The sequence below is a fragment of the Empedobacter sp. R750 genome, assembly GCF_030324345.1.
Classification (GTDB): domain Bacteria; phylum Bacteroidota; class Bacteroidia; order Flavobacteriales; family Weeksellaceae; genus Empedobacter; species Empedobacter falsenii_C.
This window is the reverse complement of the sequence record NZ_JACAGF010000020.1, coordinates 1-47,074: the sequence shown is the minus strand read 5'-3', so window position 1 is coordinate 47,074 and position 47,074 is coordinate 1. Positions and strand designations below refer to the sequence as shown.

Genomic DNA, 47,074 nt, shown 5'->3' with positions numbered 1-47,074 from the left:
TAGTGTACTCAAACTCTTTTCTCTTCTTTTTATACTACAATTTAAGATTTTCAAATCTAAAGGAACTCGTTTCAGAATCTCATCTAATATTCAATTACAATTATTATGGATAAAGAATTTGAACTAAAAAAATATAGAGATTTAGTAGTTGCGACTTTAGATTATTATATTGTTCATCTTGCCTTTAATAATGAAATGAAAGATGAATATATTCGTTTAAAAACTTAAGCAGAAGAATATTATTCAAAAAGAAAATTAACTATTTTAAAGAATTGGTTTAAAGATTTAACTTTTGATTTTATCGAAGATAGAGATTTTGGTTTTAATGAATATTTGATAAAGACAACCAATTATGAAATTGATATTTTTGAATCATATTTTAAAAGAATCGAAAAGATAATTGAGAAAGATCAAATTAAAACTGATAGTCAATTTTACGAATTAAAAAATTATGTAGATTATTTAATTCAAAATAATAATTCTGATAAAGTTCTTATTCAAAGAATAAATGAACTTCTTTTGCGTTTTGAATCTAAGAATTAGAATAAAAATCACTTCAAAAAATAAACTAAAATCAAAAATCCTTTACATTTTCATTGAAATTGTAAAGGATTTTTAGGTTGGTTGAAAAATATTCGCAAAAATTATGCCTATAATTTTTATAACTTTAAATAATAACTAAATTTGTAAGGATAAATTAAAAAATTATGCAATCGTACGGAATTAAAGCCTTATTAGAAAAAGGCAAGGATTTGTTGCTACAGGAAGTAGTTGTAAATGGATGGGTAAGATCGTTCAGAAGTAATCGTTTCATCTCGTTGAATGACGGTTCTACAATTAATAATATTCAAGTAGTAGTAGATTTCGAAAATTTTGACGAATCAATTATAAAACAAATTTCTACAGCAGCTTCTTTACAAGTAAAAGGAGAAGTGGTAGAAAGTGAAGGAGCAGGTCAAGATATTGAAATTGTTGCGAAAGAAATCAAAATTTTAGGAACTGCGCCATCTGATGATTTAAAAGGAACTATTTTACAACCAAAACAACATAGTTTAGAGATTTTGCGTGAGCAAGCACATTTACGTTTCAGAACAAATGTTTTTGCTGCAACTATGCGTGTTCGTAATGCGTTAATGTTCGGAATTCACAAGTATTTCAACGAAAATGGATTTGTTTACATCAACACGCCAATTATTACAGGATCTGATGCTGAAGGAGCAGGAGAGATGTTTCATATCACAAACTTGGATATGGAAAACTTGCCTAAAAACGAAGAAGGAAAAGTAGATTATACACAAGATTTCTTTGGTAAATCGACTAACTTAACGGTTTCTGGACAGTTAGAAGGAGAAACTGCAGCAATGGGATTAGGTAAAATTTATACATTTGGACCTACTTTCCGCGCAGAAAACTCGAATACTTCTCGCCACTTAGCTGAATTCTGGATGATTGAACCAGAAGTTGCCTTTTTCCGTTTAGATCAAAATATGGATTTGGCAGAAGATTTCATGAAATCTGTTATCACTTACGCAATGGAAACATGTAAAGATGATTTGAAATTCTTAGCAGAACGTTTTGACAAAGAGCAAAAACAAAAACCAGAAGCAGAGCGTTCTGAATTAGGTTTAATTGAGCGTTTAGAATATGTTTTAAATAACAAATTCATTCGTTTAACTTATACAGAAGCAATTGATATCTTAAAAGATTCTAAACCAAATAAAAAAGGTAAATTCAAATATCCAATCGAAGGTTGGGGAGCAGATTTACAATCAGAACACGAACGTTATTTAGTTGAGAAACACTTCAAAACTCCAGTTATTTTATTTGATTATCCAGCAGAAATCAAAGCATTTTACATGCGTATGAATGATGATGGAAAAACTGTTCGTGCAATGGACGTTTTATTCCCTGGAATCGGAGAAATTATCGGAGGTTCTGAGCGTGAAGAGCGTTTAGAAGTTTTAGACGAAAAAATGGAAAAATTCGGAATCGATAAAGAAGAATTATGGTGGTACCGAGACACAAGACGTTTCGGTTCTGTGCCACATTCAGGTTTCGGTTTAGGTTTAGAGCGTTTGGTATTATTTGTAACAGGAATGGGTAACATTCGTGACGTAATTCCTTTCCCTAGAACACCGAATAACGCTGAATTTTAATAAAAATATTTTTACGGATTTATGCTTAAAAATTGTAACTTTAAGCTAAATCCGTTTTTTATATAAGCCAAACCCAAAAATATGTTAAAGCAGGAATTAAATTTAAAATTACAACAAAAACTATCGCCCCAACAAATTCAATTAATGAAGTTGGTTCAGCTTCCTACGGTTGCTTTTGAACAACGCGTAAAGGAAGAGTTGGAAGAAAACCCTGCTTTGGATGATCAATCTTCTGAATATGATGAAGATTACGGAGGAGAGCAGGAAGAATGGGACAATCAGAGTGATGATTTTGGCGATGAGCAAGTGATTGATACAAGTGATATCAATATTGATGATTATTTGAGCGATGACGATATCCCAAATTATAAAACGTATACGAATAATTATAGTGATGATGACGAAGATAAATCTGTTCCTTACGCGCAAGGAGAGAGCTTTATCGAGTTTTTGACATCGCAATTATATACGAATCGATTAACTTCGGAACAATTTCAAATTGCTGAATTTATCTTAGGAAATATTGACGATGATGGTTATATGCGTCGTGATATTAAATCGTTGGTTGACGATTTAGCATTCTCGCAAAATATTTACACTTCGCCAGAAGAGGTCGAAAATTTGTTGATTAATTATATTCAACGAATGGATCCAGTTGGTGTAGGTGCGCGTGATTTGCAAGAATGTTTATTGATTCAATTAGAAAATAAAAATCAAACTGAAGCAGTAGAACTAGCCGAAAAATTAATTTCAGAATCGTTTGATGCATTTACGAAAAAGCATTATTCTAAATTGATGGCAAAATATGATGCGGATGATGACGAGTTGCGTGATGCAATTTCGGAGATTGAACGTTTGAATCCAAAACCAGGAAAATCATTTTCGAGTAGTAATAAAATTGTAGAGCAAATAACGCCAGATTTTACGATTCATATCAACGATGGCGATTTAGAATTGTCGTTAAATGGACGTAATGTACCAGAATTGAAAATTTCGAGTGCGTTTGCAGAAATGTTAGATACATACAAAAAAACCGAAAATAAATCGAATCAACAGAAAGAAGCTGTGATGTTTGTCAAACAAAAGTTAGATTCTGCGAAATGGTTTATTGATGCGGTTCAGCAACGTCGTAATACGCTTTTGTACACGATGGAAGCGATTATGAAATTTCAAAAAGAATATTTCTTAACAGGAGATGAAACGAAAATCAAACCGATGATTTTGAAAGATATTTCAGACAGAATTGGAATGGATATTTCGACAGTTTCTCGTGTTGCGAATTCAAAATATGTCACAACACCTTACGGAACATTTTTGATTAAAGATTTGTTCTCAGAATCGTTAACAAATGATGAAGGTGAAGAAGTTTCAACGCGCGAAATCAAACGAATTTTGCAAGATGTAATTGCAGATGAAGATAAGCGTAAACCTTTGACAGATGAAAAATTAACTGAAATTTTAAAAGAAAAAGGTTATCCAATTGCTCGTCGTACAATTGCAAAATATCGTGAACAACTAAATATTCCAGTTGCGCGATTGAGAAAAGAAATCTAAAATTTTTAGACATATAATCAAACAAAAAAAGAGCTTTTTATAAAGCTCTTTTTTTGTTTTTACCCCAAGTTGTCATCCATTCAAAATAATCTTCTTTATATGAATTATCATTTAATTGCGTAATAATTTTTTGTTGTTTTTCTTTGTTCAAATCATCATCAATCACAGAAAAATTTAAGAAAATATCTTTACCGATTAATTTTGAAAAGAAATTTTCATTCTTTAATTCTTCTAAAACTTCGATACATTTTTCATTAATTTTATTCTGAAATTGATAAAACCAATCTTCGTCATCGTCGTGTTTATCAACTATTTCTTTGCATATTTGATTGATTTCTTGAAAAGAATTTTCAGCTCCTAAATAATCATATTTCCATTCAGAAGGCTCGTATTTGTAGTAACAAAAATCGTCTTCATCCGAAACTTTTTCTAAATGTTCTACAGAATTTGCCGAAGGATGAATAGCTATTTTCGAGTCGTTATTGCACAAGGCAAAAGCGTAAAGGTCTTGGGAAGGATTTTCGTTATAAATTTTCAAAAAGGCTTGTTTGGTTGATTGCACTAATTTGTTTTTTAATTCATTAAAATCCATTCATTTATATTTTTTTAATCGTTTAAAATTATTTTTTTGAAATGTAGTAAAATTCTTTAAATATTAAATCATTGTTAATTTATTTTTTAAAGACAAATTCAATTATTATTCATTTTCTATGTAACTTTTCTACAATTCACACGTCATTATAGTAAACAAACCTAATATGTCTAAATTATATATACCAATTTTATTATTTGCCTCGACCTCGATTTTTGCGCAACAACAATATAAAGGAAGCTTGCAATATGCGAATCAAACGTCTGTTAGTTTGGCTGATGTGATTATTCTGAAAGATGATCAAATTATTGATGAAATTTCAACTGATGATAAAGGAAATTTTGTGGTCGAATTACCCGAAGGAAATTATACGTTTCGAATAGAAGAAGCTGGAGTTTTACTTTATACTCAAACGATTTTATGTGGACAAAATCAAGATTTAGGCGTAATAATTCTTCCAAAAACTGAAAACATTACATTAACTGAAACAGTTGTAAAAAGTCAAAAAAAATTAATTGAAAAGAAAGTTGATCGACTTGTTTTTAATGCAGATTTAGCGGAAGGAGCGAAAGGTGGAGATGCGTTAGATTTGCTAAAATTGGCGCCTCGTGTGAAGGTTGATAATGATGTAGTTTCGATAATTGGTAAAAGTACTTTGCGCGTGATGGTGGACGATCGTTTGTTGGAAATGTCTGGTGATCAATTGACAAATTATTTAAAAACACTTCGAGCTGATGATATCGAGAAAATAGAAGTAATTACAAATCCGCCCGCAAAATATCAAGCAATAGGAAATAGTGGAATTCTCAATATTGTATTGAAATCTGGAAAAAAAGACTCGTGGAATGGGAGTTTGTCGTCATCATTGCAACATTATAACAAACCATATTGGAACAATAGTGCATCGTTTAATTATCGAAAAAATAAATGGACATTAGTCTCTAATATTTTTGGAGGTTTTGGTGAATATGACGGAATTGGACAATCGGATATTTATTTTACAAAAACCAATGAAGTTTGGACCGAAAGAGAAAAAAATAGTGGTAAAAATAGAAATATTGGCGGAAAATTAGGGTTGGATTATAAAATTTCGGAGAAATTGACGACTGGTTTTACGGTTGATTTATATGCTGGAAATCGAAAAGGAACTGGTGGTACGAAAACAATGATAAATAGTTTGGATAAGAACGAATTGTTGAGTTATATTTTGAATGATCGAAATGGGAGCAAAGGAAACACGAAATACAATACTTTAAATTATCACGTGATTTATAAAATGGATACCATCGGAAAAAAACTGACATTTGATTTTGATTGGGTAAATTTTAATAACAACAATACAAGTGTAACTTCTAATCGATTTTTTGACTCAAATAATGTTGAGAATACAGCAGAATATCAAGGAAATAAAAGTTTGTCCGATCAAAAAGCAAACAATTATAGTTTGAATATTGATATGGAACATCCCGTTAATACTTGGAAACTAAATTATGGTGGACGTTATAGTTGGACTAAAAATAATAGCGATAATTTATTTTACAATACTTCGTCTGGTTCACCTGTTTATGATGAAAAGTTGAGTAATGGTTTTTATTATGACGAAAATATTTTAGCTTTTTATGCGAGTATCGAAAAAGATATTTCAGAAAAATGGTCTGCAAAAGTTGGTTTGAGATACGAAAATACAGATGCAAAAGGTTTTTCTCCGCAAGAAAATCAACATGATACCTATAAATATGATGGGCTATTCCCAACGGCTTATTTGATGTATAAACCAGCTGAAAATCATTCATTAAGTGTAAATGTTGGGCGCCGTATTGATCGACCTTTTATGGGACAATTGAATCCGTTTCGTACCATTTATTCTCCTTATTCTTTTGCCGAAGGAAACCCGAAGTTAAAACCTTCTTATTCGTATAATTATGAGTTGGAATATGCATACAAAGATTTGGCAGTTACAACATTATATTACAGAAATTCTACGGATGAAATCAATCAAATTGTAGTTGTAAATCCGAGCGAAAATACGCAAAACTGGATTCCATACAATTATGCTGATTCGGAGAGTTTTGGGATTAGTGAAAATGTAAATTTTAAGCTTGTAAAATGGTGGAAAGTCAATGGAGCGATTGATTTGTATTACAAAAAAACGAAAGGAATTATTCCAGAATATAATTATGTATTGGATGGATTTAATGGAGAATTTCGTTTGACAAATAATTTGGAATTGAATAAATCGAAAACATTGTTATTTAATCATACCACAAATTATACAACAAAAACGATTGATGCTATGTCAAGAAGTCGCGCTAATTGGAGTACAGCTTTTGGTTTGAGAGCGTTATTTTTGGATAAAAAATTCGAAGTTTCGTTTAATGTGAATAATGTATTTAAAGATAGAGCTTGGCAAGATGAAAGCTTTAGTAACGATACAAAATTTGTTTATACAGGACAATCTGCTCGCTATTATCGCGTTGGAATTCGATACAATTTCGGAAAATCATTTACAATAGAACAATCAAAAAGTAGTTCAGAAAAAGGAAGATTGTAAATTTCAAAAACAAACACCAATATCATCGAATATTGGTGTTTGTTTTTTATTTGATATGAAAGATTTTATTTCTTCTCCATTTTATAAAACAATAAAATCACAAAACTAATTGCGAATGAAACACCCATTGCAAGCGCCGAAGCTTTCATTCCGCCAGAATATTCAATCAATAATCCGTAAATAACTAAACCTAAGAATAAGGCAAATTTTTCGAACACATCATAAAAACTAAAATAGGTTGTTGTGTCTTCTGTTTCTGGTAATAATTTGGCGTATGTAGAACGTGATAAAGCTTGCAAACCTCCCATTACAAGACCAACCATTGCAGCCATTACGTAAAATTGAGTTTTTACATTTGGATCATTTTTATTAATTAAATAACCAATAATACACGTAATAATCCAGATAAAAATACCGATTAATAAAGTTTTCTTATTTCCTATTTTTCCTGATAGAAAAGAGAATAACCATGCACCTAAAACAGCTTCAATTTGAATTAATAAAATAGTCATAATCAATTCTGAAGATTCCATTCCAATTTCTGAACTTCCAAACATTGCAGCCATCAAAAAGATAGTTTGCATCGCTAAACTGTAAAAGAAAAATCCAGCCAAAAAAACACGAATATTTTTGTATTGATTCAGATCTTTGAAGGTATGTTTTAAATTTCTAAAACTCGATTTGATGATATCTTTCGGAATTTCACGATCATATTTGTGATTTGGTAATTTACTTAATGCAATTTGTCCAAAACCTAACCACCAAACTCCTGTTAATAAGAAACTTATTCGGGTAAACAAGCCTTGTTTTTCTTCTGGTGCAAATTGTATCATCGCCAAACAAATCGTTAATAAAATAACAGAACCAATGTAGCCAAACATATAACCTTGCGCTGAAACTTTATCCATTTTTTCGTCCGAAACAATTTCTGGTAAATAGGCATTGTAAAAAACTAAACTTCCCCAAAAACCTATGCTTGCGGTGATATTGAGTAATAAAGCTAACCAAACTAAATCGCTTGATGTGAAGAAAAACATTCCGATGCACGAGAACGATCCTAAGTAACAAAAAAAGCGAAGAAATTTGATTTTATTTCCGATTAAATCTGCAATTGACGACAAAACTGGTGACAAAACAATCACAAAAAAGAAAGCAATTGCTAATGAAAAATTGAATGCGGATTCTGGTAATAATCCTAAAAATTTGATCGGTTGATGATTCGCATCATAGGTCATTAAAGTATAATAAACCGGAAAAATAGCAGAGGCAATAACTAAAGAATGAACAGAATTTGCCCAATCGTAAGAAATCCAAGCACGTATTAGTTTGGGATTATCTTTTGTATTCATAAATTTTTTATAGTAATGTTGGTTAAACTTAAGAATAATTTATCAAAAATAATGTTTCGTAAAAATTAATTGTTCAATCTTCTATTCTTTCAGTTCAAATTTGGTTAGTTTATTGCCTTTGTAACAATAAAATTCATAACTATCTTCTCCAATTTTGAATACTTTTTCGAGATGGATTTTATCGTAATTAGGTAAAATTTCATTGTATTTTTTCAATAATTTTTCAGGTAATTCATTCGGTTGAATTGGACGTTCAATCTCAAATTCACCATCTAACGAATATTCCATCACAAAATCGCTGTTTCGCCATTTCAAAGTTGTTTCATTTTCGTCACCTTTACTTGTTGTTGTAAGTTGTACCTTATCTTCTTGAATGATTTTTTGAGAACTTGTATAAAAAAGTGTAATTCCAGAAATAACCATTGCCGCATAGCCAACTTTTCTGAAAATAAAATCGCTAAAATAAGGTAAAATATATTTGACCGTATAAGAAGAAATAATTGAAGCAACTGCAATCGTCAACCCAAGTAATAAAGCGTTTTTTGAGTATAAACCAAGAACAATATAAATGATTAGTTTTATGATATGAAGTATAATTTCGTTGGCAGCTCGTGTTGCAATAATTTCTTCTTTTGTTAAACCATATTTCAAATAAAATCTGTTGAACAATAAACCAATTGCACCTGTTATTCCAGATACAAATCCAGCTAAAAAACCAACAATAGCTAAAATATATTTTGGCGAAGGTTTTTCTTCATTATCTTGTTGTTTTTTGTTTAGAAATAATTGTGGAACATTTGAAATTAATAATACAGCAACAATAATTTGCAAATAAATTGGGTTGATAAATTTGATTAAATAAGCACCCATTAAAACTGCTGGAATTGAAAATGGCACAAACCAAAAGAAGATTTTCCAATGTACAGATTTTCTGAAAGCCGCTATTCGAGAGGCAGAACTTGTAAATGTTCCGATTGTTAATGAAAAAGGGACTAGAGAAGTTGGAATAATAAGATTGAGGATTGGAATTAAGATTAAACTTGCGCCACCGCCACAAATTGCACTTATCCAAAATGCTAAAATTGCTCCAATAAATAGGAGAAAAATAGTAAAAATCATGATCAGAAATTTTATTCTGACACAAAATTAGGACGATGATTTTAGAAATAAATGCTTAAAGACTCATCTTAAGTAAAACTTAAGAATAGGCAAATCTTAATTGAAAAAGATGATTTTTTGGATAAATTGTTTGCGAAATCTGTTGAAAATTATTTTTTAATAAAGCTTTAGACGAGGCGATATTTTCTTTTTTTACCCAAGCTTCAATCAGCATATATTTTCTCGATTTCAATTCTTTCGAAATCAGATTGATAATTCGTGTTGCATAACCTTTGTTCCAAAATTGTTCATCAATCGAATAGCCAATAATCGCTTTGTCGTGCACAGGTTGAAACATTACAGTACCAATCAGGGTTTCAGAAGATTTTTCGATAACAGCAAAACGAAATTCATATCCAGAATTCTTTTTTTCTTTATCTCTTTCCAGCATTTTGTACGAATCTTCGATCGTTTTCATTGGTGTGGTTTCGCGATATTTCATGGCTTCAGCATTCGAATAAATTTCGAAAAGTCGTGTCACATCAGTATCCAAAAGCTCTCTGAAATAAATTAATTCGTCTTCCATATTTTGGTTTTAAGAATTTGCTTGACGTTCTAATTTTTCAATCAATAATGCTTTTGCGTTTGTAAGAGCATAATCTTTAGCTTCGGCAAAAGAAACATTATATTGTCGTTTAAGTGATTGAATATCTTTTGGTAAATCGTTTAAAAGTTTATCGTAATAAACATCTAACATTTCGGAAGTTGGCATTTTGAAATCAATTTTTAACTGAAATCTTCTCAACAATGCGACATCAATAATATGTGGATGATTTGTAGCAGCAATCAACAATGAGTTTTGCGGTAAATAGTCAATTAATTGAATTACAGTGTTCACCAAACGACGCATTTCGCCAACATCTTTGTCATCATTTCCACGCGCTTTTCCGATTTGGTCAAACTCATCCAAAAATAAAATTGCTTTTTCACGAGCAGCTTTATCAAAAAGCATTCGAATATTTTGTGAAGTTTCACCGATTCTTGACGAAACAATATTACTTAAATTCAGAATCAATATAGGTTTTCCGATTTCATTTGCAATTGCTTTTGCAGTTGTTGTTTTTCCACAACCCGAAAATCCATGTAACAAAATTTTATTATTGACAGGCAAATTATATTTGCTCAATTCCTCTATATATCGATGTTCTTTGATAAGTTGTTTTACTTGAGCAAGATTTTGATCATCTAAAAAAACATCATTCAAAGAAATTTCTTCCTTATCGTCAACAATTAAATCGTAAATATTCATATCAATTTTACTTCAAGACTCAAAATTAAACTATTTTAATCCGAAAGCCGATTTTTAGCACAAAAAAAGCTTCAGATTTCTGAAGCTAAAATTTTAAACCATCATATGAGAACTGATTGCAATCCTATTCCAAGCATTAATCGTGGTAATTGCAAGAATGATAATCGCAATATAATTTTCAGAAAAAAGTGTCAATGCTTTTTGATAAGTTTCTTCTGATAAACCATGTTGACTAATATTTGTAATTTCTTCAGTCATCGCCAATATTACACGTTCTTCCTCTGTAAAAAGTGTCGTTTCTCGCCACGCATTCAACAAAAAAATACGTTGATTTGTTTCGCCTAATTTCATCGCGTCTTTGGTGTGCATATTAATACAAAAAGCGCAACCATTGATTTGTGAAGCTCTAATTTTAATAAGTTCTAAATGCAATTTATCTAATTCAGAATTTGCTAAAAAATTCTCTAAACCATACATCGCTTCGTAAGCTTTTGGTTCTAATTTTTGAATGTTTAATCGTGATTTCATTTCTTAATTTTTAACAAAGTTCGTCGATTATTTTTTCAATAAAATTAAACTAGTTTAAGAAAACTCTTTCTTTCGGATTTCGCTTAAATATTCGGGTGTGAAACCTAAATAAGAAGCCAATAAATATTGCGGAACACGTTGTAAAAACTCAGGAAAATTTTTCTTGAAATGAAGATAAAATTCCTCTTTCGAAAACTCTTTCAAATATTTGGAACGCATTTGAGCAGCAGCATTTGCTTTTTGATAAATTTGTTTGAAATACGAATTGAAAATCGGATGTTTTTGGCATAGAATTTCTTCGTTTGCCTTACTCATTTTTATAATGATAGAATTTTCTACAGCTTGAATATAAAACTCAGAATTTTGTTGATTGATATAAGAAAATAAATCCGTCATCCACCAATTTTCGATAGCAAAATCAATGGTTTGTTCTACACCGTTTTGATTGATGAAAAATGATCGAATACATCCAGAAACAATAAAATAATTATATGTACTAATTGTTCCTGCTCTTTGAATCATTTCTTTTTTCTTCACCGAAAACTCTTCAAAATATTGGACTGAATCAAGAAATTCTTCTTCAGAAATTGAAGTGAAAATTTGCATATGTTTCTTTAATTGATCGAAAGAATTTTCCATTTTATAAGCTTAATGTATTCGTCTTTAAAATTAACGATTAGTTTCCGAAAGAACTTAATTTAGTTCAAAATTAATCAGAATTATAGCTAAAATTTGGAGTGCAATTTGCTTGAAATGAATCGTTGAAAGAACATGAAAATAATCTGTAAAGATTTGTCATTATTTTTTACTTTTACGAACCAAAAAATAACAATAATATGGCTTCAGGAATATTTGCAATTTTAGATGATATTGCAGCATTGATGGATGATGTAGCGGTTACAAGTAAAGTGGCAGCGAGTAAAACAGCAGGAATTTTAGGAGATGATTTGGCTGTAAATGCTGAGAAAGCAACGGGATTTTTGTCTTCGCGTGAAATACCTGTTTTATGGGCAATTACAAAAGGTTCTTTTATCAATAAATTGATTATTGTTCCAATTGTTTTGACACTAAATCATTATATGCCAGAAGTGATAAAATATGTTTTGATTTTGGGAGGTTTTTATTTAGCTTTTGAAGGTGTAGAGAAGATAATCGAGTTTATTTTTCACCGTCCAAAAAAAGGTTCAGAAGTTATTCATGAAGATAAAGTAGAAGATAAGAAACAAGTTTCGGAAAAATCAAAAGTGAAATCTGCGATTATTACAGACTTTATTCTTTCGATAGAAATTGTGATTATTGCATTGAGTACAGTTTTGGAACAACCAATGTTGACACAAGTTTTTACAGTTTCGTTTATTGCAATTTTAGCAACTATTGGTGTTTACGGGATTGTAACTTTAATTGTTCGTATGGATGATGCAGGTTTTAAACTGATAAAAGCATCACATGACAAAGGAGCTGTTTCTAAATTGGGACACTTTTTGGTTGATGCATTGCCTTATGTGATTAAAATTTTAGGATTTGTAGGGACTGTTGCGCTTTTATTGGTTTCAGGCGGAATATTTGTTCACAACATCGATTATATTCATCATCATTTACCTACAGCAATTCCAATGATGATTAACGAAGCTTTGATTGCATTAGTTGCAGGATTATTGGTTGTGTTACTTGTTACAATAGTTAAGAAAATAATAGGTTTAGCTAAAGGTTAGGAGATAGAATAGATTTAGAAAAGAATTGTTTCCATTTAATTAAGAAATAACCTTTATTATCCTCAAATTACGCGCATTCAACGTATCTTTAGGACAATTAAACAATAAATTATGAAAATAAAGTCGATAATAGCACTTTTTTTTCTCGCTACCACTTTTACTTTTGCTCAAACAAAACAGATTCTGATTGAAAATGTTAGAATTTTAGATCATCAAACTCAAGCATTAACATTACCAATGAATGTTTTGGTTTCTGGTCAAAAAATTGAAAAAATTAGTTCTGCAAAAATTTCATCACCTACTCAAGATGTTGTAAAAATAAATGGAGGAGGAAAAACATTGATGCCAGGTTTAATTGATGTTCATGTACATATGGTATTTGATTCATTGACGATGACGCAAATGATGTCGCCAGATATGTCAGAAGAAATGTTAATGAATAAAGTTGGCGAAGCTTCTCACAAAATGTTGATGCGTGGTTTTACGAGTGTTCGTGATGCTGGTGGACCAATTTTTCCTTTGAAACTAGCAATTGATAAAGGTAAAGTTGTAGGGCCTAGAATTTGGCCTTCGGGAGCAACGATTAGTCAAACGGCTGGTCACGGAGATTTTAGAACTCCAGACGAACGTTCTCGTAGATTCTTTGGAAAAGCATCTCGTGCAGAGGAATTAGGAGCTACTTTTATTGCTGATGGAAGAGATGAAGTTTTGACAGCAACAAGAGAAAATTTACGCTTTGGTGCGAGTCAAATCAAATTAATGGCAGGTGGTGGAACGTCTTCTGCTTATGATCCGATTGATGTTACGCAATATACTTTTGACGAAATGAAAGCGGCTGTTGATGCTGCTGAAGATTGGGGGACATATGTAATGGTACATGCCTATACGCCGAGAGCAGTGCAACGTGCCGTGGAAGCAGGAGTGAAGTCAATTGAGCATGGTCAAATGTTAGATGAAGAAACATTGAAAATTCTTGCTAAAAAAGGTGTTTGGTTAAGCCTTCAAAATTTGATGGATAATAATGAAAACATGGACGAGCAGCGAAAAGAAAAACGTAAACCAGTTTTGGATGGTCAAGATAAAGTTTGGCCATTAGCAAAAAAACTTGGTGTGAAGCTAGCATGGGGAACGGATTTCTTGTTTGAACCTGAGTTGAATGATGAGCAAAATAGTTATATTTTACGTCTTCAAAAATGGTTTACAAATGCTGAAATTTTGAAAATGATTACACAAGATAATGGAGAACTGTTGCAATTATCTGGTTTAAGAAGCCCATATCCAGGGAAATTAGGTGTTGTAGAAGAGAAAGCTTTAGCAGATTTGATTTTGGTTGATGGAAATCCGTTGAAAGATTTATCATTAATAGCTAATCCTGATAAAAACTTTTTAGTGATTATTAAAGATGGTCAGATTTATAAGAATACAATTAAAACTAAAAAGTAAAATTATTGTACATCATAAAAAAAACGAGGTTAATTTTTATTTACCTCGTTTTTTTAGTTATAAAAATTAGAAATTTTAGATCTTATTTATCGGCTTGAAATTTGTTGAAAAAGTCAATGGTTTGTTTATAAAAATGTTGATTTTGAATAAGTAAAACTGTAAATTAATAATTAAATCTTAATAAAAATGTCAATACCAGAGAATGTTTATTATAGAGTAATTCTTCCAGAAGATGAGATTATAGCTACTTTACTTATTGTCCATGGTATGCAAGAACATAGTGGGCGATATGAAAATTTTGCAAAGTATTTGGCTGACAAAGGAATTCTAGTTTTGTTATATGATCATTTAGGACATGGAAGAACAGCTAAAATAGAAGAAGATTACAGTTTTTTCTGCTTAGATAATCCAAAAGAAAATTTAATAAAGACGGCAAAAGATTTAGCTAAATTGTTAGAGAATGAATACCCTTTATTACCACATTTTATTTTGGGGCATTCAATGGGATCGTTTATAACACGTTGCCTACTTCAAGAATATGGAGACCACTTTGATGGTGCTATAATTATGGGAACAGGAGGTAGAATTCCTGGAATTAAATTATTGAGTAGTTTTTTAAGTATTCTAAATAAATTGATTCCTCATAAAAGAAGTCAATTACTTAATACTATTTTTTCAAAATCGAATAATAAACATTTTCAAAATGAAGAAAATTTTCATGAGACTAATTGGCTTAGTTTAGATGAGTTAAATCGTTTAAATTTTCTGAAAGATCCTCTTTGCGGAATACCTTTCACTGTTAACGGTTTTTATACTTTGATTAATTTAAATATACAAGCAACAAAAAAGAATTGGGCAAAAGCTATACCGCAATCTTTACCTATTTATTTTGTGAGTGGAGCAGATGATCCAATTGGTGATTTTGGTAAAGGAGTTTTGCAATCGTATAAAGATTTAAAGCAAAATGGATTTCAACATGTAACAATGAAATTATATCCAAACTTGAGACATGAAATATTGAATGAATCTATCAAAGATGAAGTATATCAAGATATTGTAGATTGGTTAATGGTTTTGATAAATCATAAAAAAATAGAGCAAAAAGACGTTTAATAAATCTTTTTGCTCCAAAAAAATAATTCTCCTAAAAGAACACCAGAAACATTCCAATAACTGAAACTATTTCCTTCAGGTTTTCCTTGCGGAATTTTCACTTGTATGCTATGTTTTCCAGCTTTCAAATCTCCTAAATTAATAAAATATGGATTTGTAATTGTTCCTGGACACCAATTAGAACGGCTATAATCGGATGATGACAAACCATTATCAAAATTACCAGAAGCTGGATTGTAAGCGCGATAAGAACCACAATCTTGTCTCCAAGGAACTATATTAAATACTTTTTGTCCATCAAGAAAAATACTATTTTCTTTTGGAACAAATTCATCTCCATTTTCCCAACCGCCATGTCCAGTTGTTGTAAAACGCAATTTAGCATTGTTGTAATCTTCTTTCAACGTGAATTCTACTGTAAAACCATTCGAATTTTCGAACAAAGTAGGATATTCCTGTCCAGCCATTTCCATCACATTTGCAGTATTGAAAATTGGTAAAACTTTTTTGATAGGCAACGTTGTCGTTGAACTTGACGGATGAATAGAAATATTAGCAGTAATTGTATGTCCGCCTTGATCATAATTTCCAATGAAGAAACCAATCAAAACTTCTTGATTAGATAATAAACCTTGAAATTCTGTGATTTCTTGACGATATTTCGCTTCGGTTTCCCAAGTTTGATTTTTTAATTGAATATGATTGAATTTATTAATTCCAAAAGGTGTGAAAAAGCGCATTAATTCTATCGTTGGCGAATAATTTTCTGTCAAAAAATAACCTTGGTATTTTTTATTATTTGCCGATGTATAAACAGGTAATTCGTTGATTCCTTTTTGTAAACCATCCATAAACGTAATTTTAGAATCACGCGGAATCAAAAATACAGAACCTGTTCTATCGTAAGCATCGCCATTCGATTGTTGCGAAACATTTAAGAAAACTTGACTCCCTTCTTTAATTTGAGGAATTTTAATTTTTCGAACCACAACAGTTCCATTTGCAAAGCGATAAATTGAATCATTTGAAGAAAAATCTTTACTAAAATTAACTTGTTGATGTGATAAAAGTGGAATATCAACGAATTTACTTTTCCAAATAATGTCTTTATATGTCAACAAATCAACTCTATTTTGATGAAATTCTTTTTGAATAAATTGACTTGGAATCAAATCTTTTTCGCGTTCTATTTTTGAAGCTCGAATCGTTGAATTATTATTTCGAGTAAGTTCTAACACAAAACCTAAATTCATTCCAACCATTGTAGGAGAGGCATTCAAGTCCATATTGTCCACAAACCAAACGTCTATTGTATTCGAATTGATATTTGTCGTCGCTTTTTTACAACGTAAACCTAAAATTCGTTTTGTTTCTTTAGAAATCGTGAAAACTGATTTATTAAACGCGACAGAATCATTTGTAATGATAGAATTAGTCGGGTCAAATTGTGTAATCAAGGAAATAATTGATGGATTTGTTTTGGTATAATAAAACATTTCATCAGGATAATTTGAAGAATTACTAAAACTTTGTTGCTTTCCAATAACGGTTTCTTTTATATTCGCAATAACTTGTATGGGATTGCTTTCTTCCACTTTCTTTCCATTCGAAAAGCGTTCATACGTAATTTTGTAGGTTTCCTGTGCGTCAAGAACAATAGCCTGAATACAAAAAATGATAAGTAGAATTGATTTCAATTTCATGTGTGATAAATAAAAAAGGTTTACAAACGAATTGTAAACCTATAAAAATATCTGATTGTATGAAAAAATATCTTATACAAAAGCATTAATTCCTGTCACATCAGCGCCAGTAATCAATAAATGGACATCATGCGTTCCTTCGTAAGTGATTACAGACTCCAGGTTTGCAGCATGTCGCATCATAGGGAAATCGCCTACAATTCCCATTGCACCGATAATTTGACGAGATTCTCGCGCAATATCAATAGCAATTTTTACATTGTTGCGTTTTGCCATAGAAATTTGTTCAGGCGTTGCTTTATTTTCGTTTTTCAACGTTCCTAATCGCCAACATAATAATTGTGCTTTCGTGATTTCTGTAATAAATTCAGCTAATTTTTTTTGTTGCAATTGATAAGAAGCAATTGGTTTTCCAAATTGTGTTCGTTCTAATGAATATTTCAAAGCAGATTCATAACAATCAATTGCAGCGCCAATTACACCCCAAGAAATTCCGTATCGAGCAGAATTTAAACAAGATAATGGTCCACGTAGACTCTTTACGTCTGGTAAAATTTGAGATTCTTCAATCTTTACATTTTCGAAAACTAATTCACCTGTTTTTGAAGCTCTTAATGACCATTTATTCAATGTTTCTGGCGTTGTAAAACCTTGCATACCGCGTTCTACAATAACTCCACGAATTTTTCCTTCTTCATCTCTTGCCCAAACAACTGCAATATTACAAATTGGTGAATTTGTAATCCACATTTTTGCTCCATTTAAGATATAATGATCACCATTTTTAGTCAAACGAGTTTCCATTCCGCCAGGATTTGAACCGTGATTTGGTTCAGTTAATCCAAAACTTCCAACGAATTCTCCTGAAGCTAATTTTGGTAAATATTTGCGTTTTTGTTCTTCTGATCCAAAAGAAAAAATTGGATACATCACCAACGAAGATTGTACAGATGCAGCAGAACGAACAGCCGAATCGCCACGTTCTAATTCTTGCATGATTAATCCATACGACATTTGGTCCAAGCCAGCGCCTCCATATTCTTCTGGAATATACGGTCCTAAAGCACCAATTGCGCCTAATTTTTTCATTAAATCTGGAATATCTTTATGATGTTGAGCAGCATCATCTATCACAGGTTTTATTTCGTTGTCCACAAAATCTCGAACAGATTGACGAATTAATTTATGTTCTTCGGTTAATAAATCATCAATCTTAAAATAATCTGTAGTTGAATTCATTTTATGCGGTTTTATTTTATTAAATCTAACGATTATTCATTAAATTAAAAATTATTCTGAATAATATTTATTAAAAATTTTAATTTATGAAACTTTTGACTAATTTAGGTAAAAGTTAAAACACAAAATAACACAAAAAAATGATAGAAAACGAATTAAAAGAATTAGGTATTTCTTCCGAAAATCTCGGAACATCAACAGGAAATACTTGGTTTGGAAAAGGTGAAGAGCTTTCTTCTTACTCGCCAGTAGACGGAAAATTGATTGGAAAAGTTAAATCATCAACAAAAGATGATTATGAAGAAGTGATAAAAAAAGCGCAAGTTGCTTTCAAAGAATGGCGAATGATTCCTGCTCCGAAACGTGGAGAGATTGTGCGTCAATTTGGAGAGAAACTTCGTGAAAAAAAGGCTTCTTTGGGAAAATTAGTTTCATATGAAATGGGGAAATCTTATCAAGAAGGTTTAGGTGAAGTGCAAGAAATGATCGATATCTGTGATTTTGCGGTTGGATTATCTCGTCAATTATATGGTTCGACAATTCATTCGGAAAGACCGCTGCATCGCATGTACGATCAATATCATCCGCTTGGAATTGTAGGGGTGATCTCTGCGTTTAATTTTCCAGTTGCAGTTTGGTCTTGGAATACATGTTTAGCAATGGTTTGTGGTGATGTTGTTGTTTGGAAACCAAGTGAAAAAACACCTTTGTGCGCGGTTGCGTGTCAATATATTTTAGCAGAAGTTTTAAAAGCAAATAATATTTCTGAAGGAGTTTCTTCTTTGGTAATGGGGGATAAAACAATCGGTGAATTAATTGCGCTAGATGCTCGTGTGGCTTTGGTTTCTGCAACAGGTTCTACGCGAATGGGAATTGAAGTGAATAAAGTTGTTGCTGCTCGTTTGGGTAAAACAATTTTAGAATTAGGCGGTAATAATGCGATTATTGTTACGCCAGATGCAGATTTAAAAATTATGTTAACTTCAGCTGTTTTTGGTGCGGTTGGTACGGCTGGACAGCGTTGTACTACAACAAGACGTTTGATTGTTCACGAGTCGATTTATGATAAAGTAAAAGAATCGTTAGTAAATGCTTACAAACAAATTAAAATAGGTAATCCGTTGGATACAGCAAATCATGTAGGTCCTTTGATTGATAAACATGCGGTTGAAATGTATTCAAATGCTTTGGAAAAAATTAATCAAGAAGGAGGAAAGATTATCGTTGAAGGTGGTGTTTTAGAAGGAAATGGCTTTGAAAGTGGTTGTTATGTAAAGCCAGTAATTGCTGAGGTTGAGAATCATTTCGAAATTGTTCAACACGAAACTTTTGCTCCAATTTTATATTTAATCAAATATTCTGGAGATGTGTTAAATGCAATAGAAATTCAGAATAATGTAGCGCAAGGTTTATCGTCTTCTATCATGACAAATAATCTTCGCGAAGCTGAATTATTCTTGAGTCAACAAGGTTCTGATTGTGGAATTGCAAATGTAAATCTCGGAACTTCTGGAGCTGAAATTGGTGGTGCTTTCGGTGGAGAAAAGGAAACTGGAGGTGGTCGTGAATCAGGTTCGGATGCTTGGAAAGCGTATATGCGACGACAAACGAATACAATTAATTATTCGACAGAAGTGCCATTGGCGCAAGGAATTAAGTTTGATTTTTAAAAATTTACACAGATGAGTACAGTACACGAAAGATTAGCAAAACATATATTGGCAGATGGATATCCGATTGTTATGGATATGGATAAGTCGCATGGTTCCTATGTTGTAGACGAAAATGGCATAGAATATTTGGATTTATTTTCGATGTTTGCTTCGACGGCAATCGGTTATAATCATCCACATTTGATGGCGAAAGTTGACTTTTTAGGTCGAAATGCTGTCAATAAACCTGCGATGTCAGATATTTATACAAAAGATTATGCCGATTTAATTGATACATTTGAGCGTGTTGCGATGCCAAAAGAATTGCAATATTTATTCTTTATTTCTGGTGGAACATTGGCGGTAGAAAATGCACTGAAAACGGCTTTTGATTGGAAAACAAGATTAAATTTTTCGAAAGGAATTGAGAAAGAAGCAAGTGATGTCATTCATTTTAAGCAAGCGTTTCATGGGCGTTCTGGTTATACATTGTCGTTGACGAATACGAAAGATCCTCGTAAATACGAATATTTTCCAAAGTTTGATTGGCCAAGAATTGAAAATCCGAAACGAATTTTTCCAGTTACAGAGGATAATTTATGCAAAGTTGTTGAGGCTGAAAAACGAGCGATTGAGCAAATAGAAAATGTTTTAGAAACGCGAAAAAATAAAGTTGCTTGTATTATTATTGAACCGATTCAAGGAGAAGGAGGAGATAATTATTTTCGAAAAGAATTTTTTCAGAAATTGAGAGAAATCTGTGATCGAGAAGAGATTTTATTGATTTTTGATGAGGTACAAACAGGAATGGGAATGACTGGTAAAATGTGGGCTTTTCAGCACTATGAAGTGATTCCTGATGTAATTTCGTTTGGAAAGAAAACGCAAGTTTGTGGAATTTTAGCGAATAAAGAAAAGTTAGATCAAATTCCGAATAATGTTTTCAAGGAATCAAGTCGAATCAATTCGACTTTTGGTGGGAATTATATCGATATGTTGCGTTTCAAATTAATTTTAGAAGTGATTGAACAAGAAAAATTAGTTGAAAATGCGGCAGAAAAAGGAAAATATATTTTATCAAAATTGAATGAAATAGCAAAAGAAACGAAGAAAATTCATTCGGTTCGTGGATTAGGATTGTTCATCGCATTTGATTTTTCATCAGATTTGGATCGTTCAGAGTTCATCAAAACATGTTTCGAAAATCACATGATTATTCTTCCTTGTGGTGAAAACTCTGTGCGAATGCGTCCTCATCTCAACATTTCCGAAGAAGATACCAATAAAGCAATAGAAATTATTAAATTAGCGTTAAAATAAACAGCAAAAGCAACCAAAGAAAGGTTGCTTTTTTAATTTTGTAAAAGATAAAACTAAAGTATGATAGATTCTTTTTTCTTCGATTTTGACGGAACATTACAAGGTTTTGAAAACCACGAAATCAGTGATTCGACAATCGAAGCGTTGAAATTATTAAAACAAAAAAATAAAAAAATATACATCGCAACAGGACGAAATATGGTGGATATGCCCGAACATATTTTTGAATATGGTTTTGATGGTTATATCAATAATAATGGTGGAATGTGCTCGGATGAAAACCGTCAATCATTTTTTGTAGATTATATCAATCCTAATGATATAGAGGCTTTGTTGCAATATGATGATGAAAATCCTTTTTCATTTTCGTATATGACCAAAGAAGCGTTTAGTATTAATCGTGTGAATGAAAATGTAGAAAAATCGTTTGCATATTTTGGAATGGAAGTTCCAGAAGTGGTTGATCCTCGAACTTTACCGAAAGATAATATCATGCAAATGAACTTTTTTGTAAATGAAGAACAAGAAGATTATTTGATGAAAAATGTGTTGACAAACAGTGTAGGAACACGTTGGATAGAATATTTCGCCGATATAAATCCGAAAGATATCAGTAAAATGCGCGGAATAGAACGAATGGCTGAGCGCGATAATTTAGATTTATCTAAAACAATGGCTTTTGGCGATGGCGGTAACGATATTAGTATGTTGAAAGGCTGCAAAATAGGTGTAGCCATGGGCGATGCGAAAGAGAATGTTCGTGAAGCCGCTGATTATTATACAACTTCTGCGGATAATCACGGAATATGGAATGCGCTGAAACACTTTGAGATAATTTAGAAACTTATTTTAATATATATAGAAAAAAATCCAACTTCGGTTGGATTTTTTTTCTTTTCCCAATGTTGTGTTAATTATATATTCTATTATTGTAGAATTAAAAAATAAAAATTATTTTAGAGTATTAATTATAAACTACAACATAATGAAACAATTATTACTAGCTGGATTTTTACTTTTTTCGAATTTTGGTTTTGGGCAAGAAAAGCTTATTGTCGATTATAAATACGATATAAAGCATGATGAAGAAAAAATAAAGGAGTTTGAAAGAGAGCAAGCACAAAAAGGAGGAGGTACAATAAAAATTGGTGGGTCTCCAAATATTTATTATCAATTAGAATATAATGATAATCAGTCCATTTACAAAAAAATAGAAACTATCAATAATGATCAAAATGGTAGCTCTATGGGGGCTTTTTCAATTAATATTGGAGGAGAATATAAAGATCTGATTAATGAAATAAGTAAGAAAGCGTTTCGCCAAGAAGTCGTTTTAGATAAACAAAATTTTATTGTGGTTACTCCATATAAAGATTATGAATGGAAAATTACAGATATTGAAGATACGATTTTGGGTCACAAAGTAAAAAAAGCTATTGGTAATGATAAAGGTAAGCAAATAGCAGCTTGGTTTGCGCCAGATATTAAGGTTGATGCAGGACCAAATCAAGTGAATGGATTGCCAGGTTTGATTCTGAAAACGGTGAGCGAAACGGGCGGTAAATTTGGTTCGATTATGACTTATGAAGCGGATAAAATTACCTTAAACCCTAAGAAAATGTCTAAAACTAAACCTTTAAAAGGTGAAGAAATAACACAAGAAGAATTTAAAAAATTGCAAGATGAATCTCGTCAAAAAATGAGAGAATCTTTTTCGATAGGAGTGGATAAAAAATAATTTTGAATGAAATATTTAGTAATTTTTATTAGTTTTTTTTGTTGTTTAGCTCAAGCGCAAGAAGCTCTAGAGATTGAATACGAAGAAGTTTCTATTCCTAGAATTATAGGAAAAGATGGGAAGGAAGAAAAATTGGATGATGATTTTATAAAAGCACTTTCTGTTCCAAAAAATTATGTGCTACAAATAGAAAAAGGAAAAAGTGTTTTTTCCAAGATTGAGAAAATTAATAATTCACAAGGTAACGCATCGGTTACGATGTATGGTATTTTTTCGTATAATTTTGAACAAGATTTCAATCAAAATAAAATGAAACAAGAATGGATGATAGAGAATAAAAAATACCTTGTAACTGATACCATTTCTACACATTATAAATACGAATTAACGCAAGAAAAATCTACTTATTTGGGTTTTGATGTTAAACAAGCAGTTGTAAAATATGATGATAATAATAAATCAATTATTTGGTATGCACCAAGTTTACCCAAACGTTTTGGTCCAAAAGAATTTATTAATCTTCCAGGTTTGGTATTAAAAGTAGAATCTATTCGAAATGGAATTATTGATCCATCTTATTCTTTGAAAGCAACTTCTGTTACAACAAAAGATCATTTAGAATTTAAGAAATTATTCAAGGCGAAGGAAATTTCTAAAGCAGAATTTGAAAAGCTGAAAGCTGATTATAACCAACAAAGTTCGAATGAACATCAAGGAGTAGATAAAGATTAATCTAAATAAAAATTATGAAAAAATTACTATTGATTGTATTAAGCAGTTTGTGTATTTTGTAAATGCGCAAGATATTTTAGAAGTAGAATATGATGTATATACAGTATATGACGCATGTAAAACTCAAGGTTCAGTTACAATTGATAATCGAAAATTAACTAAAGATGAGACGATTAGGTATTTTACTGAACAAATGAAAATTCCTAGACCTTATATATTAATAACGGATAAAACCGCTTCTAATTATAATCAAAAACCAACACTAAATGGTGGAAATTCAGTAAGCTATAGTTCGACACAAGGAAATGGATTGTATTACAAAGACTTGCTTGAAAATTATTATATGCACGAATCGGTTGGCTTTGGGATGGATCGAATTATCAAAGATTCTATTCCTAAAATTAATTGGACTATAACACGCGACAAAAAAAAAGTCTTAGGTTTTGATGTTCGTAAAGCTACTGCAAAAATCAATAAAGAAGAGTTTACAGCTTGGTTTGCTACTTCTTTGTCTTTTCCTTCAAGATCAGATAAGCATATGGGATTACCTGGTTTGATTTTAGAATTAGAAAGAAAAACGAACGACGATGCTGATATGGTTATTACATACAAAGCAACATCTGTAAAAGAAGCGAAGAAAAATGTAACAATAAATCAACCAAAGAAAGGGAAAATTGTTGATTTCAAAACGTATAAAGCAGAAATGGATGCTTTTTTTAAGAAACAACAAAAAATGAATAGTCAAGGAGTGGATAAAAATTAAGAGATATACTTTTAATAGGTTTGTAATAAATCACAAAGTCCTTATCTAATAAAGACAAGGACTTTGTGATTTATAAGAAATAATTATATGTTCAATTATTTTCTTTTTACATTAACAGCCATAAGACCTTTTTTTCCTTTTTCAATATCAAAAGTAACTTGATCATTTTCATTTACTTTGTCAATTAATCCAGAAACATGTACAAAAACATCTTCACCTCCGTTTGCGTTAGAGATAAAACCAAAACCTTTTGATTCGTTGAAGAATTTTACTGTTCCTTCTTGCATAGTTGTATATTTAATTAATTTATTTTTTTGATATTTGAATTGCTCTGAATCCTTTTTCAGACATTTCTTTTTTGAACTGCACTTGATCTCCTACTTTAAGTAATTCTTTTGATTCTTTGAAGTGGAAGAAGATTTTATCGTTAGAAGTTGGTACTTTAATAAAACCAAAACCTTTTGAATCGTTGTAGATATCAACCATACCTTCTATAAAAACATCTCTGTTATCAGATTCTAATCTTTTATTATTCAGCAAATCGGCTTCTTTGTCTTGTAAATGAGGTGGTACATCTGTAAAATTACCAAGTACATCAACATAGACAATCATATCTTCTAATGATTTTCCTTTGTTGTTATTCTCTTTTCTGTTCTCTCTTTTGTTTAATTTCTCTAATTTTTTTAAAGCTTTCTTTTTGCTATTTTCTTTTTTAGATGTAGAATCTGCCATAAATGTTTGTATAGATTTTTTATTATTAATACTGATAAAACCTAAGAAAACATGAATTAATTATCCAACAACATTTATATTATAATGTAGTAAAACTTACAAGTATACGTTTTAGAAAACAGAAGTTAAAATTATATTGACTAGGTCAATTAGTGAATTAAAAAAAGTAAAATAAAGAATACAATTGTAAACTATTAAGACAAAATATCTTCTTAAGTACGTTGCAAAGGTAATAAGTTTTAATGAATTAAATGGTATTAATTCCTAGAGAATTCGATATGACAAAAAAGTTCTAACCTAATTGTGATTAGAACTTTGATCTTATTATGATTGATATCGTTAAAATTGATAAATAAATGTGTTGATATTCATACCAGCGCCAACAGATGCAAATAATACCACATCTCCTTCATTTATCTGGTGATTTTCCAAATCATTATCCATAATCATTTTTAAAAGAATTGGAATTGTTGCCACACTACTATTGCCAAGTTTATGAATATTCATTGGCATAATATTTATTGGCACATCTTGATCATATAAACTATAAAAGCGTTTTACAATTGCTTCGTCCATTTTTTCGTTGGCTTGATGAATCACTATTTTACTGATATCGTCAATGTTATACGTGCTATCATCAACACATTTTTTCATTGCTAACGGTACTTTGGATAAAGCAAACTCATATATTTTTCGACCATACATTTTGATGTATTTGGTATTCGGACATTTTTCTGAATTATATGATTTTCCAAAAAACAGATAATCTTTTTCTTCGTTTGCATAAGAGGCAGATAAATGAGCTTGTATTCCTTTATTGTTTGTAGAAGCTTCTAAAATAGCTGCACCAGCACCATCTGCATATATCATTGTATCTCGGTCGTGTTCATCGACAACTCTCGAAAGCGTTTCTGCACCAATTACCAAACATCTTTTTGCTAATCCAGCTTTCATAAATGCATTGGCTTGTATAACACCTTCTACCCAGCCAGGACAACCAAAAATAACATCGTAAGCAACACAATAAGGATTCTGAATTTTCAATAAATTTTTTACTCTTGCAGCAAGACTTGGTACCATATCAGACTGAATCGTATCGTGTTTTACATCTCCAAAATTATGCGCAAATATAATATAGTCAATAGTTTCTGCATCGATATTTGCATTTGTGATAGCCGCAGCCGCAGCCATATAACCTAAGTCTGATGTTACTTGATCTTTTCTTGCATATCGACGTTCTTCTATTCCTGTTATTTGTTTTAATTTATGTGAAATAGTAGCGTTATTTTGATCTAAAATTTCTCCTTGTTCATTATAAAATTGATGCTCTTCAAAAAATTGATTTGAAATTGTTTCGGTTGGAATATATTTTCCTATTCCTATAAAGTGATTTGTCATAGTATTATAAATTGTAGCATTAAATCTACAATTGCTTACAATCTCCGAAAAACTTACTTAATAAATCGTATAAATTTATTTTTTTAACGTAAAAATTATGTACTATTAAAAATAAGGTGATAAAAAATAACAAATTAAAATTTTTATAGAGAATTAATTAACACAATTTTATTGAGAATGATTTTAAATAAATTTTTAATCTTCAGAATTTATTCAGATAGATTTTTGATAAAACTATTTCTCAAAATCTATTACAATGAAAAAAATAATCACACCTTTATTATTAGGTTCAATAGTTTTACTTTCTGTTTAAATCATGAGTTGCACAAATAAAACTGAATTTCAAGAAACAAATTCAAATTATGTTATCCTATTAATTTAAAAAATTCAATTAAATTTTCGATATGCCAATATTTTATCAATACGATTACCATCTTTGTCTACAATTTCTAGCGTCAAATCTTCTACTTCTACCTTATCCCCAACATTTGGAATGGTTTCGTATTTGTCCAAGAAAATCCCAGCAACGGTAACGTATCTATTTTCGATGTCTTCGTCTATATCAATCTCAAAAAATTTCTCGAATTCGTAAATAGAAAATTGCCCATCGATCAACCATGTACCATCTTCACGTTCTACGATTTCGTAGTCTTCGTCTTGGTTCTCTGGTGTATCACCAACCAATTCGTCCAGAATATCATTTATCGTTACAATACCAGCCGTTGTACCATATTCGTCCAAAATAATGGCGAAATGTGCCTGCGAATTCTGTAACATTTCCAACAACGGATAACTAAACGAATTCTCGTTGACAAAAATAGGTTTGTGTATGAATTTTTTAAGGCTAAAATCTTCTTTACTTACCCCAAACATATCTTTTAGTTTCAAGATACCAACGATTTCATCCAAATTATTGTTCTTCGTAACGGGGTAGGCAGAATATTTATTTTTCTTGACTTTTGCACGGGCTTTCTCATAATCATCCGAAATATCTAATGAAGCAATTTCTGAACGATGCGTTGCCAACGTATTTACACGACGATCTCCAAGCTCGAAAACACGTTCTAAGATTTCGTGTTCTTTTTCCTGAATTTCACCACCTTCTGTACTTTCTTTGATGATATTTTTTATTTCTTCCTCCGAAACAACTTCGCTGCTATCATCTTTAATACCAAACAATTTCAAGAAAAAATCATTGGTAACCGTTAGCAACCAAACAAATGGAGAAGTGATGATAGATAACCATTTCATCGGTTTCGAAACAATAGTAGAAACCATTTCAGGAAATTTCATTCCCAAACGTTTTGGTAATAATTCGCCAAATACAATCGAAAAATAAGTTATAATAACCACCATAATAATTGGAGAAAGTGTTTTGGCGTAAGGTGCAATGAAAGCGATAGATGTTAAAAATTCTGTTAAATCTGCAGTTAATTTATCACTAGAGAAAACCCCTAACAAGATACCAATAAGGGTAATTCCGATTTGTACGGTTGATAAAAATTTGTTCGGATTCTCAGCAAGTTCCAAGGCAGTTTTAGCGCCAGAACTTCCTTTCTTCATTTGATTTTCTAATTTGAATTTTCTTGACGAAACAAGTGCCATTTCAGACATGGAAAAAATTCCATTCAATAAAATCAATACGATTATTATAACAATCTCCACTTTTATTCTTTAATTTTGATAAAAATAAACCAAAATCTAATACCTACCATAATGTCTCAATTTAATATTATGAAATTTTCTTATTTAATTTTACTTGCTTTTATGCTAAATGCTGGTTGTGCTTTCGGTAGCAGCGATCAAACACCAGAAGAAACAGATACTATTTTACCTGCTTTTACAACCGCTGAATTGATTGGTAAAGGAAATCCTACGATGGTGGGGAATGGGTATAAATTGTTGCCAGAAGTTGCAAAACAATTTGAATTGATGAAAGCTGATGCGCAAAAAGCAGGCTTTAAAATACAAGTGATTTCGAGTTATAGAAATTATACCTACCAAAACGGAATTTGGGAGCGCAAGTATAAAGCGAATCAGGCGAAGAAAATTGCAGCGAAAGAAAACATCGAAAAGATTATTGAATATTCTACTATTCCAGGAACTTCTCGTCATCATTGGGGAACTGATTTGGATATTATAGACGGAACGCGTGGAATACCAGCAGATCCGTTGAATGAGAAACATTTTAATGAAGGAGGATCAATGCATAAGTTTAAGCTTTGGTTAGATGAAAACGCTTCGAAATATGGTTTTTATTTGGTATACACGGATAATTCAGCGAGAAAAGGATTCAAGTATGAGCCGTGGCATTTTACGTACAAAGCGATTTCTGAACCGATGTTACAAGCCTACAAAAAGCTAGATATCAAAAAAGTTTTGCAAGAAAATAAATTGTTAGGAAGCGAAAATTTTACAGATGATTTTATCGAAAAATATAGAAAAGAAAATATACTTGATATAAATCCTGTTATTAAATAGTTAAAGCTCCTTTTTGGAGCTTTTTTTGTGGTATCTTTAGATAAAAATTAAAACATTGTACTTTCTGATGAGGTTAATATTTTTCATATCGTTGTTTTTGAGCATGAGTCTACTGACTTTTGCAAAACAATCTATTGTGAAAGATTTGGACGGAGATGGAAAGTTTGACAAGGTTTCGATTAATTTTGAAACGAACAAAATAGAGTTTTTACTTTCTGATACTGAATATAAAAAGCAGAGTAGTTTAGCTTTTCATGAATTGGATCACAATGCGAAGATTGAGGAAACAAAGAAAGGTTTTAAGATTATCAATAAAATAGGAGATGTTTTGTTTACATCTTATTTTCGATACAATCGTCAGACAAAAAAGATTGAATTATCTGCTATAAAACGTTCAATAGTTTCGGATGATTATTCGAAAGAAAACGGCGAATCAACTTTTATAACAGCTACAAAAGAATTTATTGCGAAATGGAATAGTTTGGATAAATCATCAAATAAAGTGATTGCTTTACCGACGTTAAAAACTAAAATTGATTTGGATGTTATTTCTTTGAATGATTTTAATGATGCATTTCTGAATAAATTTAATCAACAAAGTTTGACTTTTTATAAAGCTGAAATCTCCAAGCAAAAATAATTATTGCTCCAAATCGATTGTTCTGAATGTTAGATTAATTCGTGGCGAATTTACTTTTTTAGTAGGAGGTAAGCGATGCAGCCAATAATCCTGCGTTTCATTTTTCATTACCAATAAACTACCACTTGCAAGATTTAAAGAAATTACTTCTTTGGTTTCTTTGTGTTTAAAACCAAATTTACGTTCAGCACCAAAACTAAGCGACGCAATTGCGCCATGACGTTTCAATTGTTTTTCGCCATCGCTGTGCCAAGCCATTCCTTCGGAACCATCGTGATATAAATTTATCAAACAAGAATTATAAGTTTCACCAGTTTTTTCCTCAGCTAATTTTTTTAATTCAAGTAAAGTATCAGTCCAAGGTAAAGCTGTTTTCGTGATTTTGGAATAGGTATAAGCAAATGGAAAATCTCCGTACCAAGCAATTTTTCGTTTAGTTTCGATTAATTTACCAAAAATAATTGCTTGATCGTTCTTCCATTCAATTTCATTTAATAAAACAGAATAATAACGATGCGCTTCTTCGTCGCTCATAATTTGCCCAAAATAATTTACCGTTCCATCTTTAGGAAGTAGATTCTCTTGTCCGTCAAATAAATCGTTGAATAGGTCCATAGAGCGAAGTTATGTTAAATTTTATTTGATTGATGATAAATAATTTGGAAATTATAAAATTATTTTTATTTTTATCAATGTTAAGTTTAAGTTAAAAAATAGTAGAAATGAATGTTAGACACCCATTTTTTATTTATGTATTTAGTTTTATTTTAGTTGTGATTGCTGGTTTTACTAAGATTTTAGAATTTGAATCTGCAGATTTATTATTAAATACTACGTTTACAATTTCTGTAATCTCTTTAATTTATGTATTAATTCGTTTGAAAAAGTCAAGAAAAAAATATACGGATTTAGCGAATTAATACATAATATTAAATAAAAAAGCAACGATTATTTCGTTGCTTTTTTTGTTAAATACTGTTCAAACTTCAATCCTTTTATGTTGTAAGGATCAAATCCTTTGTATAAATCTTCTAATAATTGCATTACTTGAAAATAAGTAAATAATACTGAATATGAAGCTTGTTCTTGATAAACAGGGATTTCTACTAAAAATAAAAATCGATCATATTTCGAAATCTGAACAGTATTCCCATCTTGATTCATCAAACCAATATAACTTCCGTCATAATCAGGTAGGTTATGAAAAATCTCAATAGCTTGTGATAAACTACCTTCTAAAGGTAATTCAGTTTCGACCAGTAAGTCGTCAGCGTAATTTTCAAAGAATATTTTCACATTGCAAAAGTAAGAAATTTTAATCTATTTTAAGGAATTCCTTTTTTTTCGGGTTATAATTATTAAATTAGCAATCAAATTATGGAAAAAATGAGTTACGACATTATAGTTATTGGAAGTGGTCCTGGAGGATACGTTGCAGCAATTAGAGCAGCACAATTAGGTAAAAAAGTAGCAATCGTAGAAAAAGCTGAATTAGGAGGAATCTGCCTTAACTGGGGATGTATTCCTACAAAAGCATTATTAAAATCTGCTCAAGTATTCAAATACTTAAATCATGCAGAAGATTTTGGAATTAACTTACCTTCAGATATTTCATTCGAATTTGGAAATGTAGTTTCTCGTAGTAGAGGAGTGGCGGATCGTATGAGTAAAGGTGTTCAATTCTTGATGAAGAAGAACAAAATTGAAGTGATTCAAGGTGAAGCAAAAGTTTTACCAGGAAAAAAAGTAAAAGTTACTGCTGCAGATGGTTCTGTTAGCGAATTATCTTCAGAAAATATAATTATTGCAACTGGTGCACGTTCTCGTGAATTACCTGCATTACCACAAGATGGTAAAAAAGTAATTGGTTATCGTGGTGCATTAGCAATGGAAAAACAACCAAAATCAATGATTGTTGTAGGTTCTGGTGCGATTGGAGTTGAGTTTGCTCATTTCTACAATACATTAGGAACAGAAGTGACAATTGTAGAGTTTTTGCCACGTATTGTAAATGTTGAAGATGAAGATATTTCGAAACAATTACAATTATCTCTTAAAAAATCTGGAATTAATATCTTAACAAATGCAGAAGTTACAGGAGTTGATACAACTGGAGATTTAGTAAAAGCAACAATTAAAACTGCTAAAGGTGAAGAGATCATCGAAGCTGAAGTTGTTTTATCTGCTGTTGGTGTTGTTCCAAATACAGAAAATATTGGTCTTGAAGAAGTTGGTATTGCAACTGAAAGAGGTAAAATTGTTATCAATGATTTTTGTGAAACATCTGTAAAAGGATATTACGCAATTGGTGATGTTGTAAAAGGAGCAGATTTAGCACACTTAGCATCAGCACAAGGTATTTTATGTGTTGAGCATATTGCTGGTGAAAAAGTAGAACCAATCGACTACGGAAATATTCCAGGTTGTACATATTGTTCACCAGAAATTGCGTCTGTTGGGCTTACAGAAGCAAAAGCTAAAGAAGCAGGTTACGAAGTGAAAGTTGGTAAATTCCCATTCTCTGCAAACGGAAAAGCTGTTGCAAATGGAGCTGCTGATGGATTCGTAAAAGTTGTTTTTGATGCGAAATATGGTGAATGGTTGGGATGTCATATGATTGGTGATGGAGTAACTGAAATGATTGCTGAGGCAGTTGTTGCACGTAAATTAGAGACTACAGCTCATGAAATTATGAAATCTGTACACGCTCACCCGACAATGGCAGAAGCTATTATGGAAGCGGTAGAAGATGCATATGGACATGCAATTCATATCTAAGAAATAAAATTAAAATTTATAGTTGAAGCAGCCTTTTGGCTGCTTTTTTATTTTACCAAATCGTTAATTTTATAACAGATATGTTTTCATTTAGTTTTTTAATTATCTTTATAAAAATAATTAAAAAAATACAATATGAAAAAATTCTATTCTTTAGTAGCAGTTGCTGCATTATCAACATTATCTTTTGCTCAAGTAAACGCAATCCCTGGGTCTGATTTTGAAGATTGGGCTAAGTTTACTACAGGAGTTAATAAATTCGGTCTTAAATCGTATGCTGTTCAGGGAGTTGGTAAAGGTGTTAATGGATCTAATTCTTTAAATATTACAACAACGCCAACTGCAAATGATTATGTTTTTACATCATTATTAGGAGGTACTGTTTCTACTCAACCAAAAGAAATTACTTTTTGGGTTAAAGGAACATCAGGGAAAACTTTATCATTAAATGTATATAAAAGTGATGGAGGATATTACGCATATAATGTAGGAGATTTATCTTCAGATTCAAAAATTTCTTCATCTGCAAGTAATCAATATACAGGTGTTATTGATACAAAAGGAAATTGGGTAAAGGTAACATTGGATTTATCTGATAAAAAAGATTTAAATGTTGCTGATTTAACAAAAGACTTTTTTGCTTTAAAAGTAGGTAAAGATGCTGCTTATGCATTGGATATTGATAACATTCAATTATGGGATGTTAATATGAATGTATATGATTTAACTTCTACTAAAGCAGTTTCTAATACATTATGGACAAATACAGCTTCTTTCAATGTAAAAGATAAAACAATTGTAGAAGTTTACAATATTAACGGACAATTGGTAAAATCTTTCGAAGTTAAAGGTGTTCAAAATGTAGACGTTTCTTCATTAGTTAAAGGAACTTATGTGGTTAAAACAACTTCTAACGGAAAATCTTCTACTCAAAAAGTAGTAAAAAAATAAGAAAGAATATATTCTTAATCTAACAAAAAAGCGATTCAGTTTACTGAATCGCTTTTATTTATTCTTTTAATTTCTGAATCTTAAAACCTGCATCTGTCACGGCTTCCACAACCTCTTCTTCATCTTCGGTTGTTGTCACAGTCAGTACTTTTCGTTCATCAGAAGTATCAACTTTCCAATTGTCTTCACCAACAGCTTCGTCCAAAAAAGGTTTTACAGATTTGATACAGCTGTCACAATTTATATTTGTTTTGAATTTCAATTCGCTCATAACTTTACAATTTAGACTCAAATTTATAAAGATTTCATAAGATTAAAAAAACGTTTAAGTAATATTTGATTTCGAAATTTAAATAAAAATCAATGAAGCGTAATCTTGATGTTGTTGTTATTTCGGATGTGCATTTAGGAACTTTTGGTTGCAAAGCACAAGAGCTGTTAGCTTATCTACAGTCAATCAATCCAAAAAAAATTATTCTCAATGGTGATATTGTGGATATTTGGAATTTTAAGAAAAGTTATTTCCCAGAAACGCATCTTCAAATTATTAGTTATTTGTTAAATCTTTCAGAACAAGGAATTCCAATCGTTTATATAACAGGAAATCATGACGAATTGTTACGTAAATTTACCACAATGCGTTTTGGAAATATTCTTTTAACGGATAAATATATGTTGAAACAAAATGATAAAGTCGCTTGGATTTTTCATGGAGATGTGTTTGATGCATCGATTCAACATTCGAAATGGATTGCGAAATTAGGTGGTTGGGGTTATGATAAATTAATTCAGTTGAATTATTTTATCAATAAATGTTTAGAGTTTTTTGGAAGAGAGCGTTATTCGTTATCTCAAAAGATTAAAAACTCAGTAAAAAAAGCGGTGAAGCATATCAATGATTTTGAACAAACTGCTGCCGAATTAGCGATCGAAAATGAATATGATTACGTGGTTTGTGGACACATTCATCAGCCACAATTGAGAAAAGTAAAAACGGATAAAGGATCGTGTGTGTATATGAATTCGGGCGATTGGATTGAGAATTTATCTGCTTTAGAATGTGTAGACGGAAATTGGTCAGTGTTTTATTTTGAAGAACATAAACATACTTTGATGCAAAATTTAGAAGAAATCGAGTTCAATTATTCGTTGGATGAACTGATTGTTTCAATTCTCAATAAGAAGTAAATGAAAATTTTATATGCTTTACAAGGAACGGGAAATGGACACTTAGCTCGTGCACAAAAAATGTTACCAATTCTCGAAGAATATGGAGATTTGGATGTTTTTGTAAGTGGCTCTAATTCACAATTACAACTCGAGAATTTTCAATTTAAACATCATAAAGGATTGTCATTATTTTATAATCAGATGGGAAAAGTTTCGTATAAACGAATTTTTAAGGAGAATAGTTTTAAATCTTTTTGGAATGAAGTGAATCATTTTCCAATTGAAAAATATGATTTAATTATTAATGATTTTGAGCCAATTACGGCACATGCAGCTCGAAAGAAAAAGATAAATATTGTTGGTTTGAGTCATCAAGCTTCATTTTTATTTGATGAAACACCAACAGTGAAAAATAAAACGGGCGAAACGATTTTAAAATATTACGCACCAACTTCTAAGTATTACGGTTTTCATTTCGAAGAATATAATGATGCTATTTTTTTACCAATCATTCGAGATAAAATTAGAGCATTGCATCCAAAACAAGAAGATTACTATTTGGCGTATTTACCAAGTTTTCATCCAACAGAAATTATGGAGAAATTATCACTGATTAAAGATTCAAAATGGAAAGTTTTTTCACCTTTTGTGAAAGATGTTACGCGTCAATTTAATGTTCAAATTTATCCAATTGATGAACGTCTTTTTACTAGAACTTTAGAAAATTGTAAAGGAGTTTTGTGCGGTGCTGGTTTCGAATTGCCTGCCGAAAGTATTTATCTTAAAAAGAAGCTTTTTGTGATTCCGATTAAAGGTCAATACGAACAATTATGTAATTGCGAAGCTTTAAAAATGATTGGCGTTGATTATTCATATGATTTGAATGTAGCACAATTGCAACGTTGGGTGGATTCGAATAAAATTATTGAGAAAGATTTCCCAGATCAAACCGAAGAAATCATTCAGAAAGTAATTTTAGAAGCATCCCATTAATTATTTTTCCAGAAAGCAGGCGTAAATAAAATTAAGATTGTATAAAGCTCTAATCGTCCCAAAACCATTAAAAAACAACATAATAATTTTGCACTATCCGTTAAAGAATTCATTGAAGTACCCGGACCAAATTCGCCAATTCCCGGACCTACGTTTCCTAAAGTGGAAGCAGTTAATGTTAAAGAGGCCAAAATATCTTGGAAACTCATTGTTATACCATAATTCAAAAGCGCAAACAAAATAGAACTCACAATCCATGTAAACATAAACATGACAAAGAATGCCATGACGTGGAAAACAATAGATTGGTTAAGCGAACGATTGTTATAACGAACAGGAATAATTGCGTTTGGATGTAAAATACGCTTAAATTCGATCCAACTATTTTTTAATAAAATGACGTGTCTGATAACTGTAATTCCTCCAGATGTAGAACCTGCCGAACCTCCGATGAAGAACAAAGAGAAGAAAATAAGTGTGGTTACGGTTAACCAACTTGTGTAATCTTCCATTGCCAAAGCGGTTGTAGATGCGATAGAAACGACGTGGAATAATGAGCTTCTGAATGAATGTTCGAAGTTAAACCAGGAATAAGTTTCGACGGAATAGCTAGGGTAAATATTAAAAAATAATACGACAAAAACGATAAATGTAACGACAGCAAGTAAGCCAACCCACCAGCGAAATTCCTCATTTTTCCACACTTTTTTGAATTGTCCTTTAATCAATAAATAAATCAAAGCGAAGTTTGTTCCGCCCAAAAACATCATCACGATTAGTACATATTGAATAAAAACATTGTTATTCCAATACATCAAACCTTCATTTTTAGTAGAAAAACCTGCGGTTGCAATCACACTCATCGAATGGTTTGCAGCATCAAATAAATTCATTCCACCAAAATAAAGCAACAATGCAAAAAAAGCAGTTAATCCTAAATAAACTAACCAAAGGTTTTTCGCTGTTTCTGTAATTCGAGGGTGAATTTTATCCGTATAAATTCCAGGCGCTTCTGCCATAAAAAGTTGTCGACCACCAATTCCAAGAAACGGTAAAATCGCAATCGTCAAAACGATAATTCCCATACCACCAATCCAATTGGTTGTACTTCGCCAAAACAATATGCTTTTTGGGAGACTTTCTACATCATCATAAATCGATGTTCCAGTCGCTGTATAACCAGAAACGGTTTCGTAAACAATGTTCACAAAACTGAAATTCTCATTGATGATATGATCGTTTGGTAAAAATATTAACGACGTAACATATGGCAAACATCCCGAAAGAATCAAGAAAAGCCATCCGACACAAACCACGATATAACCTTCGCGTTTGTTGATGTGTTTTCTTCTGTCACGCGTAAAATACATCATTGCAGCTCCCGACAATCCCACTAAACTCCCCGAAACTAAAAAAGGGTAGAGTAGATGATCATTAAAATAAATGCTGACACATGTTGCAATAAACATAAAGAGCGCATTTAATAGTAATAAAACACCCGAAAGATTCAGGATTACTTTGATGTTAAGTGATTTCATTATTTAAAATATTTGGTCACTTTTGGAATTAAATTCGCTTGACTAAAAACAACAACATGATCTTTTGGTTCGATAATGAAATCTTTGGTTGGAATAAATCCATCATTTCTACGAACAATTCCAGCAATAATAGCACCTTCTTTAAATGGAAAATCGCTTACTTTTTTGAATGCGATTTCAGAATTTTCGTGAATACGGAATTCTAAAACTTCGGCATCTAAATCAGAAATTCCTGTTACATCCATCACAGAACCTTGTCGAATATAACGGAAAATACTATCTGCGGTTAAGAGTTTTTTATTGATAAAAGCGTTAATTCCAACTTCTTGACTAAGATGAATATAGTCGATATTTTCGACCAAAGCAATTGTTTTTTTAACACCTTTTGATTTTGCTAAAAGACACGACATAATATTCGTTTCCGAACTTCCTGTCACAGCAATAAAAGCATCTGAATCAGAAATACCTTCTTCCAATAACAATTCTCCATCTCGACCATCACCATTGATAATCAAAATGTTATTTAAATCATCAGCTAAATCAAAAGCTTTGTTTCGATTGATTTCTAATAACTTAACGTTGTGCTTGTTATCTTTTAAAAGTTTGGCAACTTTGACACCAATACTTCCTCCTCCCAAAACAATTACATTTTTGAAATACTCTTGTTTTTTTCCTAGGATTTTATAAACTTCTAAAATTCCAGCTTTTTTTACAATAAAATAAACGTGATCGTCTATTCTAAATTCAGTATCAGCTTCAGGAATAATGGTTTGATATTCGCCGCGTTCGTTGCTACGGATAATTGCAATTGGCATCAAAAGATTGTCTTCACCACCTTTTGTCGTCAAATACATGTCTTTGTATTGCTTGTCCAAAATCTTGCAATCCGCATCCAAAACAGTTCCAACCATAAAAAGTTGACCATTTGCAAAGGGATGCATCGCATTGAAAGCAGATTGTTGAACAAGTGAATAAATCTCATCAGCCGCTAATTTCTCAGGGCTAATTAATGCATCAATTCCCATTCCTTGCACCCAAAATTGATTTTCTTTGTAAAGAAATTCAGGATTCGAAATTCGAGCTAATGTACGTTTTGCCCCTAAATCTTTCGCAATCGAAGCACTAGTAAGGTTTGTGTTTTGAAGATGAGTGACCGATATAAAAATATCTGTATCATCAATTCCAACTTCGCGCAAAGCCTTGAAAGAAGTTATATCACCACGATAAGCCATTACATCTAACGAGTTTTCGATCATCAACAATTTGTCCTTGTCCATGTCCATGATGACGATGTCATTCATTTCATTAGAAAGCAATTTAGCCAAATGAAAACCAACTTCTCCAGCGCCTCCGATTAATATTTTCATGAAAGAAATTTAGGATAAAACTATTTTGACGTTTCTTTTTGTCCCATTAACATTAGGAACGATTTCAAGAATTCGTCTATATCACCGTTCATTACAGCATCCACATTACCTGTTTCAGTTCCTGTTCTGACGTCTTTTACCAATTTGTATGGATGCATCACATAATTACGAATTTGAGAACCCCATTCGATTTTCATCTTATTTGCTTCAATCTCATTACGTGCAGCCATTTTTTTCTCTAACTCAATCTTGTACAATTCAGATTTTAACATCTCCATTGCACGTTCGCGATTGGCTAACTGAGAACGTTCAACCTGACAAACAACCACAATTCCTGTAGGTTTGTGCGTTAACTGAACTTTCGTTTCAACCTTATTTACATTTTGTCCTCCAGCTCCTCCAGAACGAGAAGTTTGCAATTCGATATCTGCAGGATTGATTTCAATCTCGATTGTATCATCTACAATTGGTGAAACATAAACCGAAACGAAACTTGTATGACGTTTTGCATTACTATCAAAAGGCGAAATACGCACCAAACGATGCACACCATTTTCTCCTTTTAGATAACCGAAAGCAAATTCGCCATCAACCTCTAATGTTACCGTTTTTACACCTGCGACATCACCCGCTTGATAGTTTAATTCTTTTACTTTATACCCATGTTTTTCGGCCCACATCAAATACATACGCATCAACATAGAAGCCCAGTCACAAGATTCTGTACCTCCAGCTCCGGCAGTAATTTGAAGAATTGCACCAAGATTATCTCCTTCTTCTGAAAGCATATTCTTGAATTCTATATCTTCTAAAAGCTTAGCAACAACAGTATATTGTTCCATTACTTCTTCGTCACTTACTTCGCCTTCGCGATTAAATTCTACTAAAACTTCAACATCGTTTACAGCATTTGCAATTGTTTGGTATTCATCGATCCATTTCTTTTTACCACGCAGAACTTTCATAAAAGCTTCGGCTTCTTTCGGATTGTTCCAAAATTCAGGAGAAGCAGCGTGTTCTTCTTCATTTTGAACTTCGATTTCTTTTTGTTCGATTTCCAAATATTCGTGCAAATCTTGTGTACGTTTTTGGATGTCTTTTAGTAATTCGTTGTTAAACATAATTGCAAATGTATAAAAATAGGAGGTTAAGCATTAATCACTTTATCATCTTTTCCGTTCCAAGAAAGAATTTTATAAGTAAAACCTTCTTCCGTTTTAATTTCTTGGTCTTTTAGCATCAAAAAAGTGTCGTCCCAATCGCCATCATCATAACTAATTACCCAGAATAATTGGTTAAACAACAAACCTTCCAAAATATAAACAAGTTCTTCTACGCCATCTACTTCATAGGTTGTAAAAGGAAAAGAAGATTTGATCCACATTTTATCATCATCCGAAGTCTGAATATAAAGATCACCAAAAGTCGATTTGTATTCATTTTCGATATGAAATTCTAATAATTCGGTATTTTTTGTATGTAAACCAGCCAAATCTGGCAAAGCTTCAACTAATTGATTGTATATATGGGTTGAAAAATCGTTCATCTTTCTAAAATTAGCTTGCAAAAATAAACGATATTATCTAATTCTGACACGATATTTTGTTTCAATGAATCGAAAAAAGTTAAATAATTTGTATTCAAAATCGTAACCATAGTCAATAGAAGGATCTAAATCTATACTCACCGCATACAAATCAGGATTATATGTCATCGGTTGCATATGTCGTTGATTCCAAATCATCACATATTGGCGATTTTTTTGTTCGTAATATTCTTTCGAATAATATTCTTTGGGTAATGCAGTTGTTTTTAAATAAATATCATATTGAGGATCAAATACAACAATATCATAATCACCATCTTCATTCGGCTCGAATTTTAATGAATTCTCATCTTTATTCGGAACTGAATTTTGTGTAGATTGATTGGTTGTACAAGCAAAAAATAGGAGAGAAACGCTGATAAATAAAAATAGCTTTTTCATAATCTTTAATTTAATTAAATATACTGAAAATTAATGAGAAGCTTAATTCTATTTAGTTTATTCATGAGTTTTATATTTTGAACATGTTAATTATTGTTTGAAATTTTTGGTTTGAAGAGATATTTTTAAATTCTTTTTTTGGCGATAGATAAAATTTAGTTTTTTTTTAATTCTTTTGATAAAAGTTTATAGTTGTATAAATAATTGATTATGAGCTTCTTTTGTTTGGGGTGGTATAAGGTATTTGGATGTATATTTTCTATATAAAATACATTGAAATTTGATTGTCTCTATTTGTCTGTTTTTGTCTTTTTATATCCCTGTTTTACTATTTTATATAATTTTTAGTTATTGATATATAGTAACTTGTGTGTTTTGTGTAAATAGTTCTTCGATGCTTCTTCGATAGTTCAATATCTGTTCTTCGATGCTTCTTCGATAAAAGGTGGAAAAATGGGAGTTTCTGTTTTTGGAGATTGTATTTGTATTAATAAATAATTCGATTTCTGAAATTGGAATTTCATTTTATCTATTAATATTTTTTCATCTATTCTAAGAAAGCTTGAGTGTAACTACAATACGAGTTTATAGTATTGTTTCGCTATCCATACATTCATTATTATATTCTATAAAAAATTACTTCACGATATATGAATATTATATTTTTTAAGTATCTTATTTGCATAAATATAATTATATTTAATTTTACGAAATGCAGATATAGGTGTTTTTTTACGAAACTAAAGCTATAGTAGTTTCGTAAAAAATTATGTTAGCCACCATTTAAGGAAGCTCAGTAATCACATAGTTAATAGACATATTTATTTCAGTTTCTATTTTGAATCTGTATCCATTAAACTCGTAAATCTTTTGGTCTTCCACTTTTTCAAGGCTATATTTTTGCAGCAATTCATAAATCTGTGAAAGTGATAGGTTATTCACGTTTGCTTTTATGTTCAAGTTTATGGTCATCATAATAAAAACAGTGGCTAACAATGTGTATAAGCAATAGCATGTCAGCCTTTTAACTATTGCTCGGTTATTAATTTAAAGTCTTGTTCATTTATTTAAGTTCGTGCAAGGCTACTGCTCATACACCCGACCGTTAGTGGCAATGCCAAGCCAAAACAAGGAACAATGAAACCTGAATTGAAAAGGATAAGAAAAGTAGAATATGATATAGATCCAAATAGATACGAATTACGTAGTGGAAGCGAAACAAATGCTCCATTGTGTCCATATGGAAACATTTACAAATGGGTAGTATTTGACTTAAAAGCAAATGAATATGTTAGATTTGCGAAATCTGTGTTTAAATTACTTATAAATAAAAATGGTAAATGAATAATAAAAAATATGGTATAGAGGGATTTGATGCCCCAGAACTGGAAAAATTTAAATGGATTGATGCAAATGGAAAAGATACTGAACCTATACAATTATCTAATTTTAAAGGAAAGTTTATTGTTTTGTATTGTTTTCAAAGTTGGTGTCCTGGCTGTCATAAAATAGGCTTGCCTTCGTTACAACAAATGGTCACTGCATTAAAAAACAACCAAGCTATTAAATTCTTTGCTATTCAATCAGTGTTTGAAGGTAAAAATCAAAATACTTTTGAAAAGCTAAAAGAAACACAAAAGCAGTATAAGTTGGAAATTCCTTTTGGACAAGATGAAGGAGATGAAAGCACGCAAAATATTTCAACAGTAATGTATCATTATAGAACAGGAGGAACTCCTTGGTTTATTTTTATAAACCAAGAAGGAAAAGTAGTATTCAATGATTTTCATTTGAATACCGAAAAAGCAATTGTATTTTTACAAACAATTAAATAAATTTTATATGCAAAAATGGATAGATGTAATAAGATTAGCCAATAATGGCAATCTTAACCCAGACCAAAGAATAGAAAAATCGGAAGAGGAATGGAAATCACTTCTTACCGAAGAACAATTTTACGTAACTCGTAAAAAAGGAACAGAAAGAGCTCATAGCTCCGAAATGTGCAATTTGTTTGAACCCGGCAAATATGCCTGTGTTTGTTGTAACACTGTACTTTTTGACAGCGAAGAAAAATTTCAAAGTGGAACTGGGTGGCCTAGTTTTACACAGCCGATAAAAGAGAATACAATCAATTATATCAAAGATGTTACGTTTGGTATGTATCGAATAGAGACAACTTGTAGCACTTGTGATGCTCATTTAGGTCACGTGTTTCAAGATGGTCCTATGCCAAGTGGATTGAGATTTTGCATAAATGCTGTTGCTCTGAAAAAAGTAAAATCTGATGAGAAAAAAGTTACATTTGGTGGTGGTTGTTTTTGGTGCACAGAAGCTATGTTTCAGCAATTAAAAGGAGTTGTAAATGTAGAGAGTGGTTATAGTGGTGGTGAAATTATAAATCCTACATATAGAGAAGTCTGTTCTGGAACTACTGGTCACGCTGAAGTAATTGAAATTACTTATTTACCTTCTGAAATTAGCTTTGAAGATTTAGTGAAAATCCATTTAACTACTCACAATCCTACGACTATAAATAAACAAGGTGCTGATAGAGGAACACAATATCGTAGCATTATTTTTTACAGAACAGACGATGAAAAAATGCAAGCATTAAAGGTCATTGAAGATGTTCAATCTGCCTACGATGATATGATAGTAACAGAAGTGAAAATGTTTGAACATTTCCATAAGGCAGAAGCCAATCACCAAGACTATTACAATCGCAATAGCGAAACTGGTTATTGTATGGCAGTAATAAATCCAAAATTAGCAAAATTAAAATCGCTTTATCAGGATAAACTAAAGAAATAATGGACGAAGACATAAATTTTTAATGAAGCAATTTAAAAAATAAAGAATGAAAAATAGTCTTGATAAAAATGCAAAATGGCTCTTGCTTTTTGGTATTTTATTAACATTTTTATTTCCATTACTACTTCCATTGCTCAATAAAACAGGCATTGGTAATTTTGGCGTTGTTGGCGATGCGATTGGCGGTATAACAAATCCTATTTCTCAACTCATTGGCTCTATACTTCTATATTTAGCGTTAAAAGCTCAACTTTCAGCAAATGGCATAGTGCAAAATCAAATAGAAAAAGACAATATAAAGGAAGAACAACAACACAAAACAGAACAAATACGGACTTTTTATTCTTTCTTTCAAGAAACAATAAAAAATTTCAGTTATGAGTTTTCTGATGCAAATGGAAAACAACTGTTGTATGGAAAAAGAGCCATAAAATGTTTCTTAAATGATTTGGAACAAATGAAAGTAGATATTCATAATACAGATGATGTACTTATGTATGATGGAGTAAGAGAATTATTAAGTATTTTGAAAAGTGCAGAAGAATTATTCAATCGCATTGATACTATTTCTTCAAAATCACAACATATTTTATTTTATAGAAATCTTTTGCAACACGAATTATTATTCAATATTTTTCCTTATCAAGACCTTGATGACGATATTAATATTAAAACTGGAAAATGCACTATTTGTGCAGATGCACATTCATATTATCCTCCTATTATATTTGATAAAATTAAACTTTTAGAATCTCTATTTATATAAAAATGAAGATAAAACTATTAAAATATCACAATTCTATCACAAAAACTATTTTGAAGTAAAAAGTGAAATCAATAAAAAAATAAAATATCTTGGATACGAAAAGTTGTCATATTTAGATGAATTTAAAGAAATATTTAAATAGTATTTTAAATTCCAAAAAAAAGCTCCTTCACAGGAGCTTTTTGGTTTATGGAATCTCATAGATAATTTTTTTTTTTGACGAACCTTCGGAAAAACGGCATTCTCGTCGAAGAACGGTCGAAGAAAACACAGAGGAAAGTGGGAGAGAATTTGTAGAATTGTAGTTTTACAATAATGGGTATTGATTGTGTTTATTTATTAAATTTTTGTATATTCAATTTCGTATAAAATAATGTTAGATGTAATATGAAAAACCAATTTTTCCCATAAATAATGAAAGAAACTATAAAGGAAATCTTCATAGATCTATGCTCTAAATATTCAAGTAATGAAAAGATTTTTAGAGGATATTGGAATGAGATTGAAAAATCATATTCTCATAGAAGTAGACATTACCATAATTTGATTCATTTAGAAAATATGATAATGGAATTAAGCAGTGTACAAAACGATATTGAAGATTTTGATTCTGTTCTATTTTCTATATTCTATCATGATTTTATTTATAAGAGTACGTCGAAAGATAACGAAGAGAAAAGTGCTGAATACGCAAAGAGTAAATTGAGGAAATTAAATTATAACGATGTATCAATTGATAAGGTATATAATCAAATTTTAGCAACCAAATCTCATCAATTATCCAATCAAAAAGACACAAATTATTTATTAGATTCAGATCTTTCAATTTTAGGTAAAAGTTGGAATGAATATGAACTTTATATAAAGCAAATAAGAAAAGAATATTCCATATATCCAGATTTTATATATAATTCAGGTAGAAAAAAAGTTCTGAAACATTTTCTAACGTTCGATAGAATATACAAAACCGAATATTTTAAAGATAAATATGAAAAACAAGCACGCGAAAATATTTCGAAAGAAATAGAGTTACTATGATACTACAGCTAACATTGTATTGATAAAATACGAAGTGAAATATAATTTACTTTTACAGAATGCATCAGTTTATAAAATAAACCATAAAAATAAAATATGAATTATAAGGGACAATATTAGCTGGATTTTTAGACCAGATGATCCTTTAAGTGATATTTATATACAAGAAACATCTTTGAATGATTGGGGAAAAGTTATTGATTTATTGAATGATGAATATGATTTAAAATATTTTTCAGAAAATAAAATTTATAAAATGGTTGCTTGTTATACCAAGTAAATACTAAATGTAAATAAAAATTAAGTAACTAATGGAAATTGATTTTTTAAAATTGGATTATTACTCAGACTTTTTAGGAGAAAAAGAAATACGGTTTTACACAAATTCAAAAGACATTGAATTTAAACGAAATATAAAAGAACTTACAAAAAATCAATTTTACGAAGTACAATTAAATCAAGGAGAAAACAATATATATTTTTTTAGCCTTTGGGAAGGGTATTTTGACACATTGATAAGGAAACTGATTGGTAATCAAAATAACTATCAGGAATTACCAAAATTTATCAAAAATTGGTATGAATGTAAAGGCTGGTGGGGTGTAGACTTTATAGAAGATGTAATTTTAGAAACCGAACTTAAATGGTTATTAGAAATAATTCCAATAATTAACGACAATCAAAAAAAAGCATTAAAAGAAGATATTTGGGATAGTAATTGTATAAATGATTTAATCATTTTCTTAAATTTTGTAAATAAGAACGATTGGGAGTTAAGAATATCAGAAGAATAAAAATGTATACAAATAGTTTACTATATAAATACTTTGATAGGGATTATGTTGGAGAAAATGAGGAATGGGCAGTATATTCTGAAGTTTTAATTGAAAATATACATGAGTTTTTAAATCATTTAACTACGATTGATAAAAAAAAATGAAGAATTAAACTTAGTAAGAAAAGAATATGAATATTTGATTAAGTTTTGTGAAGAATGTATAAAGAATAAGTCTAACATTTATTTTCTAGCTGATAATTATTAATAAAACTGCTATTATAATTTTTTAAAAATTGTTAAAAAACTATTTTTAAAAAGAATAACCCAAAAACTCTTGATTATGAGCTTTTTTTATAGCTTATTGTGAGTGTTTTAATTTATGTATATTAGTTGTTGTTGAATGAACTAATTTTTTTTAAGTTTCTTAAAACAAATTAGTTTTAATTTTTAAAAGAGAACAGTCAAAAATGTTTGATAAAATATTAAAAGGATTTGTAGATATTATTTATGGTACAAACCGAAAAAGAAGAAATTTTGAACTTAAAAATGCAGATGAAAAAGTTTTAGCTGCTGATGCTAGTAAAGGCATAATAACTAATGAAAGTCAGGAAATAACTCGTGGAATTAATTGGGTGACATCTCAAAGAGCTGTGTTAATGTTGACAAACAAGAATATTATTTGTGGTAAATGGATTGTACCTCTTGATATTATTAGTACTGCTAAACTTACTAAAATAAGTTCTTTATTTGGAAATGGTCAAGTTTTGACGATTGAAACAAAAGACAATAAAAACTATCAATTTGGAATGCAAATTAACCCGGAATGGATAAATCAGGATGCGTTACCTCTAAAACTTGAAAAAGGAAATGTAAAAAATTCACTTTTTAGTATAATTTTGAGAATTATAATTTTAGGCTATATCGTTTATCAGATTTATCGAAGGTTTGGATAATGTCTTATATATTTTACATAAATATAATGTTCTATAAAATAAGTAATTATACTTCGATAAACTATTAGATTAGCAACTTTAAATAAGTAGTATTAAATTAGATATAACTGAAGAACCAAAGGAAATGAGGTGAACTAG

Annotated in this window: 48 protein-coding genes; 27 read left to right on the top strand and 21 right to left on the bottom strand. The window is 30.8% G+C overall.

What is annotated here, in order from left to right; genetic code table 11:
• The first annotated feature begins 105 nt into the window (after positions 1-105).
• From HXZ74_RS15545 to rpoN, 3 genes are all read left to right on the top strand, one after another.
• Positions 106-228, top strand: a complete 123-nt coding sequence (locus HXZ74_RS15545; protein ID WP_286476247.1) for a hypothetical protein — start codon at positions 106-108, stop codon at positions 226-228.
• 479 nt (positions 229-707) lie between these two features.
• Complete coding sequence (asnS, locus tag HXZ74_RS15540; protein WP_286476244.1) at positions 708-2,156, top strand: asparagine--tRNA ligase; 1,449 nt, start codon at positions 708-710, stop codon at positions 2,154-2,156.
• 81 nt (positions 2,157-2,237) lie between these two features.
• Entirely contained in the window at positions 2,238-3,710 is a 1,473-nt protein-coding gene (gene rpoN, locus HXZ74_RS15535; RefSeq protein WP_286476242.1) for an RNA polymerase factor sigma-54, read from the top strand.
• Positions 3,711-3,747: 37 nt separating this feature from the next.
• On the opposite strand, the gene HXZ74_RS15530 is transcribed toward rpoN, so the two are convergent.
• Positions 3,748-4,302: a DUF4303 domain-containing protein gene (locus tag HXZ74_RS15530; RefSeq protein WP_280061169.1), complete on the bottom strand. Its 555-nt coding sequence runs from the start codon at positions 4,300-4,302 to the stop codon at positions 3,748-3,750.
• 166 nt (positions 4,303-4,468) lie between these two features.
• On the opposite strand from HXZ74_RS15530, the gene HXZ74_RS15525 reads away from it, so the two are divergent.
• Positions 4,469-6,853, top strand: coding sequence for an outer membrane beta-barrel family protein (locus HXZ74_RS15525; protein WP_286476240.1), 2,385 nt, complete (start codon positions 4,469-4,471; stop codon positions 6,851-6,853).
• Between the two features lie 65 nt (positions 6,854-6,918).
• On the opposite strand, the gene HXZ74_RS15520 is transcribed toward HXZ74_RS15525, so the two are convergent.
• From HXZ74_RS15520 to HXZ74_RS15495, 6 genes are all read right to left on the bottom strand, one after another.
• On the bottom strand, positions 6,919-8,202 hold the full coding sequence (locus HXZ74_RS15520) for an MFS transporter (RefSeq protein ID WP_286476237.1): 1,284 nt from the start codon (positions 8,200-8,202) through the stop codon (positions 6,919-6,921).
• 81 nt (positions 8,203-8,283) lie between these two features.
• Positions 8,284-9,321: a sulfite exporter TauE/SafE family protein gene (locus HXZ74_RS15515; protein WP_286476235.1), complete on the bottom strand. Its 1,038-nt coding sequence runs from the start codon at positions 9,319-9,321 to the stop codon at positions 8,284-8,286.
• A 79-nt stretch (positions 9,322-9,400) separates the two neighbouring features.
• Positions 9,401-9,886, bottom strand: coding sequence for a GNAT family N-acetyltransferase (locus HXZ74_RS15510; RefSeq protein ID WP_280061173.1), 486 nt, complete (start codon positions 9,884-9,886; stop codon positions 9,401-9,403).
• Between the two features lie 9 nt (positions 9,887-9,895).
• Positions 9,896-10,609 (bottom strand): AAA family ATPase, encoded by a 714-nt coding sequence (locus HXZ74_RS15505; protein ID WP_280051170.1) that lies wholly within the window; start codon positions 10,607-10,609, stop codon positions 9,896-9,898.
• Positions 10,610-10,702: 93 nt separating this feature from the next.
• Positions 10,703-11,137 carry a carboxymuconolactone decarboxylase family protein gene (locus HXZ74_RS15500; protein ID WP_286476233.1) on the bottom strand — a complete coding sequence of 145 codons (435 nt, stop codon included), beginning with the start codon at positions 11,135-11,137 and terminating at the stop codon, positions 10,703-10,705.
• A 54-nt stretch (positions 11,138-11,191) separates the two neighbouring features.
• A complete protein-coding gene (locus HXZ74_RS15495) occupies positions 11,192-11,776 on the bottom strand; it encodes a Crp/Fnr family transcriptional regulator (protein ID WP_286476231.1) in 585 nt (194 codons plus the stop codon).
• A 197-nt stretch (positions 11,777-11,973) separates the two neighbouring features.
• On the opposite strand from HXZ74_RS15495, the gene HXZ74_RS15490 reads away from it, so the two are divergent.
• From HXZ74_RS15490 to HXZ74_RS15480, 3 genes are all read left to right on the top strand, one after another.
• Positions 11,974-12,849, top strand: a complete 876-nt coding sequence (locus tag HXZ74_RS15490) for a DUF808 family protein (protein ID WP_286476229.1) — start codon at positions 11,974-11,976, stop codon at positions 12,847-12,849.
• A gap of 111 nt (positions 12,850-12,960) precedes the next feature.
• The gene (locus HXZ74_RS15485) at positions 12,961-14,292 is read left to right on the top strand and encodes a metal-dependent hydrolase family protein (protein ID WP_286476227.1); all 1,332 of its coding nucleotides are present in this window, start codon (positions 12,961-12,963) and stop codon (positions 14,290-14,292) included.
• A gap of 186 nt (positions 14,293-14,478) precedes the next feature.
• On the top strand, positions 14,479-15,405 hold the full coding sequence (locus HXZ74_RS15480) for an alpha/beta fold hydrolase (RefSeq protein ID WP_038335880.1): 927 nt from the start codon (positions 14,479-14,481) through the stop codon (positions 15,403-15,405).
• On the opposite strand, the gene HXZ74_RS15475 is transcribed toward HXZ74_RS15480, so the two are convergent.
• Entirely contained in the window at positions 15,402-17,108 is a 1,707-nt protein-coding gene (locus HXZ74_RS15475; RefSeq protein WP_286476225.1) for a PNGase F N-terminal domain-containing protein, read from the bottom strand. The two genes, HXZ74_RS15480 and HXZ74_RS15475, sit on opposite strands and share 4 nt — an antisense overlap.
• A gap of 72 nt (positions 17,109-17,180) precedes the next feature.
• Positions 17,181-18,347 (bottom strand): acyl-CoA dehydrogenase family protein, encoded by a 1,167-nt coding sequence (locus HXZ74_RS15470; RefSeq protein WP_038335874.1) that lies wholly within the window; start codon positions 18,345-18,347, stop codon positions 17,181-17,183.
• Positions 18,348-18,487: 140 nt separating this feature from the next.
• On the opposite strand from HXZ74_RS15470, the gene amaB reads away from it, so the two are divergent.
• From amaB to HXZ74_RS15440, 6 genes are all read left to right on the top strand, one after another.
• On the top strand, positions 18,488-20,017 hold the full coding sequence (gene amaB / locus HXZ74_RS15465) for an L-piperidine-6-carboxylate dehydrogenase (protein ID WP_038335873.1): 1,530 nt from the start codon (positions 18,488-18,490) through the stop codon (positions 20,015-20,017).
• Between the two features lie 12 nt (positions 20,018-20,029).
• Entirely contained in the window at positions 20,030-21,319 is a 1,290-nt protein-coding gene (gene lat / locus HXZ74_RS15460; RefSeq protein WP_286476223.1) for an L-lysine 6-transaminase, read from the top strand.
• A 60-nt stretch (positions 21,320-21,379) separates the two neighbouring features.
• Positions 21,380-22,159, top strand: a complete 780-nt coding sequence (locus tag HXZ74_RS15455; protein WP_038335870.1) for a Cof-type HAD-IIB family hydrolase — start codon at positions 21,380-21,382, stop codon at positions 22,157-22,159.
• A gap of 145 nt (positions 22,160-22,304) precedes the next feature.
• Positions 22,305-23,057, top strand: a complete 753-nt coding sequence (locus HXZ74_RS15450) for a GLPGLI family protein (protein WP_052217824.1) — start codon at positions 22,305-22,307, stop codon at positions 23,055-23,057.
• Between the two features lie 6 nt (positions 23,058-23,063).
• Entirely contained in the window at positions 23,064-23,789 is a 726-nt protein-coding gene (locus HXZ74_RS15445) for a GLPGLI family protein (RefSeq protein ID WP_280061180.1), read from the top strand.
• Between the two features lie 49 nt (positions 23,790-23,838).
• Positions 23,839-24,552 (top strand): GLPGLI family protein, encoded by a 714-nt coding sequence (locus HXZ74_RS15440; protein ID WP_280061181.1) that lies wholly within the window; start codon positions 23,839-23,841, stop codon positions 24,550-24,552.
• A gap of 95 nt (positions 24,553-24,647) precedes the next feature.
• Here the strand turns inward: HXZ74_RS15440 and HXZ74_RS15435 are convergent, their stop codons facing one another.
• The 4 genes from HXZ74_RS15435 to HXZ74_RS15420 all read right to left on the bottom strand — a co-directional run bounded on the left by HXZ74_RS15435 (position 24,648) and on the right by HXZ74_RS15420 (position 28,347).
• Complete coding sequence (locus HXZ74_RS15435) at positions 24,648-24,839, bottom strand: cold-shock protein (RefSeq protein ID WP_135837000.1); 192 nt, start codon at positions 24,837-24,839, stop codon at positions 24,648-24,650.
• A gap of 19 nt (positions 24,840-24,858) precedes the next feature.
• A complete protein-coding gene (locus HXZ74_RS15430) occupies positions 24,859-25,284 on the bottom strand; it encodes a cold shock domain-containing protein (protein ID WP_219033988.1) in 426 nt (141 codons plus the stop codon).
• Between the two features lie 339 nt (positions 25,285-25,623).
• On the bottom strand, positions 25,624-26,682 hold the full coding sequence (locus HXZ74_RS15425; protein WP_286476221.1) for a 3-oxoacyl-ACP synthase III family protein: 1,059 nt from the start codon (positions 26,680-26,682) through the stop codon (positions 25,624-25,626).
• A gap of 387 nt (positions 26,683-27,069) precedes the next feature.
• The gene (locus tag HXZ74_RS15420) at positions 27,070-28,347 is read right to left on the bottom strand and encodes a hemolysin family protein (RefSeq protein WP_280061182.1); all 1,278 of its coding nucleotides are present in this window, start codon (positions 28,345-28,347) and stop codon (positions 27,070-27,072) included.
• A gap of 69 nt (positions 28,348-28,416) precedes the next feature.
• Between HXZ74_RS15420 and HXZ74_RS15415 the strand changes: the two genes are divergently transcribed.
• Together HXZ74_RS15415 and HXZ74_RS15410 are read left to right on the top strand one after the other, a co-directional pair.
• The gene (locus HXZ74_RS15415; RefSeq protein ID WP_236688214.1) at positions 28,417-29,163 is read left to right on the top strand and encodes a M15 family metallopeptidase; all 747 of its coding nucleotides are present in this window, start codon (positions 28,417-28,419) and stop codon (positions 29,161-29,163) included.
• A gap of 103 nt (positions 29,164-29,266) precedes the next feature.
• Complete coding sequence (locus HXZ74_RS15410) at positions 29,267-29,803, top strand: hypothetical protein (RefSeq protein WP_038335856.1); 537 nt, start codon at positions 29,267-29,269, stop codon at positions 29,801-29,803.
• Here the strand turns inward: HXZ74_RS15410 and HXZ74_RS15405 are convergent, their stop codons facing one another.
• Positions 29,804-30,418, bottom strand: coding sequence for an alpha-ketoglutarate-dependent dioxygenase AlkB family protein (locus HXZ74_RS15405; protein ID WP_280061183.1), 615 nt, complete (start codon positions 30,416-30,418; stop codon positions 29,804-29,806).
• Positions 30,419-30,525: 107 nt separating this feature from the next.
• Between HXZ74_RS15405 and HXZ74_RS15400 the strand changes: the two genes are divergently transcribed.
• The gene (locus HXZ74_RS15400; protein ID WP_038335852.1) at positions 30,526-30,723 is read left to right on the top strand and encodes a hypothetical protein; all 198 of its coding nucleotides are present in this window, start codon (positions 30,526-30,528) and stop codon (positions 30,721-30,723) included.
• A gap of 28 nt (positions 30,724-30,751) precedes the next feature.
• On the opposite strand, the gene HXZ74_RS15395 is transcribed toward HXZ74_RS15400, so the two are convergent.
• Positions 30,752-31,099, bottom strand: a complete 348-nt coding sequence (locus HXZ74_RS15395) for a hypothetical protein (protein ID WP_038335851.1) — start codon at positions 31,097-31,099, stop codon at positions 30,752-30,754.
• 90 nt (positions 31,100-31,189) lie between these two features.
• Here HXZ74_RS15395 and lpdA point away from each other — a divergent pair, with 90 nt between their 5' ends.
• Together lpdA and HXZ74_RS15385 are read left to right on the top strand one after the other, a co-directional pair.
• Positions 31,190-32,581 (top strand): dihydrolipoyl dehydrogenase, encoded by a 1,392-nt coding sequence (lpdA, locus tag HXZ74_RS15390; RefSeq protein WP_038335929.1) that lies wholly within the window; start codon positions 31,190-31,192, stop codon positions 32,579-32,581.
• A gap of 135 nt (positions 32,582-32,716) precedes the next feature.
• On the top strand, positions 32,717-33,532 hold the full coding sequence (locus HXZ74_RS15385; RefSeq protein WP_180906651.1) for a T9SS type A sorting domain-containing protein: 816 nt from the start codon (positions 32,717-32,719) through the stop codon (positions 33,530-33,532).
• A gap of 58 nt (positions 33,533-33,590) precedes the next feature.
• Here the strand turns inward: HXZ74_RS15385 and HXZ74_RS15380 are convergent, their stop codons facing one another.
• Positions 33,591-33,803: a hypothetical protein gene (locus tag HXZ74_RS15380; protein WP_115000930.1), complete on the bottom strand. Its 213-nt coding sequence runs from the start codon at positions 33,801-33,803 to the stop codon at positions 33,591-33,593.
• A 92-nt stretch (positions 33,804-33,895) separates the two neighbouring features.
• On the opposite strand from HXZ74_RS15380, the gene HXZ74_RS15375 reads away from it, so the two are divergent.
• Together HXZ74_RS15375 and HXZ74_RS15370 are read left to right on the top strand one after the other, a co-directional pair.
• Complete coding sequence (locus HXZ74_RS15375; protein WP_125350430.1) at positions 33,896-34,720, top strand: UDP-2,3-diacylglucosamine diphosphatase; 825 nt, start codon at positions 33,896-33,898, stop codon at positions 34,718-34,720.
• On the top strand, positions 34,721-35,695 hold the full coding sequence (locus HXZ74_RS15370; protein WP_286476220.1) for a glycosyltransferase family protein: 975 nt from the start codon (positions 34,721-34,723) through the stop codon (positions 35,693-35,695).
• Here HXZ74_RS15370 and HXZ74_RS15365 read toward each other — a convergent pair.
• Genes HXZ74_RS15365 through HXZ74_RS15345 form a run of 5 tightly spaced genes read right to left on the bottom strand, consistent with a single transcriptional unit; the run spans position 35,692 to position 40,587 of the window.
• Positions 35,692-37,233, bottom strand: a complete 1,542-nt coding sequence (locus HXZ74_RS15365; protein ID WP_280046507.1) for a TrkH family potassium uptake protein — start codon at positions 37,231-37,233, stop codon at positions 35,692-35,694. The genes HXZ74_RS15370 and HXZ74_RS15365 overlap by 4 nt on opposite strands.
• Positions 37,233-38,600 (bottom strand): Trk system potassium transporter TrkA, encoded by a 1,368-nt coding sequence (gene trkA, locus HXZ74_RS15360; RefSeq protein WP_115000923.1) that lies wholly within the window; start codon positions 38,598-38,600, stop codon positions 37,233-37,235. Before trkA ends, HXZ74_RS15365 begins: the two co-directional genes overlap by 1 nt.
• A 20-nt stretch (positions 38,601-38,620) precedes the next feature.
• On the bottom strand, positions 38,621-39,721 hold the full coding sequence (gene prfB / locus HXZ74_RS15355; protein ID WP_115000922.1) for a peptide chain release factor 2: 1,101 nt from the start codon (positions 39,719-39,721) through the stop codon (positions 38,621-38,623).
• Positions 39,722-39,747: 26 nt separating this feature from the next.
• A complete protein-coding gene (locus HXZ74_RS15350; protein ID WP_286476218.1) occupies positions 39,748-40,146 on the bottom strand; it encodes a hypothetical protein in 399 nt (132 codons plus the stop codon).
• A 33-nt stretch (positions 40,147-40,179) separates the two neighbouring features.
• Positions 40,180-40,587 (bottom strand): DUF6146 family protein, encoded by a 408-nt coding sequence (locus HXZ74_RS15345; protein WP_286476216.1) that lies wholly within the window; start codon positions 40,585-40,587, stop codon positions 40,180-40,182.
• A gap of 1,149 nt (positions 40,588-41,736) precedes the next feature.
• Here HXZ74_RS15345 and HXZ74_RS15340 point away from each other — a divergent pair.
• The 7 genes from HXZ74_RS15340 to HXZ74_RS15310 all read left to right on the top strand — a co-directional run bounded on the left by HXZ74_RS15340 (position 41,737) and on the right by HXZ74_RS15310 (position 46,936).
• Positions 41,737-41,931, top strand: a complete 195-nt coding sequence (locus HXZ74_RS15340) for a hypothetical protein (protein WP_286476214.1) — start codon at positions 41,737-41,739, stop codon at positions 41,929-41,931.
• Positions 41,928-42,422: a peroxiredoxin family protein gene (locus HXZ74_RS15335; RefSeq protein ID WP_286476212.1), complete on the top strand. Its 495-nt coding sequence runs from the start codon at positions 41,928-41,930 to the stop codon at positions 42,420-42,422. The genes HXZ74_RS15340 and HXZ74_RS15335 overlap by 4 nt, the downstream gene beginning before the upstream one ends.
• A 7-nt stretch (positions 42,423-42,429) precedes the next feature.
• Positions 42,430-43,401: a peptide-methionine (S)-S-oxide reductase MsrA gene (msrA, locus tag HXZ74_RS15330; protein ID WP_069797541.1), complete on the top strand. Its 972-nt coding sequence runs from the start codon at positions 42,430-42,432 to the stop codon at positions 43,399-43,401.
• Positions 43,402-43,447: 46 nt separating this feature from the next.
• Positions 43,448-44,167, top strand: a complete 720-nt coding sequence (locus HXZ74_RS15325) for a hypothetical protein (RefSeq protein WP_286476210.1) — start codon at positions 43,448-43,450, stop codon at positions 44,165-44,167.
• Between the two features lie 414 nt (positions 44,168-44,581).
• Positions 44,582-45,205, top strand: a complete 624-nt coding sequence (locus tag HXZ74_RS15320) for an HD domain-containing protein (protein WP_286476207.1) — start codon at positions 44,582-44,584, stop codon at positions 45,203-45,205.
• Between the two features lie 311 nt (positions 45,206-45,516).
• Entirely contained in the window at positions 45,517-45,999 is a 483-nt protein-coding gene (locus tag HXZ74_RS15315; protein WP_147280010.1) for a hypothetical protein, read from the top strand.
• Between the two features lie 451 nt (positions 46,000-46,450).
• Positions 46,451-46,936, top strand: coding sequence for a hypothetical protein (locus HXZ74_RS15310; RefSeq protein ID WP_038331192.1), 486 nt, complete (start codon positions 46,451-46,453; stop codon positions 46,934-46,936).
• Positions 46,937-47,074: the final 138 nt, after the last annotated feature.

Coding starts and splice junctions, on each gene's coding strand:
- HXZ74_RS15545 (WP_286476247.1), top strand. CDS start 106: ATGGATAAAGAATTTGAACTAAAAAAATATAGAGATTTAGTAGTTGCG.
- asnS (WP_286476244.1), top strand. CDS start 708: ATGCAATCGTACGGAATTAAAGCCTTATTAGAAAAAGGCAAGGATTTG.
- rpoN (WP_286476242.1), top strand. CDS start 2,238: ATGTTAAAGCAGGAATTAAATTTAAAATTACAACAAAAACTATCGCCC.
- HXZ74_RS15530 (WP_280061169.1), bottom strand. CDS start 4,302: ATGGATTTTAATGAATTAAAAAACAAATTAGTGCAATCAACCAAACAA.
- HXZ74_RS15525 (WP_286476240.1), top strand. CDS start 4,469: ATGTCTAAATTATATATACCAATTTTATTATTTGCCTCGACCTCGATT.
- HXZ74_RS15520 (WP_286476237.1), bottom strand. CDS start 8,202: ATGAATACAAAAGATAATCCCAAACTAATACGTGCTTGGATTTCTTAC.
- HXZ74_RS15515 (WP_286476235.1), bottom strand. CDS start 9,321: ATGATTTTTACTATTTTTCTCCTATTTATTGGAGCAATTTTAGCATTT.
- HXZ74_RS15510 (WP_280061173.1), bottom strand. CDS start 9,886: ATGGAAGACGAATTAATTTATTTCAGAGAGCTTTTGGATACTGATGTG.
- HXZ74_RS15505 (WP_280051170.1), bottom strand. CDS start 10,609: ATGAATATTTACGATTTAATTGTTGACGATAAGGAAGAAATTTCTTTG.
- HXZ74_RS15500 (WP_286476233.1), bottom strand. CDS start 11,137: ATGAAATCACGATTAAACATTCAAAAATTAGAACCAAAAGCTTACGAA.
- HXZ74_RS15495 (WP_286476231.1), bottom strand. CDS start 11,776: ATGGAAAATTCTTTCGATCAATTAAAGAAACATATGCAAATTTTCACT.
- HXZ74_RS15490 (WP_286476229.1), top strand. CDS start 11,974: ATGGCTTCAGGAATATTTGCAATTTTAGATGATATTGCAGCATTGATG.
- HXZ74_RS15485 (WP_286476227.1), top strand. CDS start 12,961: ATGAAAATAAAGTCGATAATAGCACTTTTTTTTCTCGCTACCACTTTT.
- HXZ74_RS15480 (WP_038335880.1), top strand. CDS start 14,479: ATGTCAATACCAGAGAATGTTTATTATAGAGTAATTCTTCCAGAAGAT.
- HXZ74_RS15475 (WP_286476225.1), bottom strand. CDS start 17,108: ATGAAATTGAAATCAATTCTACTTATCATTTTTTGTATTCAGGCTATT.
- HXZ74_RS15470 (WP_038335874.1), bottom strand. CDS start 18,347: ATGAATTCAACTACAGATTATTTTAAGATTGATGATTTATTAACCGAA.
- amaB (WP_038335873.1), top strand. CDS start 18,488: ATGATAGAAAACGAATTAAAAGAATTAGGTATTTCTTCCGAAAATCTC.
- lat (WP_286476223.1), top strand. CDS start 20,030: ATGAGTACAGTACACGAAAGATTAGCAAAACATATATTGGCAGATGGA.
- HXZ74_RS15455 (WP_038335870.1), top strand. CDS start 21,380: ATGATAGATTCTTTTTTCTTCGATTTTGACGGAACATTACAAGGTTTT.
- HXZ74_RS15450 (WP_052217824.1), top strand. CDS start 22,305: ATGAAACAATTATTACTAGCTGGATTTTTACTTTTTTCGAATTTTGGT.
- HXZ74_RS15445 (WP_280061180.1), top strand. CDS start 23,064: ATGAAATATTTAGTAATTTTTATTAGTTTTTTTTGTTGTTTAGCTCAA.
- HXZ74_RS15435 (WP_135837000.1), bottom strand. CDS start 24,839: ATGCAAGAAGGAACAGTAAAATTCTTCAACGAATCAAAAGGTTTTGGT.
- HXZ74_RS15430 (WP_219033988.1), bottom strand. CDS start 25,284: ATGGCAGATTCTACATCTAAAAAAGAAAATAGCAAAAAGAAAGCTTTA.
- HXZ74_RS15425 (WP_286476221.1), bottom strand. CDS start 26,682: ATGACAAATCACTTTATAGGAATAGGAAAATATATTCCAACCGAAACA.
- HXZ74_RS15415 (WP_236688214.1), top strand. CDS start 28,417: ATGAAATTTTCTTATTTAATTTTACTTGCTTTTATGCTAAATGCTGGT.
- HXZ74_RS15410 (WP_038335856.1), top strand. CDS start 29,267: ATGAGTCTACTGACTTTTGCAAAACAATCTATTGTGAAAGATTTGGAC.
- HXZ74_RS15405 (WP_280061183.1), bottom strand. CDS start 30,418: ATGGACCTATTCAACGATTTATTTGACGGACAAGAGAATCTACTTCCT.
- HXZ74_RS15400 (WP_038335852.1), top strand. CDS start 30,526: ATGAATGTTAGACACCCATTTTTTATTTATGTATTTAGTTTTATTTTA.
- lpdA (WP_038335929.1), top strand. CDS start 31,190: ATGAGTTACGACATTATAGTTATTGGAAGTGGTCCTGGAGGATACGTT.
- HXZ74_RS15385 (WP_180906651.1), top strand. CDS start 32,717: ATGAAAAAATTCTATTCTTTAGTAGCAGTTGCTGCATTATCAACATTA.
- HXZ74_RS15380 (WP_115000930.1), bottom strand. CDS start 33,803: ATGAGCGAATTGAAATTCAAAACAAATATAAATTGTGACAGCTGTATC.
- HXZ74_RS15375 (WP_125350430.1), top strand. CDS start 33,896: ATGAAGCGTAATCTTGATGTTGTTGTTATTTCGGATGTGCATTTAGGA.
- HXZ74_RS15370 (WP_286476220.1), top strand. CDS start 34,721: ATGAAAATTTTATATGCTTTACAAGGAACGGGAAATGGACACTTAGCT.
- HXZ74_RS15365 (WP_280046507.1), bottom strand. CDS start 37,233: ATGAAATCACTTAACATCAAAGTAATCCTGAATCTTTCGGGTGTTTTA.
- trkA (WP_115000923.1), bottom strand. CDS start 38,600: ATGAAAATATTAATCGGAGGCGCTGGAGAAGTTGGTTTTCATTTGGCT.
- prfB (WP_115000922.1), bottom strand. CDS start 39,721: ATGTTTAACAACGAATTACTAAAAGACATCCAAAAACGTACACAAGAT.
- HXZ74_RS15350 (WP_286476218.1), bottom strand. CDS start 40,146: ATGAACGATTTTTCAACCCATATATACAATCAATTAGTTGAAGCTTTG.
- HXZ74_RS15345 (WP_286476216.1), bottom strand. CDS start 40,587: ATGAAAAAGCTATTTTTATTTATCAGCGTTTCTCTCCTATTTTTTGCT.
- HXZ74_RS15335 (WP_286476212.1), top strand. CDS start 41,928: ATGAATAATAAAAAATATGGTATAGAGGGATTTGATGCCCCAGAACTG.
- msrA (WP_069797541.1), top strand. CDS start 42,430: ATGCAAAAATGGATAGATGTAATAAGATTAGCCAATAATGGCAATCTT.
- HXZ74_RS15325 (WP_286476210.1), top strand. CDS start 43,448: ATGAAAAATAGTCTTGATAAAAATGCAAAATGGCTCTTGCTTTTTGGT.
- HXZ74_RS15320 (WP_286476207.1), top strand. CDS start 44,582: ATGAAAGAAACTATAAAGGAAATCTTCATAGATCTATGCTCTAAATAT.
- HXZ74_RS15315 (WP_147280010.1), top strand. CDS start 45,517: ATGGAAATTGATTTTTTAAAATTGGATTATTACTCAGACTTTTTAGGA.
- HXZ74_RS15310 (WP_038331192.1), top strand. CDS start 46,451: ATGTTTGATAAAATATTAAAAGGATTTGTAGATATTATTTATGGTACA.